Source organism: Ferrigenium sp. UT5, from assembly GCF_045866295.1.
Taxonomy (GTDB): domain Bacteria; phylum Pseudomonadota; class Gammaproteobacteria; order Burkholderiales; family Gallionellaceae; genus Sideroxyarcus.
This window is the reverse complement of record NZ_BAAFRY010000013.1, coordinates 1-55,330: the sequence shown is the minus strand read 5'-3', so window position 1 is coordinate 55,330 and position 55,330 is coordinate 1. Positions and strand designations below refer to the sequence as shown.

Genomic DNA, 55,330 nt, shown 5'->3' with positions numbered 1-55,330 from the left:
GACTTCAGTCCGACAGGGCAGGATAAATTCAATCACTTGTCGGGTTGAAACCCGACCCACAGGGAGCAGCGGGGGTTTGTGGGTCGGACTTCAGTCCGACATACACGGGTTGCAAGTTCAGGAACGGGAAGCCGGGTGGCTTCCCGTTTTTACTTCGTGTCGGCGTTTTCCAGAGATTTGCGATAGGCGTCGTAATCCGGTGTGGGTTGGGTCGCCCGCTCCATCGGGGTGCGCTTCGCATCGTTGCTTTGCTTGATGCCTTCATACAGGTTGCGCGCAGGATTGGCGCACGCGGTCAGCAACAGCGCGGAGAGTATCAGTAGTCGTTTCATATCGCCGTCCTTCAGTTGTTGGTGTTCGCCCAGTTGACAATTCCCTGTGCATCCATCGCCCCCGCCTGCCGTGCCACTTCGCGTCCGCCCTTGAACAAGGCCAGCGTCGGGATGCTGCGGATGTTGAATTGGGCGGCGAGGTTCTGCGCCTGTTCGGTGTCCAGCTTGACCACGCGCATCTGCGGTTCCAGTTGTTGCGTGGCCTGGGCATAGGCGGGGGCCATCATCTTGCAGGGGCCGCACCAGGGGGCCCAGAAATCCACCAGCACCGGGATGTCGCTGGTGCCGATATGGCGCATGAAGTTGGCTTCGGTGAGCTCGACTGGATGAGCGTCGAACAGCGGCTGCTTGCATTTGCCGCAGGTGGGGTGGGCATCCAGCTTTTCGGCGGGGACGCGGTTCACCGCATCGCAATGCGGGCAGACGATGTGTTTCGGGTCGGACATGATCGCTCCTTGATTGATTGGCAACCACCAAAATGTGGGTGGCCGCCAGGAATTCAAGCTCTCTGCACGTCATTTCCGCGCAGGCGGAAATCCAGCTATAAAAAATGGCGAAGCCGACACAGCAGCGTTTGTCCGCTTCGCGGGCGTGTTATTTCGGCTGGATTCCGGCTTTCGCCGGAATGACGATTCAGGGTAATCGCACGCGCATCGACAGATCGATCGCCTGCACATCTTTCGTCAGCGCGCCGATGGAGATGCGATCCACGCCGGTGGCGGCGACGAGGTTCACGTTGTCCAGCGTGATGCCACCGGAGGCTTCCAGTTCGGCGCGGCCTGCGGCATGTTCCACGGCACGCTTCATGTCTTCGAGCGAGAAGTTGTCCAGCAGGACGAGTTTTGCGCCCGCAAGCAGCGCCTCGTCGAGTTGCGCCCTGTTTTCCACTTCGATCTGGATCGGTATATGCGGCGGCGTGAGGCGGAAAGCGAGTTCCATCACCTCGCTGATGCCGCCCGCTGCGGTGATATGGTTTTCCTTGATCAGGACACCGTCAAAAAGCGCAAGGCGCTGGTTGTGCCCGCCGCCGACCGTTACCGCATACTTCTGCGCCATGCGCAGACCGGGCAGGGTCTTGCGCGTATCCATGATCTTTGCCCTGGTTCCTGCCACGGCCTCGACGTAGCGGTGCGTGAGGGTTGCCGTGGCGGACAGGGTTTGCAGGAAGTTCAGCGCCGGGCGCTCGGCGGACAGCAAGGCACGCGCATTGCCGTCGAGGGAACACAGCGTCTGGCCGGCGTGCGCCGGTTTGCCTTCCTGTACTTGCCAGACGATATTGCAGTCCGGGTCCAGCGCTTTGAAACATTCTTCGAACCAGAGCGTGCCGCACAGCACCATGTCCTCGCGCGTGATGACGGAGGCGTGTGCCGCCGCGTGTTCGGGGATCAATTGCGCGGTCAGATCGCCGCTGCCGATGTCCTCGTCGAGTGCGGTGCGGACATTGGCGAGGAGGTGTTGGGTGAGCGAGTTATGGGACATGTTCAGCATCTGGAATCGTTGTGAGCGAATTGTAACGTGTCGGCAGGAATCGTTGCGGGCCGTATAATCTGTCCCATTGATTTTGGCCGGAACGGCATCCCCCGATGAACGACGAAGATTATATGCGCGCCGCGCTAGAACAGGCGCGACTGGCTGCCGAGGCCGGCGAGGTGCCGGTGGGTGCGGTGGTGGTGAAGGCGGGCGAGATCGTCGGGCGCGGTTTCAATGCGCCGATTTCGCGGCACGACCCGACGGCTCACGCCGAGATGATGGCCATGCGCGATGCGGCGCGGCATCTCGGCAATTACCGCCTGGTCGGGTGCGAACTGTTTGTCACCTTGGAACCGTGCATCATGTGCGTTGGCGCGATGTTTCATGCGCGCATCGCGCGGGTGGTGTACGGCGCAAAGGAACCCAAGACCGGCGCGGCCGGCAGCGTGTTCAACCTGTTCGGCGATTTCCCCCACCCCAATCCGCCTCCGGGAGGAGAAGGGGCCAAGATCAGTCTCAATCACCACGCGCGCATCGAGGGCGGGGTACTGGCCGACGCTTGCGGCAGGCTGTTGAGCGGTTTTTTCGCCGCACGGCGCGCGCAACAGAAGATGCAATGAAAATCGTCATCCACATTCCAAGCCAGACACTGACGCTGTTCGATGACGGCGGCACTCTGTTGCAGCGCTATCCGGTTTCCACCGGCGCTAACGGGGTGGGCGAGGAGAGCGACAGTTTTTGCACGCCGCGCGGCCGGCATGTCATCCGCGCCAAGATCGGTGCCGGGCAGGCGCCGAACACGGTGTTCGTGCGGCGGCGTCCGACCGGCGAAATCTACACGCCGCAACTGGGCGCGCAATATCCCGGACGCGACTGGATCCTGACGCGCATTCTCTGGTTGTGCGGCACCGAGCCGGGCTATAACCGGGGCGGCAATTGCGATACCATGCGGCGCTACATTTACATCCACGGCACGCCGGACGGGACCGAACTTGGCAAGCCGGGTTCGCGCGGCTGCATCCGGATGCGCAATGCCGACCTGCTGAATTTATTCGATCGCGTTGCCACGGGTACCGAGGTCCAGATCATCGCTTGATGGCACTTTGAGAAAGGGGGCTGCAAATGAGTAATCCCTTCACGGTCAGTCTGGTGTGCTGGCACGACGGCGAACCGATGCTGCGCGCCATTCGCGAAGCCGTATTCATTCGCGAGCAGGGCGTGCCTGCGGAACTGGAGTGGGATGAATTCGACGCGACCTGCCGCCACGCGCTGGCGCTGGGCCTGTCGGGCGAAGCGGTCGGCTGCGGGCGCATCCTGCCCAACGGCCATATCGGGCGCATCTGTGTGATGCCACCATGGCGCAAGCAGAAAGTCGGCACGGCGATCATGGAGTCGTTGCTGAACGAGGCGCGTTCGCGCGGTTATAAAATAGTCGATGTCGATGCCCAGACCCACGCGGTGCCGTTCTACGAGAACTTCGGCTTTATCAGGCAGGGCAAGGAATTCATGGATGCGGGCCTGCCGCACATCAAGATGACGCTGGCGCTCAAGCCGCGCTGAAGAGGGGTTTGTGGGTCGGACTGTAGGTCGGACTTTAGTCCGACAGAAATAGGATAAATTCAACCCTTGTCGGGTTGCACTCGCAAGGGGCAGACCGTGGCTGCCTCGAAGAGGTTCTTGCCCCCTCGGGGGTAAGAGGGGCTATAGCCACGACAGCACACGCTCAAACCCGATCCGCACAACCTGTCGGGTTAAAACCCGACCCACACAATCCCCCCTCTACTTCCCGTCAAGATATTCCTGGTCGTTGAAATTAAGCACCGCCTCCGGCTGGAACACGGTAAAGGCGGTGATCAGCATGCCGGTCATGAACGCCTCGGTCAGCAGGATGATCGGTGCGGCGATCAGGTAGTGGCGCTGGATCTCGCCCCAGGAATAATGGCTCAACGCCAGCAACAGCAGCGTGGTGGCCACCACGTTCAACAGGATGGCTAGTCCGGCGCAGACGAAACCGTTCCACAGCACGAACAAGAACAGATTTTTGGGCAGATTCCGCTGGCTGAAACGCAGCAGCCATTCGCTGAACAACACCGGGATGGCGATCATCAGCAAGCCGTTGAGGCCGAGTGCAACCCAGTCCAGGTCCATCCTGAACCAGGTGGCGACCATCACCAGCGAGATCATCGCGGTCGCGACTTGCCAACCGAACAACAGCACGAACAGGGTTGCCCCCAGCACATGGAAGTTGAAGCCGGGACGGATGCCTGCGTTGAACTGCCAGAAGATGAATGCGCCGATGGTGAGCCCGACCAGCGCGTTCACCATCTGGCGGTTATTCAATATCGCGCGCCAGGGCGCGCTGCGCAGGGCGCGGAACAGCGCATAGACAAAGACCAGATTGGCCAGCCAGAGCCAGTCGCTGTCGATCAGAAGGGCGGGCAGATTCACGGCAGGGCGTAGGGCAGGGCTTCAAATTCGAGTCGCGCGCCGGTGATTGCGCGCAGATGGACGGGAAAATCCGCCACGACTTCGGTCTGCACCACGGCCAGCAGTTCGAAACCGCCATGCGCGGCGCGCGCAGCCTGCACCACCTTGCCGCAAGCCTGCTCCGGTTGCGCCGCGCTGAACAGCTCATCGCCCGCCAGCGGCGCTTCGTCGCACATCACGCGCGCCAGATACATGCGCCGCTTCGGTTTGCCGAGGTAGTGCATGCGTGCCACTACCTCCTGTCCCGGATAGCAGCCCTTCTTGAAATTCACCCCGCCGATCACCTCGAAATTCACTATCTGCGGCACGAAGGCTTCCTGCGTCGCGGGCAGAATGAAAGGAATGCCGGCACGGATGTCGAGCCAGTCCCAGCAGTTCGCCCCGGCGGGTGTCGCCGAGGCCCGCAACGCCAGCCACAAGGTCTGCGCGCGTGCGGCCGTGGTCGCGATCTGGAAACGTGCTGCGCCGCGACAGATGATCACCGCATCGTCAGTGTGTGCCGCTTCCCAGGGTTGCTGCGGCAGTGCCGCAAAATGCGGTTGCAATTGTTGCAGCGCCGCTTTGCCGGCAACGCCGAGACACACTTTTTCCGCGCTCACATTGGCGACTTTCACCTTGGCGCGCAGCACGTACATCGAAAGCTTCTTGCGCATCGGTTCTGCCAGTGCGTGCGGCAATTGCAACAAATAATCTTCAGCTTCACGCCAGATCAACAGGCTCGCCAACATCCGTCCCTTGGCGGTGTTGAAGCTGGAAAGCTGGGCGTGGCCGGCCGTCACTTCGCGGATGTCGTTGCTCAACAGATTCTGCAAGAAGGATTCCGCCTCCTCGCCGCTGACGCGCAGCAGGCCGAAGTGCGACAGATCGCACAGCACCGTACCTTCCTGCGTCGCCGCGCGTTCTGCGGCGGCATCGCCGAAATCCTGCACCGTGCCCTCCGCGAGGCGCGCGCCCTGCGTGGTCAAAAAATCCTGCCAGTCCTGGTTCATCGTCGCTGTCCCGTAATTGCAAGTCGGGCAATATTACCGCGAAGCGCGGGCTTTCGGCTAAACTCCCGCGCCATGAAATCCCTGTTTCCTGCGCTGTTTTGTCTGCTGCTCGCCGCCTGCGATGGCGCGCTGTGGAACAACCCCTATCCGGCGGCGGACGAGGGCCGGGACATCCTCTACACCGCGTTCACCGAGCGCCCCAAACACCTCGACCCGGCACAGGCGTATAGCGAGAACGAGTATGAATTCCTCGCCAACATCTACGCGCCGCCCTTGCAATACCACTACCTGAAGCGCCCCTACCAGCTGGTGCCGCTGGCGGCGCGCGAGATGCCCGCCGTCCGTTATTTGGGCAAGGACCGGCGTCCCTTGCCCGCCACGGCCTCGCCGCAGCGCATCGCCTACAGCGTGTATGAAATCCGCATCAAGCCGAACATGCGCTACCAGCCGCATCCGGCTTTCGGGACGGGAAATCTCCACCTGACGGAACGAGACCTGGACGGCATCCATGCCCTCTCCGATTTCGCGGCGACGGGCACTCGCCTCGTTACGGCTGCGGACTATGCGCACCAGATCAAGCGCCTGGTGCATCCGCAACTGCATACCCCCATCGCCGGGGTGATGATGGAGTACATCGTCGGGCTGAAGGAGTATGCGGCGGCATTGCAGGCGGCGAACACGGCGCAGCCGGAGGCCTTTCTCGACCTCGATGCCCAGCCGTTGCGCGGTGTCGAGGTGGTGGACGACACCACCTACCGCATCACCATTCACGGCAAATATCCGCAGTTCGCCTACTGGCTGGCGATGCCGTTTTTCGCGCCCATGCCGCCCGAGGTGGAGCGTTTCTACGCCCAGCCCGGCATGAAGGAGCGCAACCTCACGCTGGACTGGTGGCCGGTCGGCAGCGGCCCCTATTACCTCTCCGAGAACGATCCCAACCGGCGCATGGTACTGACGAGGAATCCCTATTACGACAGCGAGACTTATCCGGGCGAGGGCGAAGCGGGGGATGCCGGAGCGGGGTGGCTGCGCGACGCGGGCCAGCCGCTGCCGCTCATCGAACAAATCGTGTTCTCGCTGGAAAAGGAAACCATCCCGTACTGGAACAAATTCCTGCAAGGCTATTACGACGCCTCCGGCATCAGTTCCGACAGCTTCGACCAGGCGGTGCAAGTCAGCGTCGGCGGCGAAGCGAATGTGAGCGATGAAATGAAAGCACAGGGCATCACGCTCTCCACTGCGGTCGCCACTTCCACGATGTACACCGGTTTCAACTGGCTGGACCCGGTCGTCGGCGGGAATTGTGTCGGTTTGGCGAGCGTTCCCCCACCCCAACCCTCCCCCGGGGGGAGAGGGGGCGACCGTGAAAAGCAATCATGCAATCCGGAACGTGCACAAAAATTAAGGCAGGCCATCGCCATCGCGGTGGACTTCGAAGAATTCATCTCCATCTTCGCCAATGGACGCGGCATCAGCGCACAGTCGCCCATCCCGCCCGGCATCTTCGGTTATCGTGCCGGTTGTGAAGGCGTCAACCGCTATGTGTACGACTGCGTCAACGGCGAGGCGAAGCGCAAGCCGGTCGCCGAGGCGCAACGCCTGCTGGCCGAGGCGGGCTATCCCAATGGCGTGGACGCGCAGACGAAACAGCCGCTGGTGATCCACCTCGACACGACCGCCAGCGGCGTCGGCAACAAATCGCGCCTCGACTGGCTGCGCAAACAGTTCGACAAGCTTGGCGTGCAGCTCGACGTGCGCAGCACCGACTACAACCGCTTCCAGGATAAAGTGCGGCGCGGCGACACCCAGATGTTCTACTACGGCTGGAACGCCGATTATCCCGACCCGGAAAATTTCCTGTTTCTGCTGCACGGGGCGCAGGGCAAGGTGAAGTTCGGCGGCGAAAACGCCAGTAACTATCGCAATCCGGAATTCGACCGCCTGTTCGAACAGATGAAGAACATGGAGAACAGCCCGGCACGCCAGGCCATCATTGACGCCATGCTGGAAATCCTGCGCCGCGATTCGCCCTGGCTGTGGGGCTACCACCCGAAGAATTACGTGTTGCAACACAGCTGGGTAAACAACGTCAAGCCCAACATCATGGCCAACAACAAACTCAAATACTGGCGCGTGGATGCGGCACAACGGGATCAGGCACGCCGGGCATGGAACAAGCCGGTGTACTGGCCGCTGTGGCTGGGTGGGTTATTGCTGGGCTTATTGGCTTGGGGAATGTGGCGAGTGTTGCAGAAGCGTGAGGAGGCGAGGTGAGCGGCGGTAAACCGGGGACACCCATTACTGCGAAATGAGTCAACCTGTTGCGTCGCTCGCAAACAAAAAAGGCGCGCCCGCAGGCGCGCCTTCTTCACGATGCACGAAAGATCAGACCTTCGCTTCGACCAGCCAGAAATCATGCTGGTTGCAGAAGCTGGTACCGAACACCTTGCCTTTGTAGCCGTCGGGCAGCGCATATTCAGAGATCGGGCTGTCCTTCGGCGTAAAGGTCTTTGCGCCCACCACGGTACCGTCGGCCAGCAACAGGGTATGGCGCACGATGAAGTGCTCCTCCGACATCGGATGCGGTGTGCTCAACTTGACATTGCCGTCAACAATCTCGATGTGCGGCACATGGGTGCCGGCCTTCTTCTCCCAGCGGCCCGGGTTCTCCTTGGTGTAGAAAAGATTCTGTGCGGGCAGCCCGTCGGTCGCGTGCTCGGCCGCACCGGCCTTTCCGATACTGGCAACGACCGCTGCTGCGGCAGCGCCGGTGAGGAAGGTTCTACGATTCATGCTCATTGCAAGTCTCCTTGGTTATTAACGATAAATCTATCCGAACATTGTACCGCACTTCTACGGCTGCGCCGATACGGATGAACGTAGAACCAGGGACAGACCTCGCCCCGTGATACTCGGCCGGATGCGCCACCATATTTGCGCGCACCGGATTCAGCTCGATATAGTCCTGGCAGCCCAGCAAAAGGACGCATTGTTTCGGCACTGGAGGGGGGTATGAATTGCATGCGCTGGGGAGAAGTGCGGCTGCGCATATCAAACAATTGAGTGGACTCTGATCGAGCCCGCCCGATAGGGGCGCGCTATTCTAAGGATGCGCGCCCAAACGCGCTACGCGGATGCCGGCCAGCACTGGAAGCAAGCCGCCCAATGCTATTTGGCCACTTGCTTTTCGCGGATCTCGTCCAGGGTCTTGCAGTCGATGCACAAGGTAGCAGTCGGACGAGCTTCGAGTCGGCTCAATCCGATCTCTACGCCACAGTTGTCGCAATAACCGTAATCGTTGGCATCGATCCGCGCCAGCATCTTGTCGATATTTTTGATGAGCTTTCGTTCACGGTCGCGATTGCGTAATTCCAGACTCATGTCTGATTCTTGAGTTGCGCGGTCATTGGGGTCGGCGAATACAGTGGCCTCGTCTTGCATGGTATGCACGGTGCGGTCGATGTCCTGCCCCAGACTCGCCTTGATTCCGGACAGGATCGCTCGAAAATGAGCCAGCTGTTTCGAATTCATGTAGGCCTCGCCCTTTTTTTCTTTGTACGGGGCGGTAGTTTTGTTTACTTGCACGGGCATGAGGGGGTCTCCAAGAATGGCTTGATTTTTCAAGCGCGCTTTAATATCAGAATGCACAATTCATCGCAACAGCAAAATTCAGATGCCCAGGGTCATATAACGCTAATACCTTGTTTTTTTAGCATGTCTATCAGTGAGATTAAAGGCAGTCCGATCAATGCGTTCGGGTCGTTCCCCTCGATTCGTTCGATCAATGCGATGCCCAAGCCTTCTGATTTCGCACTTCCGGCACAGTGATACGGTTGCTCCTTGAGCAGATAACGCTGTATTTGTTCATCGCTCAACGGTCGAAACTTCACCCGGGTTTCGATAACCTCTGTCTGGGCTTCGCCAGTTGATGCATCAAGCAGACTCAATGCGGTATGGAAGATAACGGTATTGCCGCGCATGGCCTGTAACTGGCGCACGGCGTTTTCGTGCGTCAAGGGTTTGCCGAGCTGCACGCCATTCAGAAGTGCAACCTGGTCTGAACCAATGATCAACGCGGCAGGAAAACGGCAGGAAACGGCACGTGCCTTCATTTCAGCCAGGCGCAACGAGGTTTGTCGCGCGTCTTCACCCGCAAGGGGGGTCTCATCGACTTCGGGGTTGGCAGTCACGAAGGGCATCTGCAGCGTGGCAAGGAGTTGTCTCCGGTACAGGGAGGTGGACGCCAGAACAATGGGTTTGCTATTCAAGATATTCCTTGCTGCACGGCTTTGACAGAGGGGGCGCGAATATATATCATGCGCGCCTCATGTTTGCACGGCCTTTGATCGATGGCGTGGACTTTGCCCTGAATGGCAGGGAGTTGCGCGGAAATTTGCCGTTGGATGCGTTGCCCCGGCTGAAAGAGCTGTTGGCGAATGAGCGTGGAGAAATCGCGTTCCTTCTGCGCGGTTACGCGAAAGACAGCCATCTGATGCTGGACGTCGAGCTTGGCGGTGAATGCCGTTTGCGATGCCAGCGCTGTCTGGGCGAGTTGCTGTTCCCGGTTGCAATGGCTTCATCTTTGCGCTTGGCGCCGCCCGGGGAAATCGATGCGGTCGATATGGAAGACGAGACGGAGTGCATCGAGACATCGACACGCATTGATGTGTTGTCCCTGGTTGAGGATGAGCTGTTGCTGGGCATGCCTTATGCCCCCAGACATCCGGCTGGAAAATGTCTTGTGCCGGAGAATGCATTAAATCAGTCCGCCAGCCCGTTTGCGGTGCTGGCAAATAGAATCAAGAAGCATTAATCGATTTTTTGAGGAGTTACCATGGCAGTTCAGCAAAACAAGAAGTCCCCCTCCAAGCGTGGCATGCATCGCGCGCACGACTTTCTGACCGGTCCGGCACTGGCGGTCGAGCCGTCCACGGGCGAACCGCATCTGCGTCACCACATCAGCCCCAGCGGTTACTACCGTGGCAAGAAAGTGGTCAACACCAAGGGTGAGTAAACCCCTTGTCAAAATTTAAGGCTGCTTCCTAGATCAGGGCTGGTCGCGGCCTGTCGTGTGTCTGTCATTTTTAAGGAGCATCCAGTGGATGTAACAATAGCCATCGATGCCATGGGCGGAGACCACGGAGTGTGCGTCACTGTACCGGCAGTCATTTCCTATTTGCAGAAGTATCCGTCCGACAAAGTAATTTTGGTTGGTTTGACCGATAAAATTATGGAGGCGCTGCGGGCCACCGGAATGACCACGGATCATCCCCGTCTGATTATTCACCCTGCGACACAGGTGGTCGCAATGGATGAGCAGCCCCAGTTGGCCTTGCGCGGGAAGAAGGATTCCTCGATGCGGGTTGCGATCAATCTGGTTAAGGATGGGAGCGCTTCCGCTTGCGTGAGTGCGGGCAACACAGGGGCATTGATGGCCACTGCCCGCTATGTCCTTAAAACGATTCCGGGTATCGAGCGTCCTGCAATCGCCTCTTTTTTGCCCACTAAAGATGGTCAGGTCTGCATGTTGGACTTGGGGGCCAATGTTGACTGTTCCGCCGAGCATTTGCTGCAGTTCGCCATCATGGGCGATGCTTTGGTGTCGGCAATCGAGCACAGGGAAAATCCGAGTATCGGTCTGCTCAATATTGGCAGTGAAGCCATCAAAGGAAACGAAGTTGTTAAACGTGCCATCGAGCTACTGCAAAACAGTGATTTGAACTTTTATGGCAACGTCGAAGGAAATGACATTTTTAGGGGGGTCACCGATGTGGTTGTCTGCGATGGCTTTATCGGGAACGTGGCGCTCAAAACCGCCGAGGGCGTGACAAAAATGATGGGCGGTTTTCTGCGGGAAGGATTTAGTCGCAATTGGGCGACTAAAATCGCCGCTCTGTTCGCCTTGCCCGTACTTTTGGCGTTCAAGAAAAGACTGGATCATCGACGCTACAATGGCGCCAGCTTTCTCGGGTTGAAGGGTATTGTGGTAAAAAGCCACGGTTCGGCCGATATTTTTGCTTTCCAGTGTGCGATCGAACGTGCGGCGGAAGAGGCGCGCGGTGGGATGCTGTCTCAGATCAGTGAGCGGGTTGAAAAATGGCATCGCGCACGCCAATCAAACTAGTGGGGGTCTCTTGATTCATTCTCGCATCGTCGGCACTGGAAGCTATCTGCCTCAAAAAGTACTGACCAATTACGATCTCGAAAAGATCGTTGAAACTTCCCACGACTGGATCGTTTCCCGTAGCGGGATTGAGGAGAGGCATATCGCAGCGGATAGCGAGATGGCGAGTGACCTGGCGTTCAATGCCAGCATCAAGGCGATCGAGGCTGCCGGCATGAGTGCCGATGATATCGATCTGATTATTGTCGCCACCACTTCACCGGACATGAATTTTCCCAGCACGGCCTGTATTCTGCAGGACAAGCTCGGCATTAAAAACGGCTCTGCCGCTTTTGATATTCAGGCGGTTTGCGGGGGCTTCATCTTTGCCTTGAATACGGCAGATCTGTATATCAAGAGTGGGCAGGCGCGCACGGCGTTGGTGGTGGGTACGGAAGTGCTTTCACGCATGCTTGACTGGCAAGATCGCACGACATGCGTGCTGTTTGGGGATGGGGCGGGAGCCGTGGTGTTGCGTGCTTCCGAACAGCCCGGGATCGTTGCGGCGAAACTGCATTCTGATGGCTCGTACCGTGCTGTACTGAAAGCAGATCCAAAAGTAGAAATGAATGGGAAAGCTGTTTTTAAGTTTGCAGTCAATGCGTTATCAAATGTTGTTGATGAATTACTTCTTGAGCAAAAGCTGTCTGGAAGTGATATTGACTGGCTGGTTCCACATCAAGCCAACATACGCATCATCGAGGCCACTGCAAAAAAGCTTGGCTTGGATATGGATCGTGTTGTCGTTACGGTGGCATCACATGGCAATACATCCGCCGCATCGATTCCGCTCGCCTTGGATGCCGCCGTTCGCGACGGGCGGATCAGGTCCGGGCAGAAAATATTGATCGAAGCCATTGGGGGTGGTTTTACCTGGGGCGCAGCACTTATTAACTGGTAGGTTCCGACATGACGCGATTTGCATTTGTTTTCCCCGGACAAGGCTCCCAATCCAGAGGCATGATGGACGGGTATGCCGAGTATTCTGTCGTGCGCGACACATTCAGCGAAGCATCGGATGTGTTGCAACAGGACTTGTGGCAACTGGTCGCCACAGGCGATGATGCCGACTTGAACGCCACGGTGAACACACAGCCGTTGATGCTGACCGCGGGGATCGCAGTCTATCGTGCATGGCAGTCGCAACAGGGTGCGCAACCGGCAATCATGGCAGGACACAGTCTGGGCGAGTACACGGCACTGGTGGCTGCAGGTGCCTTGAAATTTGCCGATGCGCTCCCGCTGGTTCGATACCGCGCGCAATGCATGCAGCAAGCCGTTCCAGAGGGGAAAGGGGGCATCGCTGCCATCCTCGGCCTGGATGACGAGGTCGTGCGCGCCGTGTGTGCCGAAGGTGCGCAGGGGCAGGTGCTTGAAGCGGTAAATTTCAATTCGCCCGGACAGGTGGTCATCGCAGGCGACCGTGCGGCGGTAGAGCGCGGCATGGCAATTGCCAAGGAGAAGGGCGCAAAACGCGCGTTGATGCTGCCGATGAGCGTCCCTTCCCATTGCAGTCTGCTTCAGGGCGCCGCCGAAAAGTTGCGCGCCTATCTGGAGAGCGTCGCGTTCCAGTCTCCTTCCATTCCGGTGGTTCATAACGCCGATGTTGCTGCGCATCATGATGCAGCAGCGATCAAGGATGCGCTGGTGCGGCAGCTGTTTTCTCCAGTGCGCTGGGTCGAGACCGTACGCTACTTTGGCAGCCAGGGCATCACGCATAACGTCGAATGCGCGCCTGGCAAGGTGTTGGCCGGTTTGAACAAACGCATCGATTCGACGCAACAGGCGTTGGCCATCAATGATGGCCAGTCGCTTAAGGCGGCACTGACTTTGCTGGCATAAGAGGAAACAGCATGACAATACAAGGGAAAACTGCTCTGGTTACTGGCGCATCGCGCGGTATTGGTCAGGCCATCGCGCTTGAGCTCGGCAAGCAGGGTGCGGTTGTCATTGGCACTGCAACCACTGAAAAAGGTGCGCAAGCCATCAGTGATTATCTGGCCCAAAGCGGCATAAAGGGACAGGGACTGGCACTCAACGTCAATGATCCGGCGCAGGTCGAGCAGACGCTGGCAACAATCCGCGCGCAATTCGGTGAGATCGCAATCCTCGTCAATAACGCCGGTATCACCAAGGACAATTTGCTTGCACGCATGACCGACGAGGAATGGGACGATGTGCTGGCGACCAACCTGAAATCGGTTTTCCGTCTTTCCCGCGCCGTATTGCGCGGCATGATGAAGGCCAGATCGGGGCGCATCATCAACATTTCCTCCGTGGTCGGCAGCATGGGCAATCCGGGGCAGGCCAATTATGCCGCGTCCAAGGCAGGCATGGCCGGATTCTCGAAATCCCTGGCACAAGAGATCGGTAGCCGCAATATCACGGTCAACTGCGTCGCTCCGGGCTTCATCGATACAGACATGACATTGGCGCTGGGCGAAGAACAGCGTGCAAAACTGATTGAAAATGTCCCCCTGAAAAGGTTGGGCTTGCCTGCGGATATTGCGGCTGCGGTAGCCTTTCTGGCCGGACCGGGCGCAGCCTATATCACCGGGGTGACCCTGCACGTCAATGGCGGCATGTATATGGAATAGGGTAGTTTTGAATTTGGTGCAAGTTTGGTAGAATGCACGCGCTTTTTGTACTTTAACTTTAAGGGAGTAATGCAATGTCCAACAACGAACAACGTGTCAAGAAAATCGTCGCAGAACAATTGGGCGTAAACGAGTCCGAAGTCAAGAACGAGTCCTCCTTCGTGAATGATTTGGGCGCAGACTCTCTGGATACGGTTGAGCTGGTGATGGCGCTGGAAGAAGAATTCGGTGTTGAGATCCCTGATGAAGATGCCGAAAAGATCACGACCGTTCAGGAAGCTCTGAACTATGTGAACGCCAATTCCAAGTAATCTATTGTTTTTTTTGAGTATCGGAGTCCAGTTTGACTAAACGCAGAGTCGTTGTGACCGGCCTCGGGGCAGTTACACCAGTGGGTGTCGGAGTGGCTGAAACGTGGAAGAACATTGTCGCCGGTAAATCCGGCATCGGACGTATCACCAAGTTTGACGCCTCGGCGTTTGCCTGCCAGATTGCAGGCGAGGTCAAGGACTTCGATGCGACCCAGTTTATTCCGGCTAAAGATGCGCGCCGTATGGATCGTTTCGTGCATCTCGGTATGGCCGCGGGTATCGAAGCTTTCAAGGATTCCGGCCTGGAGATCAATGAGGGAAACGCGGATCGAATCGGAGTTTGTGTTGGTTCTGGAATCGGAGGATTACCCTCTATCGAGGAAACCGAGGATATTTTCCGCGCTGGCGGTGCTCACAAGATTTCGCCTTTTTTCATTGCCGGCACCATTATCAACATGGTATCCGGGAACCTTTCCATACGATATGGCCTGCAAGGTCCAAACATGGCCGTCGTGTCGGCATGTTCTACCGGGACTCACAGTATTGGTGAAGCCATGCGCATGATTCAATACGGTGACGCTGATGCGATGCTGGCGGGTGGAGCTGAATCAACCGTTTCGAATCTGGCGATTGGCGGATTTTCAGCTTCGCGGGCACTATCCACACGCAATGACGATCCTGCAACGGCAAGTCGGCCATGGGATAAAGGCAGAGATGGTTTTGTGCTGGGAGAAGGCGCAGGGGTGCTGGTTCTCGAAGAGTACGAACATGCCAAGGCTCGTGGGGCGAAAATCTACGCTGAACTGACCGGATACGGTATGAGTTCGGACGCCTACCACATTATGGCTCCGAACATGGATGGGCCAAAACGCAGCATGGTCAATGCGCTGCGCGACGCGAAAATATCTCCCGCAGAAGTTCAATACATCAATGCACACGGTACATCGACGCCGCTGGGGGATAAAAATGAAACGGATGCGATCAAGGCCGCCTTTGGCGATCACGCTTACGATCTGGTGGTTAATTCGACCAAGTCCATGATTGGACATCTACTGGGTGGAGCAGGTGGCGTGGAATCCATTATCTCTGTGCTTGCACTGCATCACCAGGTTTCACCTCCGACTATCAACATCTTTGAGCAAGATCCGGAATGCGACCTGGACTACTGCGCCAATACCGCGCGTGACATGAAGATTGATGTGGCCATGAACAACAACTTCGGTTTTGGCGGGACGAACGGCACATTGGTGTTCCGCAAGATCTAGTTCCAGACCACGATGTTGGTCAACGGACAGCCGAACGACTGCGTACACGCCGAAGATCGCGGGCTGTCCTATGGCGACGGGGTGTTTCGCACCCTGCGCATCCGCAACGGACTCCCTCTCAACTGGAAGCGCCATGCAGATAAGTTGAGGCGCGATTGCAGTGCCCTTGCGCTCGATTGCCCCGCCGACACTGTTCTATTGAATGAAATAAAACGGGTTGCGGAGCAGCAGGAAACTGCGGTCGTCAAGATCATCGTTACCCGTGGCCGTGGCCAGCGCGGCTATGCCATTCCCGCGACCCGTGAATGTACCCGCGTTGTGGATTGCCAACCGTTCCCCCAATATCCTCCGGACTTCTGGACTGCCGGAGTTTCACTCCATGTTTGCAACATCCGGCTTGGACATCAGCCCGCCCTGGCCGGGATCAAACACCTCAACCGTCTTGAAAATGTGTTGGCCGCGTCCGAATGCCGGGATGCGGGCAAGCCGGAAGGATTGCTGCTGGACGAGGCCGGCGATGTGATTGGCGGAACCCGTTCCAACCTGTTTATGGTGAGGGATGGAAGGCTCTTGACCCCGGAGTTGGGAAGATGCGGGGTCGCCGGTGTACAACGTGAGCGGGTAATCTCCTGGGCTGAAAAACATCATATTGTTTGTACTGTTGGCCCCTTGCAGTTGGCCGATCTGCAAACCGCAGACGAAATCTTTCTGGTGAATAGCGTCTTCGGATTGTGGTCAATCCGCGAATTTCCAGGATACTTTTGCACCCAGCACCTCTGGTCTAACCGGATTCGTAATGCGTTGGCTGAAGAAGAGGCTTAACTTGAAGCGCATTTCCCTCCTGGTCATGGTCTTGGGCGGAGTGCTGGGCTACGCGTTATATTTTGCCAATTCACCCATGCCGTTGCTGCAAACCCCGCTCCAATTTTCACTCAAACCCGGGAGCAGCCTCAAAAGTGCCGCTCTCCAAATGAGACAGGCTGGTGCGATTGCAGATGAAGCGTCATTCGTCCGGTTAGGGCGGCTGCTGGGCAAGACTCGCCAGATAAAATTCGGCAATTATCAGCTGGATAAGCCGGTTTCGCGTCTTGAACTGCTGGATATGATCAGTTCAGGAAAATCATCGCAAAGTCAGATTACCTTCGTCGAAGGATTGACGTTCAGGGAGATGCGCGCTGTGATGGACGCTCATCCGGATCTCAAGCACGACAGTTCATCCCTGACCGAGCAGGCGCTATTGCAACGAATCGGCGCGACTGAAGCTGCGGCCGAAGGGTTGTTCTTTCCTGACACCTATAATTTCTCCGGAGGCAGTAGCGACTTGCGTGTATTGCAGCGCGCCTATCAACTCATGCAGCAAAATCTGGCCCAAGCCTGGGCGCAGCGCGATTCAGACTTGCCACTTGCTTCGCCCTATGAAGCACTGATTCTGGCCTCTATCGTGGAAAAGGAAACCGGCAGGGAGGCAGATCGCACCCTGATTGCGGCAGTCTTCATTAATCGATTGCGGCTTGGAATGCGCCTACAGACTGATCCGACGGTCATCTATGGCTTGGGGGCGCGTTTTGACGGTAATCTGCGTAAGCGCGACCTGATTGCCGATACCCCTTACAATACGTATGCTCGGAGCGGGTTGCCGCCAACACCGATCGCCCAGCCAGGGCTTAAATCTTTGTGGGCAGTTACGCATCCTGCCAAAAGCAGGGCCCTTTATTTTGTAGCACGCGGTGATGGCAGCTCGGAATTTTCTGATTCTCTGACAGCACATAATAAGGCGGTGCGGAAATACCAGCTAAAACAATGACCCAGGCAAAATTTATAACTTTCGAAGGTGTGGACGGTGCAGGGAAAAGCACCCACATGGCATGGTTCACCGGCGCACTGCGTCAACGCGGCATCGATTTGCTGCTGACGCGCGAGCCGGGCGGAACCCCGCTAGGCGAAAAACTTCGGGAGATTCTGCTCCATGAGCAGATGCACGCCGAGACCGAAGCCATGCTGATGTTCGCAGCCCGGTGCGAACATCTGGAACAAGTGATCCGCCCCGCTTTGCAAAGCGGGAAATGGGTCATCTCAGACCGATTCAGCGATGCCAGCTTTGCCTATCAGGGAGGTGGCAGGGGAGTCGGAATTCCGAAATTGGAGCAACTGGAGCAATGGGTGCAAGGTGGATTGCAGCCTGACCTGACCCTGTTGTTCGACATTCCGATCGAAATTGCACGCCAGCGTTTGGCTGGCAATGTCAGCCTTGATCGATTCGAACAGGAGCAAGGTGCGTTCTTTCAGCGCGTGCGCCAAGCCTATCTTGACCGGGCCGCCAAAATGCCGCACCGTTTTATCATCATTCACGCCGAAAAGAGCCTCCAAGAAGTTGAGAAAGAACTTTCACATATAGCATCAACTATATGATATGAATGAACTATATCCATGGGTGATTGCATCATGGCAAACCTTGCAGGAATTGCGCAAGCGTTTACCAAACGCCTTGTTGATTAAAGGGGCTCAAGGAATAGGAAAGCTCGACCTGGCGTTAAATTTCGCCCAATCGCTGTTGTGTGAACAGCCGACGGGCAGCGGCATGGCTTGCGGCGTATGCAAATCATGCCGCTGGTTTGAACAGGACAGTCATCCCGATTTCAGACTGGTTCAACCCAAGGCATTGAGTGAAGATGAAGAGGAAGGCAAAGCGAACAGCAAAAAACCTTCCCGCGAGGTTTCGGTTACCCAGATCCGGGAATTGGTCGATTTTTCCAGCATTTCTTCCCAAAGCGGGGGATACAAGATCATATTGATTCATCCGGCGGAATCGATGAACGCCTCCGCAGCCAACTCCCTGCTCAAAACGCTGGAGGAGCCATCGGCCAATGTGTTGTTTCTTCTGGTCAGCCACAAACCGCAACAACTTTTGCCTACCATCATCAGCCGGTGCCAAACCTTCACGGTTCAACCGCCGACGAAAGAGATGGGGGTGGCATGGCTGGCACGACAAGGGGTTGCTTCGCCCGAGCAGGCTCTGGCACAAAGCGGGGGCGCCCCACTGCAGTCCCTGTCATGGCCAGAAGCAGGCACGGAAGCACGCACCGTCCTGCTAAACAGCCTTCCTCATCCATCCAGATTTGATCCGTTGACCTTGAGCGAGTCCCTGCAACACAGTGAGCCAGTCCAGGTCGTTCATTGCCTCCAGCAATGGTGTCACGATTTGACCAGCGCCAAGCTGGCTGGAGTTGTGCGCTATTTTCCTGAACGTGTCTCGACGATCCTGGCGCTGGCGGATAATGTCACAATAGCCGGTATGCTGAACTATCAAAAAGAGCTCCTGGCCGCCCGCAGTGCAGCCTATCACCCCCTAAACCAGAAATTGTTCATGGAATCAATCCTGATTTCTTATCGAAGATTTTTCGCATCCTGATCATCCCATGTTCATCGATTCTCACTGTCATCTCAACTTCCCGGAACTCAAACAGGACATTGATAATGTCCTGGCCAACATGCGCCGTCACCAAGTGACTCATGCACTCTGTGTGGCCGTTGATCTGCCAAGTGCCATACAAGCAATCGAATTGGCAAATACCCACGAAAACCTTTACGCCTCGGTGGGAGTTCACCCGGATTACGAAATGGAGAATGAGCCTGCCGAAGAAGAACTGGTTAGACTGGCGCTAGACCCCAAAGTTGTTGCCATCGGAGAAACCGGACTGGATTACTACCGGCTGTCTGGAAATCTTGATTGGCAGCGTGAACGTTTCCGCCTCCATATCCGCTCAGCCATTGCATGCGGCAAACCACTCATCATTCATACACGGTCTGCTGCCGATGATACCTTGCGCATCATGAGGGAAGGAAAGGCAGAGCGTGTGGGCGGGGTGATGCACTGTTTCACGGAAAGCCAGGCAGTCGCCCTGGCAGCCATTGATCTGGGCTTCTACATCTCTTTTTCGGGCATTTTGACTTTCAAGAATGCCGCATCCATCAGAGACGTTGCGCGAGACGTTCCACTGGATCGAATATTAATCGAGACCGACTCGCCCTACCTTGCCCCCGTCCCGCATCGAGGGGAAACCAATCAGCCGGCTTTCGTGCAATATGTTGCCAAGGAAATTGCCAGGTTGAAAAATATGCCAATTGAGGAAGTGGCTGAGACTACCTGCCAAAATTTCAAGCGTCTCTTTTTAAGCCAACCCGTTTAACGCCTCGTTTGTCTTGGGTAACAAACGGTGGCGCGCCTATTTTGCCCGATTCCGCTATACTTGCCCGCGAACATGATCGATTGAGGGAGTGTGCCATGAAAAAGATTGAAGCCATCGTCAAACCATTCAAGCTCGATGAAGTGCGGGAAGCCCTTGCGGAGTTGGGGGTCAGCGGCCTAACGGTTACCGAAGTCAAGGGATTCGGAAGGCAGAAAGGTCATACCGAACTTTATCGTGGCGCAGAATACGTGGTGGATTTTTTGCCGAAGATCAAAGTCGAGATTGTGGTGGGCTCTGACATGCTTGAAACAGCGGTTGATGCGATCGTCAAGGCGGCGCATACCGGCAAGATTGGCGATGGAAAAATTTTTGTTACATCGGTGGAAAAAGTCATTCGCATTCGCACTGGGGAAATGGATGGGTCAGCCCTGTAGCTTGGAGCGACCGTAGTTCATTACTAGAGAACCCAGGCGATTCCGCCCAGTGCGCCGAAAAAGATCATCAGATTCAATCCGATCCACAAGGCGTAGCGGCGGGCCAGCTTTTCCGGTGACAGGTTGCTGATGAGAAAAAGGCGACCATCGCGTGGCTTGAGCATGAAATGTGTATCCGGTTTTGCGCGTGCTGCGTCCAGACGTTTGCGGGCCTCGCGTTTGGCGGCTTGTCGCGCCAGCAGCCATTCATCCATGTCGAGCAGCCCGTTGCCATTCAAATCAAAGCGCTGCAGCATGTTCGCGTTATCCAGTTTCCAGTCGGACAGGACTTGTTTGACCAATTTGTCATGGGTAACCGGGTCATTGCTGCCGCCGATCGTCTTGAATTCGCCCAGCGCATAGACCTCGTCCTGTTCCAGCAGTTTCCATTCGGTATAGCGCTCGTTGCCGACCCGCCAGTTATCCTTGTGCCGCGCGATGATTTCGGCGCCGCGCGGGTCGATGACGCAGTCTCCGCTGCCATCATCAAGGCGAAAGGGGGCGCTGCTCTCGCCCGTTTCCACGGTGCGCCATTGGTTCTTGTGGTTCTTGCGTTCGACCTGGTAGCGATACCAGAGGCATGGGAGCATCAAGTATTTGCTTAAAATGGGTGCGCCTTCCGGGCGTGCATTTCCCAGCAGTTCGACATAACCCTGGGCCGCCGAAGCGATGCGCGAAGTGGGGGTTCCAACGATCAGGCGCTGTCGGTGCAAAACAGAGAGCCATGCAAACAGGCTGATGACAGCCATGCTGCCCAAAACCCATAACCATGAACTGCGGGATTGAAGCTGAAAACCGGCAAGCAACAAGAGCAGTTGCCCGCCGGAGGTGATAAGTTGTGTGTAACGCCGCCGCAAGGAGGTTAGCATCGCTTTCCCCGTTATGGCCCGAAACAGGTGTTAGAAGCGTAAGCCCAGTTTGACACTGACCGAGTCAGCCGAACCGGTCTTGTCGTATTCGGCTGCCAGGTTGCTTATTCCCAGGTTCAGATTGGCACCGACGAAGTATTTGTTCTTCGAAAAGGTTTCCTTGGACAGAGTGGTGGAGGCATCCGGGTTGCTACGGGTCCACACCTGGCCGACCCCGGCAAAGGGCGTGAACATGGCAAAACCTTTGGAGATGGATACATCAACACCCCGGGTGTCAAAAGACAACTGGTTTACACCGGAAAGTTTGGTCAACGAGCCGCGCAGTGCGATGGCGGGAAGCGTCGTGCTGCCAGGCAGGATCGCCCAGCGCAATTCGCCACCGTAAAGCTTGATACCGGTGGAGGGAATGGCGGAAAAGAATCCGCCGACGTCGATGTTCAGCGGCAGTCCCTTGGTGACATGCAGTTTTGGAACATACAGATTGTCGATATTGCGGGTGCCGACCTTGCTCCACAGCCCTTTGCTTTTGGCAAGTGAGGTTTGCGTGACTTCCAGACCCAGATCGAAACCGGTGATCCCAAGCGGTTCGGCCGGAACCACGCCTTTATAGCTGAGGGCAGAGCCCAGGTCTTCTGAAAAACCGCGAAATTCACCCTGGGCCAGATTTTGCAGGGTGTTGATATTCGCGGCCAAAACGGGCTGCGAAAATACCAAGGTTACCGTCAATGCGATGAGTTTTTTCATACCGTTTTTCCTTGTGTCGTTGGGTTGTAATTTCGTCGGAGATCCGCTGGATTGAGAATCCCGGATTTTGGTTATCGAGGTGTAAATAAGTTCCTAGCTAAACAGGGATTTCAGGTTCACGTCCGTTTTTTCGGCGGCGGCGAACTCCAGCAAGGGCTTGGGTTGATAGGCGAACAGGTTGGCGATCAGCACCGCCGGAAACTGTTCGATTCCCACGTTGTAGATATTGACCGATTCGTTATACAGCTCGCGCCGGTCGGCGATGCCGTTCTCCAGTCCGGTGATGCGGTTTTGCAGTTGCATGAAATTTTCGTTGGTTTTCAATTCCGGATACGCTTCCGCCACCGCGAAAATATTCCCGAGACCCATGCGCAGCATTCCTTCCGCTTTGCCGAGCGCGGCAATGTCCTGTCCTTCGCGCGCGCTTTGCACTTGCGAACGAGCCTCGATCACCCGTTGCAGAGTTTCCTGTTCAAACTGCTTGTACTGTTTGCACACCTCGACCAGCTTGGGCAGTTCATCGTGGCGCTGCTTGAGCAGTACGTCAATGTTAGCCCACGCCTTGCTCACCGCGTGTTTGAGGCTGACCAGGTAGTTGTACAGACTGATGCCGTAAATCAGCGTGACAAGGCAGATGCCGAGCAGGATGAGGCCGCTAGTCATGGGGTTGCTCCTTTCGGGATGGGAAAACTGTGGCGCATCATAAAACGAATTACGGTATTTTCGCCATTTTTTAAATCTGCAAGCGGCGGGTCGTTAATACCGCACCCGGGTCATCGCGCCAGATCGCGGGATTGGCATCCACATACAACTCGATCTCGATGCCGTCCGGATCCTGGATGTAGAGGGATTGGCTCACGCCGTGGTCGCTCATGCCGAAAATGCCGACACCGTGCGCTTCCAGATGGGCTTTGCACGCGCGCAACTCGTCCAGACTATCGCCGACCTTGAAAGCCACATGGTACAAACCGACTGCGCCGGGATCGGCAGGGGGCGGGTTTGCGCCGAGTTGCATCAGGCCGAGATCGTGGTGGTTGTCGCCGAGCGTGAAGAAAGCCATCGCGTCGCGATAGCGGGCGACTTCCTTCATGCCCAGTGTGTCACGGTAGAAAGCGATCGATCGTTCGAGATTGCCGACCTTGAGCACGATGTGGCCGAGGGCTTTGATCTGCATGCGGCTTCCTCCCTTTGTTGTGGGCCGGACTTGGGTCAGGCCTGTGGCTGTCAAGCCGGCTTATTGCCCGAAGAACTCTTTCACCTTTGCCATCCATGACTTGGCGCGCGGACTGTGGCGTGCCGTGTCTTGCTGGCTGATCGCTTCGAATTCACGCAACAGTTCTTTCTGGCGGTCGGTCAGGTTGGACGGCGTTTCCACGATGACATGGCAATGCAGATCGCCGTGGGCATGGGTGCGCATGCCCTTGATGCCTTTGCCGCGCAGACGGAACTGCCTGCCGCTCTGGGTTTCCGGCGGAATTTTGATGCGTGCCGCCCCATCGAGCGTGGGGATCTCGATCTCGCCGCCGAGTGCGGCAGTGGTGAAACTGATTGGCATCTCGCAATGCAGGTCATCGCCGTCGCGCTCGAACACGCTGTGCGGTTTGATATGGATTTCGACATACAGATCGCCATGCGGCGCGCCGTGCGAACCTGCTTCGCCGTGGCCACTGTGGCGCAGGCGCATGCCATTGTCGATCCCGGCCGGGATCTTGATCTCCAGCGTCTTGTGTTGCTTGATGCGGCCGGAGCCATGGCAGGTACCACAGGGCGAACTGATCTGCTTGCCGCTGCCGTGACAACGGGGACAGGTCTGCTGGATGGAGAAGAAGCCCTGCTGCACCCGCACTTGCCCCTGGCCGCCGCACGTGGAGCAGGTGACGGGAGAAGTGCCGGGTTTGGCGCCGGTGCCATGGCAGGTCTCGCATTCTTCCATGACCGGAATGCGAATTTGCTTGGTGGTGCCGCGTGCGGCCTCCTCCAGGGTAATTTCCATGTTGTAACGCAGATCGGCACCGCGGTGCGCCTGACTGCGTCCGCCGCGTCCGCCGCCAAAGATGTCGCCGAAGATGTCGCCAAAATCGAAGCCCTGCGCCCCCGCACCATTGCTGCCAAACGGATTGCCGCCGCCCATGCCGCCCGCCTCGAATGCCGCATGACCATACTGATCGTAAGCCGCGCGCTTCTGCCCATCGGACAAGGTTTCGTAAGCTTCCTTGGCTTCCTTGAATTGCTCCTCCGCTTTCGGATTGTCCGGATTGCGGTCGGGGTGGTGCTTCATCGCCAGCTTGCGATAAGCCTTTTTGATGTCTTCCTCCGATGCATCGCGGTTGATGCCGAGGATTTCGTAATAGTCGCGCTTGCTCATGTTATTTCCATGTGACGGTGGGGCGCACGCGCCCCACCGGTTACAACGTCAAGAAATTCCCCTCTTACTTCTTGTCTTTCACTTCCGTAAATTCCGCATCCACCACGTCGCCTTCGTCTGCCTTAGCTTCCGGTTGCGACCCTCCTTGCGCGGCCTGTGCTTTTGCCTGCTCGGCGGCGTACATCTTTTCGCCCAGCTTCTGCGCGGCAGTCGCCAGTGCTTCAGTCTTGGCTTCGATGGCGGCCTTGTCGTCACCCTTCACCACTTCTTCTGCTTCCTTCAGTGCGGTTTCAATCGCAGCCTTCTCGTCTGCAGAAAGTTGCTCGCCATAGTCCTTCATCGACTTATTGGTGGAGTGGATCAGCGCGTCCAGCTGGTTGCGCGAAGTCACCAGTTCCATCGCCTTCTTGTCTTCGTCGGCGTGCGCTTCAGCATCGGCCACCATGCGTTGAATCTCATCCTCGCTCAAGCCAGAGCTGGCCTTGATGGTGATGTTGGCTTCCTTGTTGGTGGCCTTGTCTTTCGCGCTCACGTGCAGGATACCGTTGGCGTCGATGTTGAAGGTCACTTCGATCTGCGGCATGCCGCGCGGTGCGGGCGGGATGTCGGACAGGTTGAACTGGCCCAAGCTCTTGTTGCCGGATGACATCTCGCGCTCGCCTTGCAGCACATGGATGGTCACGGCGGACTGGTTGTCGTCGGCGGTGGAGAACACCTGCGATGCTTTGGTCGGGATGGTGGTGTTCTTCTTGATGAGTTTGGTCATCACGCCGCCCATGGTCTCGATACCGAGCGACAACGGAGTCACGTCCAGCAACAGCACATCCTTCACTTCGCCCTGCAACACGCCGCCCTGAATAGCCGCGCCGACCGCGACGGCTTCGTCCGGGTTCACGTCCTTGCGCGGTTCCTTGCCAAAGAACTCTTTGACTTTATCTTGCACCTTGGGCATGCGGGTCTGACCGCCGACCAGGATCACGTCGGCGATGTCCGCATTGCTGACGCCCGCATCTTTCATCGCGATCTTGCACGGCTCGATGGTGCGCGCGATCAGGTCTTCCACCAGGCTTTCCAGCTTGGCGCGGGTGATTTTCACGGCCAGGTGTTTCGGGCCGGTCGCGTCGGCAGTGATGTAAGGCAGGTTCACCTCGGTCTGTTGCGCGGAAGACAGCTCGATCTTGGCTTTTTCCGCAGCATCCTTCAGACGTTGCAGCGCCAGCATGTCTTTCTTCAGATCCACGCCGCTTTCTTTTTTGAACTCGTCGATCAGGAAGTCGATGATGCGCATATCGAAGTCTTCACCACCGAGGAAGGTGTCGCCGTTGGTGGACAGCACTTCGAACTGGTGCTCGCCGTCGATCTCGGCGATCTCGATGATGGAGATGTCGAACGTGCCGCCACCCAGGTCATACACCGCGATCTTGCGGTCGCCTTCTTTCTTGTCCATGCCGAACGCCAGGGCAGCCGCGGTCGGTTCGTTGATGATGCGCTTCACGTCCAGACCCGCGATGCGGCCCGCGTCCTTGGTGGCCTGGCGCTGGCTGTCGTTGAAGTAGGCGGGCACGGTGATGACCGCTTCGGTGACCGGTTCGCCCAGATAGTCCTCGGCAGTCTTCTTCATTTTCATCAGCACTTCAGCGGAAATTTCCGGTGCGGAGATATCTTTGTCGCGCACCTTGACCCAAGCGTCGCCGTTTTTTGCCTTGACGATGGAGTAGGGCACCATGTTGATGTCCTTCTGTACCATCGGCTCTTCAAAGCGGCGGCCGATCAGGCGCTTCACGCCGTACAGGGTGTTCTTCGGATTGGTCACCGCCTGGCGTTTGGCGGGTGCGCCGACCAGCACTTCACCGTCCTCCATGTAGGCGATGATGGACGGTGTGGTGCGCGCGCCTTCCGCGTTCTCGATCACCTTGGTCTTGCCGTTTTCCATGATCGCCACGCAAGAATTCGTCGTGCCGAGGTCGATGCCGATGATTTTTCCCATGATGCTTTTCCTTTCCGTTGAATTGTGTTGTATCCGTAAATCTGCTGTCGCCTAAAATGGGGCGGGTATTGCGTATTTCAAGAGTGTTGGCGGGGAAGGGGAGGGGGAGGGTAAGCGCGGAGCCCAGAAAACAAGGCAAACGATTTCCCCTTTCCGCTTATTCTTTTGCTTTCGCCACCATCACAAGCGCCGGACGCAGGACGCGCTCATTCAGCGTGTAGCCCTTCTGCATCACGCTGACCACCGTGTTCGCTTCCTGTTCGCTATCCACCACGCCGATGGCCTGGTGCTTGTGCGGGTCGAGCTTCTCGCCGACCGGGTTGATTTCCTTGATATTGAACTTTTCGAACACGCTGGAAAGTTGCTTGAGCGTCAGTTCCATGCCGCTCTTGAAACTTTCCACGTTCTCGGTCTCAACGGCCAAGCCAGCCTGCAGGCTGTCCATCACGGCCAGCATTTCGTTGGAGAAACGCTCTACCGCGAACTTCTGCGCCTTGCTCACGTCTTCGGCGGCGCGGCGGCGGATGTTTTCGCCTTCGGCTTTCGCGTACATCCAGGCGTCGTAATGTTCCTGGGCCTTGCGCTCGGCCTCCTGCAGCATTTCCTCCAGACTGGGAACCTTGTCGGCGACTTGTGCTGCGCTCGTTTCGATCGTTGCCCCGGCTTCCTGCTGCGAGATTTGTGCTTTGTTTTCCTGCTGTTCCATTGGCCTCTCCTGTTTTGTGCCGGATGGTTATGGGGGGCGATTTTCAGATTTCAAGCGTTTTGAATAAAGATAACCGTTCGCGCGTCGCGCCGTGCCCTTAACAGTAGCTACTTCAGCCTCTGCATTGACGTTCTTTGGCACACGGGTTTTATCCGATTTTAGAACGAGGCGAAAACCCCGATAAAATGGGTATTTCGTGAGCCCTGAAACGGGCCCCCCCCCCCCCCCCCCCCCCCGCATCGCCCCTTCAAAAATCGCTTGCAAAACGTTTTTTAAGCAGTAATATGCGCGCGCTTCTCGCAATTAAACAATTAAAAAAAGATCAGAAAGACGCAGGAAATTCAGTTATGGCGCACATGGATGAAACACACGTCAAGATATGGGATTTGCCGGTGCGGCTGTTTCACTGGGCGCTTGTTATCTGTTTTGGGTTGACCTATCTGGCCGCCGAGGTTCATCTCCTGAATTTCCATGTCTGGCTGGGTTATGTGCTGCTGGCCTTGCTGGTCTTCCGCCTTTTCTGGGGCTTCGCGGGTAACTCCTACGCCCGATTCAAATCTTTCCTGTTTTCCCCCCAAGAAACCATGATATATGTTCGTTCGATGCGTAACGGACCGGTGCCGCATTATTACGGGCACAACCCGGCGGGTGCCTTGATGGTGTTCTCCTTGTTGGCGCTCCTGATGTCAATTTTTATGCTCGGCTTCCTCACCCTGGGGGTGGTCGATTACGAAGGGCCCTTGCTCTTTTTGGCGAATCGGTTGGGCGACAATACGGCTTATTTTTTTCGTCACGCCCATGTCTGGTTGGTCAATGCCGCCTTGGTGCTGATTCCGTTGCATCTGTTGGGGGTGATCGTGGGTAGCATCCAGCATCACGAAAATCTCGTGCGTGCGATGGTGACTGGGATGAAACGCAAGGTTTAGCGAAACGCGGTAACCATTCGGACAAAGATCCGGAATACAAAAAAACGATGGGGTAGGGCGCAATACAGGGCGGTTATTTAATTGCTTCAATAATCTTGGAGATTCTTTATGCAACAACGATACAAAATAATGCTGCTAGGTGCATGTGTTTTGGCAGGGCACGGCGCGGCCTGGGCGCAGGAGGATCTCGCGCTCGACCTTTCGACGCCGGCACAGGTGTACGCGCAGCATTCGCAGCCATTGATGGTGGCCGCAAATGACGGCGTCCTGACCAAAAAACAGCAGGCCGCCGCACCTGCCGCGCAGCCCGAATTCGATCCGCCCTGGCTGACCGGAAGCAACACTCACCTAGTGCTGGGTTTGGCCACCGTAACTGCGGCGATTGCCACTGCGCTCACGCCACCTTCCAGCGGTACCGTGCCGCGTAATACCGATGGTACGCACGCCACCCTGGCCCGAGCAACCGGCATTCTTGCGCTCTCGACAGTCACGTCCGGGTTCATCACGCACTGGGATGATTTTCATCTGGAAGATGGCTGGAGCGATCCTGACAACCTGCACATGATGCTCGGGGTAACCGGCGCCGGATTGATGGCTTATGGCATTACCAAATCGGTCCGATCAAGCACAAAAACCAGCCATGCCGCCATTGCGGAACTGGGCGCCGCGGCCATGATCGTCGGCATCAAACTCACCTGGTAATTTAAGGAACCAATATGAGAACAATTTTAGCGATGGGGTGTGTGCTGGGCATGATGCTGTCTGCGCTGGCGATGGCCTCGCCGGCGAGCGATGAACTGTTGAAAAAATATCAGTCCGAAGGGGCCGGCATGGCCGATCCTGACAAAGGAAGGCAGAACTGGGTGCGCGAGGTCGTGATTGATGGCGAAAAAATGTCGTGTTCCACCACCTGCCACAACAGCGACTTCGCCAAGGAAGGCAAGCATCACAAGACAGGCAAGGTGATCCACCCGATGTCGGCCAAAGTGAATCCGGAGCGCTATACCGATGTCAAGAAAATGGAAAAGTGGTTCAAGCGCAACTGCAACGACACCTGGGGGCGGGATTGCACCGCGCAGGAAAAGACGGATTTCCTGACCTTTATGCTGGCCCAATAATTCTAGGAGAAAATGATGCAATCAAAGTTGAAATCGTTGTTGCTGCTGGTGGCGCTTGCGGCTGGCGCACCCGCCGTACAAGCCGAAGAAAATATCTGGAGTTGGCTGGCTAATCCTTTCCGCCAGAAAGAATTCAATCCGGTGAAAAACGCCGCTTATCAGGAGGAGTGCGGCTCATGCCATTTCGCCTATCAGCCCGGACTGCTGCCCAGCCCATCGTGGGAGAAACTATTGAATGACAAGGCCCTGTCCGACCACTTTGGCGAAAATGCACAGCTCGATGCCGACACGCTGGCGACGATCCGCGCTTTCGCTCTGGAGAATGCGGCCGACAAGTCGTACTACAAGCGCGCGCGCAAGATTGCCGTGGCGACCGAAAACGAAGCGCCGCTGCGCATCACCGAAGTGCGTTACATCAAGCGCAAGCACCACGAGATTCCCGAGAAAATGATCAAGGGCAACAAGGACGTCAAATCGTTGAGCTATTGCGATGCCTGCCACACGCGGGCGAAGGACGGCGTGTTCGACGAGGACACCGTGCGCATCCCGAACTACCCCGACTGGGACGACTGAACGCAGGCCGGGGTTGACCCGGCGCTGCGGAAGGATCACCGGAAAAGGCGGCCGCGGCCGCCTTTTTTGTTGCCGGAACAAACGGGGCTGCAAGCCTGCCTGTCTATCGTCATTTTGCCGCATCAACGTTATAGTGCCCCCGCTTCCGGGGAGGAGGCGCCATCGCGTTCGGGAGGACACATGCCGGCACAACAACAGGAACACAAGTTCGAATTCACCGGCGAGGGCTGGGAATATTTCAGAATCTGGATCGTCAATCTGCTGCTGTCCATCCTGACCCTGGGGATTTACAGCGCGTGGGCGAAAGTGCGGCGGCTGCAATATTTCTACCGCAACACGCGGCTGGCCGGTGCCGGTTTCGAATATCACGGCATGCCCATCGCCATTCTCAAGGGGCGCATCATCGCCTTCGTGCTGCTGGCGGCCTACACCATCGCCGGGCGGGTGAATCCGCTGCTCGGCATCCTGTTCGCCTTACTGATCGCTGGCGTGATGCCGTGGCTGATCGTGCGCTCCTTGCGCTTCAAGCTGTACAACAGCAGTTATCGCGGCCTGCGCTTCGGCTTTGCCGGCAGCGACGGCGCGGCGTATGCGGTCTTTCTGCTGCTGCCCGTCCTGACCGTGCTGACCCTGTACCTGCTGGCGCCGTTCACGCACTACAAGATCAAGCAGTACCAGCACAACAACAGCCGCTTTGGCGACACCTTCTTCCGCTTCGACGCCACGGTCGGCAGCTTCTACAAACTTTATCTGAAGGCATTCGGCATGCTGCTGGGCGCGACCCTGCTCGTCGGGGTGTTCAGCGTGCTCGGCCTGCCTCTGGTGATCGTGTTGTTGCCACTGTGGTTCCTGTTCATTGCCGCTTATCTGGCGGTCGGCTTGCCGAACCTGATCTGGAGCGGCACCTGGCTCGGCGAACACGATCTGTACAGCCGCATGGCAGTCGGCACGTACCTGAAGATCAGCCTCACCAACCTGCTGGCGATCGTGTTCACCCTGGGCCTGTTTATCCCGTTCGCGCAGATCCGCATGGCGCGTTACAAACTGTCTTGCATGGGATTGCTGGCGCAGGGCGACCTGGCCGCCTTCGTGGCCGGACAGGCGCAGCCGGACAGCGCCACCGGCGAAGAGACGGCCGAGATGTTCGACGTTGACATCTCGCTCTGACATGCTGAAGGCACAGTATTTCGACGGCAAGACCGCCGCCGCGCAGCAGGTTGAACTCGCGCTCGTCGGGGAGGAGCTTCGGTTGCGCGGCACGAATTTCGAACTGCGCTGGCCGCTGCGCGAGGTGCGGCTTTCGGAACGGCTGGGCAACACGCCGCGCCGGCTGGAGTTGCCCGGAGGCGGGCACTGCGAAGTGACCGACCCTGCCGCGCTCGATGCGTTGCTGGCGCAGGGCGGCTACCGCCGCAGCTGGCTGGAGCGCATGCAGCACAGCCTGGGCTGGGCGCTGTTCTCGGCGCTGCTCGTCGCCGCCGTGTTTGCGGTAGCCTATCGCTACCTGCTGCCCTGGGGCGCAGAGGTCGTGGCGATGCGCGTTCCGCCCGCGCTGTTGCAGCAGATGGGAACGTCCTCGCTGGAAACGCTGGATCGCGTGCTGCTGCACCCCAGCACGCTCGCCCCCGAACGCCGGCAGGCATTGCGCGCAGCCTACGCCCGAATCGCTCCCGCCTCAGGCGCAGCGCTTGAATCCCGTATCGAGTTTCGCAGCGCGCCCGGGATCGGCGCCAACGCTTTCGCCCTGCCGGATGGCAGCATCGTGCTGCTGGACGAACTGGTCGCATTGACGCAGGACGACGACGAGATTTTGGCAGTTCTGGCCCACGAGCGCGGCCACGTGGATCGGCGCCATGCGCTGCGCAGGGCGTTGCAGAGTTCGGTGGTCGGTCTGGTGCTGACCTGGACCATGGGCGATGTCAGCACGCTGCTGGCCACCGTGCCGGCGATGGTGCTGGAGGCGGGTTATTCGCGCGAGATGGAGCGCGAAGCCGATGATTACGCGGCGCGCACGCTTGTCAAGAACGGCATGTCGCCGTGCCTGTTGAGCACCATGCTGCACAAGCTGGAAGCGGCGCGCCCGCTGCCGCAGGGGAAAAAAGAGGAGAAAGGCAACCGGGTGATGACGTATCTCGCCAGCCATCCCGCGACGGCGGAACGGTCCGTGGCATTGTGCCCGCAGTGATTTGTCCAGTCCCTGCAACGAACCGGAGGCGAGTCGGCAATCCAGTGTGGTGTTGCCACCTTGATGGCGCTTATTGCGAACGCTTGTGGGTCGGACTTCAGTCCGACAGCGGCAGGGTAAATTCAAACGCATGTCGGGTTGAAACCCGACCCACAGGGGACGGCGGGGGTTTTGTGGGTCGGACTTCAGTCCGACAGCGGCAGGATAAATTCAACCCTCTGTCGTGCTAAATCACGACCCACAAACGCTTTGCCGCACATTGGCATAAGTTCCAGATGGCGTGCAACACTACACCAGCATGTCCAGCGCCAGCGCTTCCGCGATTTCGATGCCGTCCACCGCCGCGGACAATATCCCGCCGGCGTAACCCGCGCCTTCCCCGCCCGGGTACAGCCCCCGGGTGTTGATGCTCTGGTAATCCTCGCCGCGTTTGATGCGCACCGGCGATGAGGTTCGCGTTTCCACGCCGGTCAGCACCGCATCGTCCATGGCAAATCCCTTGATCTGTTTGTCGAACGCAGGCAGCGCTTCGCGGATCGCGGCGATGACGTAGTCGGGCAGGGCGGTGGAAAGGTCGGTCGGGGTCACGCCGGGCGTGTAGGAGGGCACGACTTCGCCCAAGTGTGTCGAGGGTCGCCCGGCGAGGAAGTCGCCGACGCGCTGCGCCGGTGCGTTGTAGCTGCGACCGCCCAGCTCGAACGCGCGCGATTCCCACCGGCGCTGGAACTCCACCCCCGCCAGCACGTCGCCCGGATAATCGTCCGGGGTGATGTTCACCACGATGCCGCTGTTGGCGTTGCGTTCGTTGCGCGAATACTGGCTCATGCCGTTGGTCACCACGCGGCCTTCTTCGGACGTGGCGGCGACCACCGTGCCGCCGGGACACATGCAGAAGCTGTACACCGCGCGGCCGTTGCTGGCGTGGTGCACCAGTTTGTAATCCGCCGCGCCGAGCAATTCATTGCCCGCGTTGGGGCCGTGGCGCGCGCGGTCGATGAGGGCCTGCGGATGCTCGATGCGGAAGCCGATGGCAAAGGGCTTGGCCTCCATGTACACGCCGCGCCGGTACAGCATCGCGAAGGTGTCGCGCGCGCTGTGGCCGACGGCGAGCACGACATGGCGGGCGGCGATGCGCTCGCCGTTCGCCAGGCGCACGCCGCTGACTTGTCCATTGTCGATCTCGATATCCTCCACCCGGCTCTGGAAGCGGAACTCCGCGCCGAGTTGCTCCATTTCGTGGCGCATCTGTTCCACCATGCCGACCAGGCGGAACGTGCCGATGTGCGGGTGGCTCGCGTACAGGATCTCTTCCGGCGCGCCGGCCTTGACGAACTCGGTCAGCACCTTGCGGCCGAGATGACGCGGGTCCTTGATCTGGCTGTAAAGCTTGCCGTCGGAGAATGTTCCTGCGCCGCCTTCGCCGAACTGCACGTTGGACTCCGGGTCGAGTTTGCCCTGGCGCCACAGCCCCCAGGTGTCTTTCGTTCGATCGCGCACCGGTTTGCCTCGTTCGAGGATGATCGGGCGGAAGCCCATCTGCGCCAGCAGCAGTCCGGCGAACAAACCGCAGGGGCCGGTGCCGATCACGACCGGACGTTCCTGCAAATCCTTGGGCGCTTGCGCCACACGGCGGTAGCGCATGTCCGGTGCCAGGCTGACCTGCGGGAGTTTCTGCGCCAGCAGCGCGGCTTCGTTCCGCACTTCCGCATCTACGGTATAGACCCGCATGATCGCGTTCTTTTTGCGCGCATCATGCCCGCGCCGGAAGATGGCGAACGAGAGCAGTTCGGACGCGGCGATGCCCAGCCGCTTGAGGATCGCGGCCTTCAGGTGTTCGGCGGGATGGGTGAGCGGCAGTCTTATTTCGGTCAGGCGGAGCATGCCGCTATTCTAACCGAAGCAAACTAGGCTATTCTTGCCGCATCAATTCAGAGGCGGTCATGGCCAAGGCAAAAACAATCTACAGTTGCACCGAATGCGGCGGGCAATCGCCCAAGTGGCAAGGCCAGTGCCCGCATTGCGGTGCGTGGAACACGCTGGTGGAGACGGTGGCGGAAGCCGCACCGGCGGCGAGCAAGAACCGCTACAGCGCGCTGGCCGCATCGGGAAAATTGCAGCAACTGGCGGAGGTGGAAGCGAGCGAAATTTCGCGCACGCCGACCGGCATCGCCGAGTTCGATCGCGTGCTGGGCGGCGGGCTGGTGGAGGGCGGCGTGGTGCTGATCGGCGGCGACCCAGGCATCGGCAAATCGACCCTGTTGCTGCAGGCGCTGGCGCATCTCGCGCAGAATCAGAAAGTCCTGTATGTCAGCGGCGAGGAATCGGCGCAGCAGATCGCCTTGCGCGCGAAGCGGCTCGCGCTGGATGCGCGCGAAGTGCACCTGCTGCCGGAGATTCAGCTCGAAAAGATCCAGGCCACCGTGGCGCACGAAAAGCCGCAGGTGGTGGTGATCGATTCCATCCAGACCGTGTACTCGGAACAGTTGACGAGTGCGCCCGGCTCGGTGGCGCAGGTGCGCGAATGCGCGGCGCAACTGACGCGGCAGGCGAAGAGCAGCGGCACCACCATGATCCTGGTCGGCCATGTCACCAAGGAGGGCGCGCTGGCAGGCCCCAGAGTGCTGGAACACATCGTCGATACCGTGCTGTATTTCGAGGGCGACACCCATTCCAGCTTCCGCCTCATCCGCGCGTTCAAGAACCGCTTCGGCGCGGTGAATGAACTGGGCGTGTTCGCCATGACGGAGAAAGGCTTGCGCGAAGTGAGCAACCCGTCCGCGCTGTTCCTGTCGCAACACGGCGCGCAGGTGGCGGGTTCGTGCGTGATGGTGACGCAGGAGGGCACACGGCCTTTGCTGGTGGAGATCCAGGCGCTGCTCGACGAAGCCCATTCGCCCAGCCCGCGCCGCTTGTCGCTGGGGCTGGAACAGAACCGGCTGGCGATGCTGCTGGCCGTGCTGCACCGCCACGCGGGCATCGCCTGCTTCGACCAGGACGTGTTCATCAATGCCGTGGGCGGGGTGAAGATCACCGAGCCGGGGGCCGACCTCGCAGTGCTGCTTGCCATCGTCTCCAGCTTGCGCAACCAGCCGTTGCCGGAAAAGATGGTGGTGTTCGGCGAAGTCGGTCTGGCGGGCGAAGTGCGCCCGGTACAGCGCGGCCAGGAACGGCTGAAGGAAGCCGCCAAACTCGGCTTCACCCACGCCATCATTCCCAAGGCCAACGCGCCCAAGCACAAGATCGACGGCATGACGATCATCGCCGTGGAACGGGTGGAAGACGCGGTGGAGAAGATGCGTTGAACGCCCTGACGATGCCGCGGGAGACGGCTCGATGAACGCGCCCGCCGATTTGCGCGCGCTGCAACCGCAAGCGGTGTGGTCGCACTTCGCCACACTGTGCGAAATTCCCCGCGCATCGCGGTGCGAAGCCGCGTTGCGCGCGCATCTGGTGGCGTGGGCGCAGGCACGCGGTATCACGGCCATCGTGGATGAAGCGGGAAATCTGATCCTGAAAAAACCCGCCAGCCCGGGGTGCGAGTCTTTGCCCGGGGTGATCCTGCAAGGCCATCTCGACATGGTGTGCCAGGCCAATGCCGGCACCCGGCACGACTTCGCGCGCGATGCGATCGCTGCGGTGGTGCGCGACGGCTGGGTGATGGCAGAACAGACGACACTGGGCGCGGACAACGGAATCGGCGTGGCGCTGGCGCTGGCCGCGCTCGAAGTGCCGGACTGGATCCATCCGCCGCTGGAAGTGCTGCTCACCGTGAACGAGGAATCCGGCATGGACGGCGCGCGCGGGCTGCTGCCGGGCACCCTGCAAGGCACGACCCTGATCAACCTGGATACCGAAGAGTGGGGGCATTTCTATCTGGGCTGCGCGGGCGGCGTGGATGTGGAGGTGCGCTCGCGACACGGTGGGGCGGAGCCCTCTGGTGCGGGAGCGAGCGCATCGCACCTCCTCCCGCAAACGGCCGACTCGGTCGGTAACGAGTCGGAGGTGCGCTCGCGACACGGTGGGGCGGAGCCCTCTGGTGCGTGTAGGTCGGGTTTTAACCCGACAGCGCATAGTCGGGCTGAAGCCCGACCTACAGTCGGTAACGTGTCGGAGGTGCGCCACGACTGCGCGCAGCAGGCCGTGCCGCCGGGTTATGTGCTTTTGCGCTTTGAGGTGACCGGGCTGCGCGGCGGTCACTCCGGCATCGACATCCAGCTCGGGCGCGGCAACGCCATCAAGCTGCTGGCGGAGGCGCTGCACGACTTGGCAGCGCACACCGATTTCCGTTTGCTCGAAATGCAGGGCGGCACGGCGCGCAACGCGATTCCGCGCGAGGCCTTCGCCGTGTGCGCGCTGCCCGCTGCCGCCGTGCCGGGCATCGATGAATGGGTGGCGCATCGGCAGGCAGCGTGGCAGCAACGCTTCGCCGTGGAGGATCCGGCGGTCGCGTTCCGCTATGAACTGGACGATACGCCGGCGAACGGGGCGGTGCCTGAGGCGGAGCGCGACCGCCTGCTGGCCTTTCTCGATACCGCGCTCAACGGGGTGGCGCGCATGAGCGAGGATTTCCCGGGCGTCACCGATACCTCCAGCAATCTTGGCGTACTTTCATTGCAGCAGGGCGTGCTGAAGGTGACGTTCAAGGTGCGTTCGCTGCGCGATGCCAGCGCGGACGCACTGGCCGACAAGCTGATCTCCTTTGCCGCCAGTTACGGTCTGCGCGCCTGGAGGGAGGGCGCGTATCCGGGCTGGACTCCGAATCCGGATTCCGCCTTGCTGGCGCGCTGCCAGCAGGTCTATGCCGCGCAATTCGGCCAGCCAGCCCATCTGCAGGTGATCCATGCCGGACTGGAATGCGGCCTGCTCGCGGCCAGCCACCCGCAACTGGAGATGATCTCTTTCGGCCCCGACATTCGCGGTGCGCACGCGCCGGGCGAACGGGTCGAAATCGAATCGGTGGTGCGCTGCTGGCAACTGTTGCGTGCCGTGTTGCAGGAACTGGCAGAACCGGAGAAGCGCGTTTAATGTCGAGAGTGCATGGCCTGCACTTCGGGCAGGCGCTGGCCGCCTGGGGTACGCCGCAGTTCGAGACGGTTCTAAAGCGGGAAATGGCGCGTGCGGTGGATGCCTTGCCGTTGCAGCAGGGGCTCCGAGTGGGGAGCCAGGTCGCCGCCGCACCCATCACGGTCGTGATTCACCGCGTGAGTGCCACCGAAAAACAGGTCAGCGTGCGTGCGGGCATCTTTTACGCCAGCGTGATCGCCGGATGCAGTTGCGCGGACGATCCGACGCCGGTTGGCGAGAATACAGAGTATTGCGAGGTGGAATTGGCCATCGAGCGGCCGGCGGCATCGGTTAGAATCACACTGCTCGATGAATAGCCGCACACAATGTGGGTCGGGTTTCAACCCGACAAGGGGTTTAGTTCATCCTGCCGCGTCGGACTAAAGTTCGACCTCCAAACCCGCTGCCCCTGTGGGTCGGGTTTTAACCCGACGGGTTCTGCAAATTCGCTGTCGGACTAAAGTCCGACCCACAATAAAGCGTTTCACAGGAGCCGGAATTGGCGCAGGTCATTCACACCTGCAGGACGATGAGCATCAATAGACGAGGAAAAACGATGGGAAAACTAATCGGTATTTTTATCTTCGCCCTTGTCGGCCTCGGCGCGGGCTACGCCATTTTCGGCAAATGGGGCGGAGAATACGTCAGCCTGCAGACGCTATTCTCCTTCGGCGGGAACCGGTTGCAGGGCGCGTTCCGCTCATTGAGCGGGATCGAGGATATACGCAACAAAGTGCTGCTATGCGGCGCAGCCGGCGCGGTAGTGGGTTTGTTGCTGGCCTTCAAACGCAGATAAGTTCGATTCACTCGCCGAGGTTCATCCGGCGCCGGTAATGGCAGGTATAGCCGTGCGGGTAGCGTTGCAGGTAATCCTGATGTTCTTCCTCCGCGCGCCAGAACGCCTTGAACGGGACAACCTCGGTCACGACCGGGGCTTGCCATTCGCCCGATGCATCAACGGTATGAATGACTTCCTCTGCAGTGCGTTTCTGTTCCTCGTCCAGATAGAAGATGGCGGAACGGTATGAGCTGCCGATATCATTCCCCTGCCGGTCGGGGGTGGTCGGGTTGTGCAGGCGGAAGAACTCGAACAGCAGGTGGCGGTAGATCAGTTGATTGGGGTCAAACACCACCTTCAGTGCTTCCGCGTGGCCATTGTGATGCTCATAAGTTGCATTCGGCACATCGCCGCCGCTATAGCCCACTTCGGTTTCCAGCGCGCCCGGTATCTGGCGTACCAGTTCTTCCATGCCCCAAAAGCAGCCGCCGGCAAGATAGGCCGTTTGCGTGTGGGTGGACATATCAACTCCTTTCGCTTGTGGGTCGGACTTCAGTCCGACAGGGGCACCCGACTCACCAGCGTCCGCAATAAGCGCAATCAAGAATGCAGCACCACGCTAGTGTAGTGCCGCACTCTTAACGATACTTATTGCGAACCTTTGTGGGTCGGACTTCAGTCCGACATGTCGGGTTAAAACCCGACCCAAAAGGGCTTCCCGCACCTTGGCATAAGTTCCAGATAGCGTGCGACACTACACTAGCGCCGTTCCTTCTTGATTGCCTGCGCCGCCTCGCGTTTTGATTCGCGCTCTTTCTCGGTGGCGCGCTTGTCGTGTTCCTTCTTGCCCTTCGCCAGGCCGATCTCCAGCTTGATGCGGCTGCCCTTGAAGTGCATGTTCAGCGGCATGATGGTATAGCCCGCGCGCTGCACCTTGCCGATGAGTTTGTCGATCTCGTGCTGGTGCAGCAGCAACTTGCGCGTGCGCACCGGGTCGGGATGGATGTGGGTGGAGGCGTTCAGCAGGGGGCTGATGTGCGAGCCGAACAGATACAGCGCGCCGTCCTTGACTGTGACGTAGGCTTCCTTCAGTTGCACGCGCCCGGCGCGGATGGCTTTAACCTCCCAGCCTTCGAGCATGAGGCCGGCCTCGTGTTTTTCTTCGATGAAGTACTCGTGAAAGGCTTTTTTATTCTGAATGATGCTCATGGAAGGGTGAGTTTTGCGGTCGGTTGCGATATTCTACCAGCCTTTGATTGGCGGGCTTGGGCAAGCGATGGCTTTGGTGGAGAAAACGGTACTGGTGGCGCACAGCGCGCAACAGATGTTCGACCTGGTGGACCAGGTCGAAGCGTATCCGCAGTTCATGCCCTGGTGCGGCGGGGCGTCGGTGGACGACATGCAGGGAACGACCATGCACGCCACGCTGCACATCAATTATCACCACATCAAACAGCATTTCTCCACGGAGAACCGGCGCCTGCCGCCGCACGAGATCGACATGACCCTGCGCGACGGGCCGTTCCGCCAACTGGACGGGAGCTGGCGATTCATCCCTTTGGGCGACGAAGCCTGTAAAATACAGTTCCGGTTGCATTACGAATTTTCCAGCAAGCTGCTGGAAAAGGTGGTGGGGCCAGTATTCAGTTACATTGCCAACAGTTTTGTGGATGCTTTCATCCACCGTGCCGAAAAGGTCTATGCCGCAAAATGAACGCTGAAAAGATCAAAGTCGAACTGGTCTATGCCTTGCCGCACGAACAGACCCTGCTCAAGTTCGAGGTGCCGGCGGGCACGCGGGTCGCCGAAGCGGTGCAACTGTCCGGCATCCTGAAGAAATATCCGGAGATCGATCCGGGCAAAAGCAAGCTGGGGATCTTCGGCAAACTGACCAAGCCCGATGCCGAACTGCGCGAACTGGACAGGATCGAGATCTACCGCCCGCTGATTGCCGACCCGAAGGAAGTGCGGCGCAAGCGTGCCGAAGAGGGCAAGGTTATGAAGAAGGGCGGCGGCGATGCTTGATACCTGTGCCAAGCTACTGCGCAGCCGGATTGCGGCGTCGCGTGCTCGCTCGCTTCTGAGCGTAGCGGTCGCAGCTTCAGCTGCGGGCACCGCACGGCCTACCCCTTGCGGGTACGTCTACCTTGCACGGTATGCCTCGTCGCTCACTCCGCGGCTCCTTGCACTCCGGCTTGCTCGTCACGCTTCTCACAGGTATCAACCATGCTGAACATCGACCTGCATTGCCATTCCACCTATTCCGATGGCGCGCTGACCCCGGCCGAACTGGCCGCACGCGCGTCAGAACGCGGGGTCAAGACTTGGGCGCTGACCGACCATGATGAACTCGATGGTTTGGCCGAGGCGCGCCATGCGGCCGAGTTGCACGGCATGACGTTCATCGATGGCGTCGAGATTTCGGTGTCCTGGCGCAAACACACCCTGCACATCGTCGGCCTGAAGATCGATCCGACCTATCCGCCCCTGGTGGCGGGGCTGCAACAGGTGCGCAGCGGACGCGGCGCACGCGCGCAGAAGATGGCGGACGAACTGGCCAAGGTCGGCATTCGCGGGGTGCTGGAAGGCGCCTATCGTTTTACCACCAATCCCAACATGATCGGGCGCACCCATTTCGCGCGCCATCTGGTCGAGTCCGGCCAGTGCAAGGATGTGAAGAGCGTGTTTAACCGTTATCTGGCGCAGGGGAAACCGGGCTATGTGCCGCATCAGTGGGCCGCCTTGCCGGACGCGATTGGTTGGATAAAAGGGAGTGGTGGCATCGCCGTGCTGGCGCATCCAGGGCGCTACATGGTCGGTCGGCAAAGCATGGGCAGCAAGACCATGCGCGAGTTGCTGGCCGAATTCGTCGAATTGGGCGGCGGTGCACTGGAAGTGGTCACCGGCAGCCACACGCCCGAGCAGTACGCCGAGTTCGCGCGCTACGCACAGGAATTCGGCTTGAGCTGTTCTTGCGGTTCGGATTTTCACGGGCCGAAAGAAAGCTACCGCGATATGGGTCGTTTGCCGGATCTGCCGCTGGGCTGCCGCCCGGTCTGGGCGGACTGGGAAACATCCTCTGTGCTGAAGGCGGCCTGATGGATATGACTGATGACTTGATGGATCTTTTGATATATCCATTCCCCCACCCCCGTTCCCCCTCCCCCGAAAGGAGAGGGGTACGGTTCGCCCTCGCTACGCGAATTATTTTCTAATGGCACAGTTTTTCCAGATTCATCCCGACAATCCCAACGCGCGCCTGGTCCGCCAGGCGGCGACGCTGTTGCGCGAGGGCGCGGTGATTGTCTATCCCACCGATTCCGGCTACGCGCTGGGCTGCCATCTGGAGGACAAGGACGCGGTCACGCGCATCCGCCAGATTCGCGCCCTGGACGAGCAGCACCATCTCACCCTGGTCTGCCGCGACCTGTCGGAACTGGCCAACTATGCGCGGGTGGACAATGTGCAGTTCCGCCTGCTCAAGAACAACACGCCCGGTGCCTACACCTTCATCTTGGCGGCCACCAAGGAAGTGCCGCGCCGCCTGCAACACCCGAAACGCAGCACGATCGGGGTGCGCATTCCGGATCATCCGGTGGCGCTGGCGCTGCTGCAGGAATTGGGCGAACCGCTGTTGAGTTCCACCCTGATCCTGCCCGGGGCCGATTTTCCGCTGGCCGATGTGGACGAGATTCGCGCCGCGCTCGAACAAAAAGTCGATCTCGTCATCGAGGGCGGCGTGGTCGGTATCGAACCGACCACCGTGATCGACCTGACCGGAGCCTCGCCGCAGTTGCTGCGTGCCGGTCGCGGTGACGTGACCCCGTTTGGAATTGAGAGCTAGATGGACCATCTGATCCAGTTGATCGCGGTCGCGGCGATCCCCATCCTGTTCGCCATCACCCTGCACGAAGCGGCGCACGGCTATGTGGCGCGCCATTTCGGCGACATGACGGCGTATCAGGCGGGGCGCATCTCGCTCAATCCGCTGCGTCACATCGACCCGGTCGGCACCATTCTGTTGCCGCTGCTGACGCTGGCGCTGGGGGGCATCCTGTTCGGCTGGGCCAAGCCGGTGCCGGTCAATTTTTCCGCCTTGCGCCAGCCCAAGCAGGACATGCTGTGGGTCGCGCTCGCGGGGCCGGGCTCGAACCTGCTGATGGCCCTGTTGTGGGCGCTGATGATCAAACTGGTGTGGCTGTTTCCGGGGAGTTATTTTTCCGAACCGCTGCTGGAGATGGCGCAGATCGGCATCAAGATCAATGTGATCCTGATGGTGCTCAACCTGCTCCCCTTGCCGCCGCTGGACGGCGGACGCGTCGCGGTCAGCCTGCTGCCGCATCGCCAGGCGTACCAGTTATCGCGCATCGAGCCCTACGGCCTGTTCATCCTGATCGGGCTGGCGCTCACGCCGCTGCTGGGCTGGATCATCACGCCGCTGTTTGGCGCGGTTATGAATTTCATTAACCTAATCTTGTGAAGGTGAAGTCGAACCATGTTTGCTGATCGCGTGTTATCCGGGATGCGTCCCACCGGCAGTCTGCATCTGGGGCATTACCACGGCGTGCTGAAAAACTGGGTGCGCATGCAGCACGAGTACGAATGCCTTTTCTTCGTCGCCGACTGGCACGCGCTGACCACCCACTACGACACGCCGCAGATCATCGAGCAAAGCGTGTGGGACATGGTGATCGACTGGCTGGCGGCGGGCGTCGATCCGGCGCACGCCACGCTGTTCATCCAGTCGCGCGTGCCGGAACACGCCGAGCTGCATCTGCTGCTGTCGATGATCACCCCGCTGGGCTGGCTGGAGCGCGTGCCGACCTACAAGGACCAGCAGGAAAAACTGACCGAGAAGGACCTGGCCACCTACGGCTTCCTCGGCTATCCGCTGTTGCAGAGTGCCGACATCCTCATCTACCGCGCCACCCAGGTGCCGGTGGGGGAAGACCAGGTGCCGCACATCGAATTCACGCGCGAAATCGCGCGCCGCTTCAACCACATCTATGGCCGCGAACCGGGTTTCGAGGAAAAAGCGCAGGCCGCCGTGAAAAAACTCGGCGGCAAAAAAGGCCGCCTGTATGCCGAGCTGCGCACCCGCTTCCAGGAGCAGGGCGACGACGAGGCGCTGGAGTCAGCCAAGGCGCTGCTGGACGAGCAGCAAAGCCTGAGCCACGGCGACCGCGAGCGTCTGTTCGGTTACCTCGAAGGCGGCGGCAAGATGATCCTGTCCGAGCCGCAGGCGATGCTGACCGCAGCTTCGAAGATGCCGGGGCTGGACGGGCAGAAGATGTCCAAATCCTACAACAACACGATCAGCCTGCGCGAAGACGAGGCGGAAGTGGCGAAGAAGATCAGGACCATGCCGACCGATCCGGCCCGCATCCGCCGCACCGACGCCGGTGAGCCGGACAAATGCCCGGTGTGGCAATTGCATCATGTGTATTCGAATGATGCGACCAAGCAATGGGTGCAGCAGGGTTGCCGCAGTGCGGGCATCGGTTGCATCGAATGCAAGCAGCCGGTGATCGATGGGGTGCTGGCGGAGCAACGCCCGATGCGCGAACGCGCCCAGCTCTATCTGGACGACCCCGGTCTGGTACGCAACATCATCGCCGACGGTTGCGAGAAAGCGCGCAAGCTGGCGCAGGACACCATGCGCGATGTGCGCGAAGTGATGGGGCTGGAGTACAAGTGAGCGATCTGTTGCGCCAGGGCGATCTGCCCATCACGCCGCCGGTGGCCTACATCCACGGCCAGCCGCTGGCGGAGATGCCGCAGGATCTGTACATCCCGCCGGATGCGCTGGAAGTGGCGCTGGAATCGTTCCAGGGCCCGCTCGATCTCCTGCTCTACCTGATCCGCCGCCACAACCTGGACCCGCTCGACATCCCGATGGCGCAGTTGACGTTGCAATACATCGGCTATATCGAAGCGATGCGGCAGAATCGCATGGAACTGGCGGCCGAATATCTGCTGATGGCGGCGGTGCTGATCGAGATCAAGTCGCGCATGTTGTTGCCGCGTCCGCCCAAGGAAAATGGCGAAGAGAGCGAGGAGGACCCGCGCGTCGAACTGATGCGGCGCCTGCTCGAATACGAACAGATGAAACTGGCCGCGCACAAGCTGAACGAGCTGCCGCAGGCCGGGCGCGACTTCGAACTGGTGCAGGTGCTGATCGAGCGCACGGTGGTTGAACGCCTGCCCAGCGTCAGCATCGAAGATTTGCAAAATGCCTGGCTCGCGCTGCTCACCCGCGCCAAGGTGAACGCGAGCCATACCGTGCGCCGCGAAGAACTCACCGTGCGCGAACAGATGACCAAGGTGCTGCGTCAGTTGCGCCATTGCGACTTTGTTCCGTTCGAACAGTTGTTCGCTGCGGATGCCGGCATCCCGCTGCTGGTCGTCACCTTCATCGCCATTCTGGAGTTGGCGAAAGAGTCGCTGATCGAGATCACACAAACCGAATCGTTGGGGAACATCTATGTCAGAACCAGTCGAGCCCTCACTGCCGAATGAAACCGCACACGCTCTGGCCGTGGCCGAGCCGGACATCGATCTGGCGTTGCTCCGGCGCGTCATCGAGGCCGCCTTGCTCACCGCAGAGGAGCCGCTCGCGCTGGCCGAACTGAAACGGTTGAGCGAGGTGCCGCTGGAGAACCGGCAGATCGAGGAATGCCTGCAACAGATCGCCGAAAGCTATGCCGACAGCGGGGTGGAACTGACCCGGGTGGCCAGCGGCTGGCGCTTCCGCGCGCGCCCCGAGTTGCAAGGCTATCTTGACCGCCTCAACCCGCAGAAGCCGCCGCGCTACTCGCGCGCCGTGATGGAAACGCTCGCCATCATCGCCTACCGCCAGCCGGTCACGCGCGGCGACATCGAAGAGATCCGCGGGGTCGCGGTGTCTTCGCAGATTCTCAAGACACTGGAAGGACGCGCCTGGATCGAAGTGATCGGCACCCGCGACACGCCGGGCAAGCCGGAGTTGTTCGCCACCACCCAGCAACTGCTGGACGACCTCAACCTGCGTTCGCTGAACGAATTGCCCGCGCTGGAAGAAATGGGCAGCCTGATTGACCAGAGCGGGCAAGACCGCGACTGATGTCCGCCGGCAAGCGCCTCACCTCGCGCGATAATCCCTTCTTCAAGTCACTGCGCAAACTGGCCGAGTCATCGCGCGCCCGGCGCGAAGCGGGACAGACGCTGCTCGACGGCCCCCATCTGCTGCGCGCCTGGCTGGATGCCGGACAACGCCCGAAGCATCTGCTGCTGAACGACCGCGCGCTGCAGGATGCGGAAATCGCCGGACTGCTGCCGCGCTGTGCCGACATTCCGCACACCGTGTTTGACGATGCGCTCTTCGTCCAGCTTTCCGAACTCAAGACCCCGAACGGATTGCTTGCCCTTGTCGCCATCCCGCAACCCGCCCTTGCGGCGGCCCACAGCCAGTTCGTTTTGCTGCTGGAAGACCTCCAGGACCCTGGCAATCTCGGCTCCATATTGCGCAGTGCGGCGGCGGCGGGGTGCGATGCCGTGTTTTTGTCGCCGGGCTGTGCCGATGCGTGGTCGCCCAAAGTATTGCGCGCCGGCATGGGCGGGCATGTTTGCCTGAACATTCACGAGCATGCTGACCTTCTTCAAATCTCCCGCACATTCACCGGCAAGCTGCTCGCAGCCTCGTTGCAGGCGGATCACTCGCTCTACACCTGCAACTTGCGCGGAAAAATCGGCTTCGCGATCGGCAACGAAGGGGCCGGGTTGTCGCCGGCGTTGCAGCAAGCCGTGCAGGAAAGCTTCATCATTCCCATGCCGGGCCGGGTCGAATCGCTGAATGCAGCCGCCGCCACGGCGGTGTGCCTGTTCGAGACACTGCGTCAGCGGAGGTAGCGCAGAATTCATCGACCTCCGGATTTTCCGGAGAATGAATTCAACCCCTTGTCGGGTTGAAACCCGACCCACGGGGGGCAGCGGGGGTTTGTGGGTCGGACTTCAGTCCGACAAGGCAGGATGAATTCGAACCCCATGTCGGGTTGAAACCCGACCCACAGGAAACTGCGGCGGTTTGTGGGGGAACAGCGGGGGTTTGTGGGTCGGACTTCAGTCCGATGCCGTTTAGCGTTTCAGTCCGGTCTGGTGGAGCAGGGTGGTGGCGATCTCCTCCACCGATATGGTGGTGACATCCAGCATCGGAATGTTTGCGCTGCGCATCAATGCTTCGGCCTGTTGTATCTCCTTGCGGCAATTCTCCAGCGCGGCATAGCGGCTGTTCGGCATGCGTTCGGCGCGGATTTGCGCCAGGCGTTCCGGGCGAATGGTCAGTCCGCGCACCTTGGCGAGCAGCGGTTTGAGTGCGGTCGGCAACGAATGCTTCTCGAAATCTTCCGGCACCAGCGGATAGTTGGCGGCAAAGATGCCGAATTGCAGCGCCAGGTAAAGCGAGGTCGGCGATTTGCCGGAGCGCGACACGCCGACCAGGATGATCTGTGCCCGTTCCAGGTCGCGCGAGATGCCGCCGTCGTCGTGGTTGAGCGCGTAGTTCACCGCGTCCATGCGCTCGTTGTAATGCATCCCGGTCTCGTGCGGGCGGCCCACCGCATGCGAGGATTGCATGCCCAGCTCGTTCTCGATGGGCACGATGAAGCGCTCGAACAAGTCGAGAATCAGGGCGTTGGATTTCTCCAGGATGGCATGGATCTCCGCCACGATCAGCGTGCTGAACACAATCGGGCGCTGCCCGTCCTGCATCGCCGCCTCGTTGATGCGCTTGACCGCCGCGTGCGCCTTGTCGATCGAATCCACGAAGGGCAGGGTGATCTGGTTGAACTCGACCCCGTCGAACTGGCTCAGCATGCTGCGCCCCAGCTTTTCCACAGTGATGCCGGTGCGGTCGGAAACAAAGAATGCGGTGCGATGTTTGCCCATGATTTTTCCGATGCTATGCAGACTTTCCCGACAGCAGATACTCCGCATACAGGTTCTCGCCGATCGGGCGCTGGTCGCTGTTGCGGTCGTACTCCGCGATCTTCAGGTCTTCGTGCACGACATGGCCGACCAGCCATTTGTTCAGGAAGAACAGCAGGTCCTCCGGGAATTCTTTGTGGTGCGCGATTTTGGCGATCGCCATGTCCAGTTGCGCCAGCAGGTCGCTGTGGATCAGCGAGTGTTCGTCCACCCCGGGGTAACCGATCTCGTGCATCAGGTTCTCTTCGCTGACGAAGTGGAACTCGGTGAATTTCCGCAATTCCAGCATCACGAAGCGCAGGGTCTGTTCCGTGGCCCGGGTCTTGATGGCGATGTCCAGCTTGCGGCACAACAGCACCAGGATGCGGTGCTGGGTGTCGATCAGATCGTTGCCGAGTTCCAGTTCTTTTTCCCAGTGGATATACATGACGGTCTCCGAATCTATGACTGCTTGCGCACAAAATCCTCGAACGGCCCGGCCGGCAGCGGCTTGCTGAAATAATACCCCTGCACTTCGTCGCATCCCTGCAAGCGCAGGAACGCCAGTTGGCCTGAGCTTTCCACGCCTTCCGCGATGGTCTGCATGCCGAGGCTGCTGCCCAGATTGATGATGGCGGTCACAATGGCCTTGTCGTCCGTGTCCGAGGTGATGTCGCGCACGAAGGACTGGTCGATCTTCAGCTTGTACACCTTGAACCGCTTGAGGTAGCTCAACGAGGAATAGCCGGTGCCGAAATCGTCGATCGACATGCGGATGTCGCGTGCATACAGTTGGTCCATCATTTCGACCGCGCCCTGCGGGTCATCCATGGCCACCGCTTCGGTCAGTTCCAGTTCCAGATATTCGTGCGGCAGTCCGGCCTCGTCCAGAATCGCGGTGATGCGGTCCGGCAGCTCGGGCTGGCGGAACTGGATGGCGGACAGGTTCACCGCGATCACCAGCGGCGGCAGACCGCGCTCCTGCCAGGTCTTTGCCTGCTGCACCGCGGTGCGCAACACCCATTCGCCGATGGCGATGATCTGCCCGCTGTCTTCGGCGATGGGAATGAATTCGGCGGGCGAGATCTGGCCCAGCTCGGGATGTTGCCAGCGCAGCAAGGCCTCCGCCCCGAGGATATGGCCGTCGCTCATCGCCACCTGGGGTTGGTAGTACACCTGCAATTCGTTGCGCGCCAGCGCGTGGTGCAAGGCGCTCACCAGTTGCAGGTTGCGCTCCGAATGGGCCTGCATCTCGGTGGTGAAGAAACAAAAATCGTTGCGGCTGCCGTGCTTGACCCGGTACATCGCGGTGTCCGCCTTCTTCAGCAATTCCTCGAACGATTCGCCATCGCTGGGGTAGAGCGCAATGCCGATCGATGGAGTGCCGTTCAGTTCGTGATTGTCGATCACGCAGGGTTGGGAGATGGCCTCGATCAGTTTGTTGGCCACGATGGCCGCGCCGTCCGCATCCGTGCCCGGGAAAACCAGGATGAATTCGTCCCCGCCCAGGCGCGATACGGTGTCTTCCTCGCGCACGCAGGATTTGAGGCGTTTTGCAATTTCCACCAGGAACAGGTCGCCGATGCTGTGCCCCAGCGTATCGTTGATGTTCTTGAAATGGTCGAGATCGAGGAACATGACGGCCATCGATTCGCCGCTGCGCTGCGCCAGGCTGAGCGCATAGCTGAAGCGCTCGTTCAACTGGCCGCGGTTGGGCAGGCCGGTCAACTGGTCGAAGTGCGCCAGTTGCTGAATGCGGGCTTCGGCCGCTTTCTTCTCGGTGATGTTTTCCTTGATCGCCAGATAGTTGAGGACCTTGCCGTCGGCCTGGTGCACCGGCGCGATCATGGCCGCTTCGATGTACTCGGTGCCGTCCTTGCGCTTGTTGATCAGTTCGCCGCGCCATGCCCGGCCTGCCGTCAGGTGTGCCCACATGTCGTCGTAGGTCGCTTGCGGCGTTTTCCCGGAATGCAGGACGCGCGGATTCTGGCCGATGACTTCTTCCGGCGCATAGCCGGTCACTTCGGTGAACATCCGGTTCACGTATTCGATGTTGGCCTCAAGGTCGGTGATGACGATGGTGTTCGGGCTTTGCTCCACCGCTAGCGAGAGTTTGCGCAGCAAGGTTTCCGTTTGTTTTTTGGCCGAAATATCCTCGACCACCGAAACGAAATATTTGGGCGTCCCATCGCTGTCGCGCACCAGCGACACGGTCAGGTTGACCCAGACCACCTCGCCCGATTTGCGCAGGTAACGTTTTTCCATGCTGTAGTTTTGGAGGCTGCCGGCCAGCATCTGCCGCACGTAAGCCAGATCGAGGTCCAGGTCGTCCGGGTGGGTGATGTCCTGAAAAGTCTGTTGCAGCAATTCTTCCCGGCTATAGCCGACGATGTCGGCGATCTTTTGATTCACCTCCAGCCATTTCCCGTCCGGCGCCACGCGCGCAATGCCCACCGCAGCCTGGTCAAAAGCGGCACGGTAGCGCTCCTCGCTTTCGGCCAGGTCGCGCTTGATCTGTGCTCGTTCCGCCTCATCCGCAAAACGGTCCAGCGCATAACTGATGTCCATCGCCATTTCGAGCAGCAGGTTGCGCGCGGCTTCGTCGAACGCATTGCACTGATCCGCATACAGCGTCAGCGCGCCGGCAACTTCCCCTTTGCGATGCAAGGGGAGCGAGGCGGATGCGGCCCAGCCGTAACGGGCGCCGCGCTCGTGCCACGCCGCGGTGACGGGGTCGTGCTGGAAGTCCTGGCACCAGAACGGGCGATCCTCGCGCAGGGACGTGCCGGTGGGGCCGCGCCCGCCGGGTACGCTGTCGTCGCTCGAAAGCTCGATGCCTTCCAGATATTCGATCCCGGCGCCGAAGGCGGCGACCGGCTGCACTTTTTTGCTGACCGGGTCCAGCAGGCCGATCCATGCCATCGTCATCCCGCCAAAATTGACGGCATCGCGGCAGATGACCGGGAACAGTTCTTTCTCATCCGCGCAGCGCACGATGGCCTGGTTGCACTGGCTCAAGGCGGCATACAGTTTGGACAGCTTTTGCACGTTCAGTTCGGCCAGCTTGCGGGCCGTGATGTCGTGCGACAGGACGATGAAGCGCGGGACTTCTCCCGCCTGAAAGGGTTTGCGCGAGACGGAAAGTTCGAACCAGTGTTTGCTGTCGGCCAGCTCCAGCGCGTATTGCCTGCCGTGGGAATAACCGGCGTCATTGGCTTCGTGCAGGGCGGACATACCGGTTTCGGCAACGTCCGGCGGCATGACTTCGGCCAGTCTTTTGCCCAGAAACACGCTGGCCGGCGTTGCCAATAAATCCGTGCGCGGCGAATGGTAAGCCAGGAATCGGCCGTACAAATCCATCTCGAAAAACAGGTCGGGCAGGGCGTCCAGCGTGACTTGCAACTGGTCGCGTGTCGCCTTTAGCGCAGCGGTGCGTTGCCGGACCAGTTGGCGCATCAATAGCGTGATCCCCAGCAAAAAAAAGATGGCGATGGCGGCGATAGTCAGGCCATACAGCAGATTGCGATGCAGTGGATTGTTCAGGCTTTGTCCCATCCACTTATTTTCCAATGCCTGCCGTTCAGTCCCGGTGAACTGGGTAAAGCCGCGCTCGACCAGATCTTGTGTTGCGACATCTCCCTTGTGCACGGCACGATGGAACTCGCCGGTGTAAAGCGTGAATGCCTTGCGAAATTTGTCATCCATGCGCTCGCGCATGATCAGGTAATTGGCGGGCGGCTCATCCATGCAGAACAGATTGATCTGCCGCGCAATCGCTGCCCGAATAATCGTCTCGTAGCTTGGAAAGGTTTGCAGATGGAGAATCTTCTCGGCTCGGAGTCGATCCACACAGGCATCGCCGGCTTTGACGCCCACCAGAAAATCGCGTGCCCCATCGATATCCTCAATGCCGGTGAGATTGGCATGCGTAAAAATGGCTACGGGGAGTGAGGCATAGGCCGGTCCGAAATCGAGTGTCTGTTCACGTTGTGGCGTTCGGAAAATGGTATCGATGACGTCCGCACGACCCTCTGCCATGTTTTTTTGTGCCGTTTCCCAGTCGCTGACGATGAGCTCGACATGCACTCCCGTCTTTTTTTCCCAAAGTTGCCAGGCATCCACCAGATAACCTTCCGGGGAACCGTCCGCTTCGCGCATGATGTAAGGGGGGTAATTGTCATCCAGCGCCACACGCAGGGTTTGCCGACTCGCAGCCGGTTCGGCGGGATACGCTGATGTTAATGGCTGCACGAGCGCAGCGATCCCGCAGAACACCAGCACGACACGGCGTGCAGGTTGCGATAGGTGGGTCAATTTAATTTCCGTAGTTAGGTGCGATAAAGCCGCATACATAATTAAACCTCACTGATGATAACGGCTGGAATAATAAAAACTTGAGTTCTGCTATCCGTTCCTCTCTTATATTTTACATAATATACATTATGCGACAAACAATTCCGGCCAGGATCAGCATAAACTCTTTGCACCGGCCACGCGAATCAGGAATATCGGGTATGCGATTGATTCAGAATCAGGCAAGACTACAAGGCTAATTGTTCAGCTTGCCCCTGCCGCTGGATCAATTCGAAACCCTGCTGCAACAACCGCCCGCATCAACCGAAAGAATTGCTGTGACGCTTCCTACCCAGCTTGAGCGGAAGTTGTGAGGTGGGCAAATACCGGGCTGGCTCAATACTCGTCCTGATAGCGCACCGTGATCGGATAGCGCCAATCCTTGCCGAAGCCGCGATCGGTGATGCGGATGCCCACCGGTGATTGGCGCCGCTTGTATTCGGCAATGCGGATGAGCTTCACCACCCGCCGCACATCCTGCTCTGCATAGCCTATCGCCACAATCTGGCCGATGCTCATGTTCTTCTCGACATAGCAGGCCATGATCGCATCCAGCACATCGTACGGCGGCAGGCTGTCCTGGTCGGTCTGGTCCGGCTTCAGTTCGGCGCTGGGCGGGCGCGTGATGATGCGTTCTGGAATCACCCGTCCCTGCGTGTTGCGCCAGTTAGCCAGCCGATACACCCAGGTCTTGCTCACATCCTTGAGCACCGCGAAACCGCCCGCCATGTCACCGTACAGCGTGGCATAGCCCACGGTCATCTCGGACTTGTTGCCGGTGGTCAGCACCAGCGCGCCGGTCTTGTTGGACAGCGCCATGAGCAACGTACCGCGGATGCGCGCCTGCAGATTCTCTTCGGTAGTATCGGTTGGCAATCCTTTGAACACTGGCGACAGCGTGCCCTGCAACGCGGTGAAGGTGGGCAGGATGTCCAGTTCTTCATATTTCACGCCGAGCAATTTCACCATCTCGCGCGAGTCGGCTATGCTGATCTGCGCCGTGTAGGGCGACGGCATCATCACCGCGCGCACCTTGTCCGCGCCCAGCGCATCCACCGCCACGGCCAGCGTCAGCGCGGAATCGATGCCGCCGGACAGCCCCAGCAGCACCCCGGGGAAACGGTTCTTGCCGATGTAGTCGCGCACGCCGAGACACAGCGCGCGGTAGATGCTGGCCTCATCCTGCGCCACCGCTTCGCATGTTCCGGCAACCAGCTTCCCCTCCTGCAATTCGACCAGGCCGAGGCATTCGTCGAAGGCGGGAAACTGGTGCGTCAAGGCGCCTGCGCTATCCATGGCAAAGGATGCGCCATCGAACACCAGCTCGTCCTGCCCGCCCACCAGGTTGGCGTAGATCACCGCGAGGCCGGTTTCGCCGATACGGTCGCGGATGGTTTCGTAGCGGGTCGCCTGCTTGTCCAAATGATAGGGCGAGGCGTTCAGCACCAGCAGCACCTGCGCGCCCGCCTCGCGCGCTTTCTGCGCGGCCTGTTCTTCCCAGATGTCGGCACAGATGTTGATGCCGAATTGCACCCCCTCCAGCTCGAACAGGCAGGGTTTGTTGCCCTTCTTGAAGTAGCGCACTTCATCGAACACGCTGTGGTTAGGCAGTTCGTGCTTGAGGTAGGTGGCGGCGATCCTGCCGTCGCGCAGAATGGAGGCGGCGTTGAAATGATCCTTGCCCACCTGGTGCGGGTGGCCGACGATCAGGATGATGTCACGTGCCTGCTGTGCCAATTCGTGCAGTGCGGCGGCGCACGCCCGATAAAACCCGTCGCGCAGTAGCAGGTCTTCCGGCGGATAACCGCACAGACTCATCTCCGGCGTGAGCAGGATGGCCGCCCCCTGCTCCCGGGCGCGCTGCGCATAGTCGGCAATCTTCGCGGCGTTGCCCGCGAGGTCACCCAGCAGACAGTTGAATTGGGCGATGGCGATTTTCATAAGTTCTTATCCTGCGTTCACCGGCACCAGCACCATCGTGTCGTTGCCGAAGATGTCGATGACTTTCACCGCCACAGTATAGCGACCCGCTTGGGTGTAAGTGTGCGGTGCAGAGAGGAATTCCAGGTCGCGGTTTTTGCGGGTGCGGAAGCTTTGCCATTCGTTCTCGAAGATGTAGCTGCCGGTCCAGCGCTCCTCGAATTCTCCCTCACCCTCAATCCCTCTCCCGGAGGGAGAGGGAAGATTATTGCTCCCCTCTCCCTCCGGGAGAGGGGCTGGGGGTGAGGGCTGTGAGCCGTCCACGCCACTGCCCACCGCCACCTTGATGATTTCCTTGCGGCTCATGTAATCGAAGTCCACCGCCCAGTAGTCCACCCAGTCGGCCCAGCGTTTGGTGAGCGTCTCGCGGGTGACAACGCCTTCCTTGTTTTTGCTCACCTTGATGAGCTGGCCTTGTTCGCACACGACCTGGCTTTTGCCGTCCTTCATGCTCGCGGCGGCGGCTTCCGCCGCGCCCTGGGTGTAGTAGACGGAGAAGTCGGTCAGTTCGATCTGCAACGTGAACTTGTCTTTTTTGTGGTAACGCGGCGTGGCCTCGATGAAGCTGATGTCGAAAAACACCACTTGGCCTTTTTCAACCGCGCGCTTGTCGAACACTTCGGGCGGAATCTGCTTCGGCGTGAGGTCGATGCCCTTTTGCTTCGCCTCTTCCAGCACGGCGGGGAACAAACCCATTTCGAACTCGAAAGCGAGCATGTCCACGCGCGAAGCGCCGCGCTTGCGGCATTCGGTGATGACTTCCTCCACGAACAGCCGCCCCACGGGCAAGTTGATCGGGCCGATCACTACCAGCCGACCCGCGTTCTTGCCGTGAAAAAAAGGCTCGCCCTCCAGCGGCTCGGCACGATACGCGCGCAGGATCAGGTCGCGGAACTCGCGTTCCTTCTGCGCCAGCGCCTGTTCCTTCTGCGCGCCGGTCAGGCGGCCGCCGACGTTGAGGTAAGCCTGACGTTCGTAGCGACCAAGGTTCAGCACCTCGAAGGCGCGGAACGGTTTGCCGGACTCCTTCAACTCGCGCTGCACGCCGATCAAGCTCTTGCGCGTGGTGTGGATGCCGAACTTGCCGAGGTCGGTGCAGATCCACGTGCGCCCCAGCTTCTCCGCGACCGCCGCCGTGGTGCCGGAGCCGCAGAAGAAATCGGCGACGAGATCGCCTTCGTTGCTACTGGCTTTGATAATGCGTTCGAGCAGGGCTTCGGGTTTTTGGGTGTTGTAGCCAGTGGCTTCCTCACGATGCCAAGAACGCACTGGCTGAACATCGTCCCAAAGGTCTGAAGCCGGCATTCCTGCCGCGTCATCCAAAAATCGCTTCAATCGAGGAACGCCATTGCGTGTCCAGAAAATTCGATTTTCTCGGAGAGCCTTGTCAATACCCGTTTGGTCATACATCCAGTGGCGACTGGGCGGTGGGGCAATCTCGCCACGTTCGCCAAAATGGCGCGGTGGCCCCCCGCCTGCGCCAGACAAATCGCCTGACATGAACTTTCGTCCGTTGGTATCGGTGTATCGGTAATACGATTCGATGTAATCCTCGTCGTAGGCTTGCAAGACGTTGTTTCGTTTTGCCTCTGCGTTCGTGTAATACCAAATCGTGTCATGCACCGAGCCGTAAGATTTTGCGTCGGAATGTCCCGTTGTTCGCTTCCAGATAATTTCATTTCCAAAAGCTGACGGACCGAACACTTCATCCAAACAACAACGAATGTGTGGCGTTACCCGCCAATCGCAATGCACGTAGATGCTTCCCTCCTCGTGCATCAAATCCCGCATCAAGATCAGCCGCTCGTAAATCATCGAAATGAACGAATCCGCCCCGCGTCCCCAGGTGTCGCGGTAGGCGATCTGCTCCAGCAGGTTGGGTTCCTTGTGGAAGGTCTCGCCGCCGATCTCGATGTCCATGGAAAAGTCGGCACCGACGTCGAACGGCGGGTCGATGTAGATAAGCTTCAAGCCGCCCGCGTCCTCGATCTGGCGGCGCAGCGCGCCGCTCTTGAGCGAGGACAGAATCAGCTTGTTGTCGCCCCAGATCAGCTTGTTGGTCCAGCCCTTGAGCTGGCGTCCGCGCGTGTCGAACAGGCTGCCCTGGATTTCCGGCGCGGCCTTGCGCGGTTCGTCCACATGCTCCAGCGACTGGAACGGCAACACGGTGGTGCACACGTCGCGGCTCTTGCCGTTCCACACCAGCTCCACCTCGCGCTTGTCCTCGAACAGGATGAAGCGGTATTTCTCCGGCAGCGGTTTGCCCTGCTGGATGAGCTGGGTCAGGTCGCGCTTCTCGGCGTCGGAAAGTTCGTAGGCTTCTTTGCTTGGTTTGGCCATAACTTATGAGTGTCTCCCACTAGTGTCCGGTTAAATACGATCCCATGACTCTGGAACCCTTATTTGATGCTGCATTTGGAGATTTTTATAGTGTCTCCGACTTGAACGGCGAACAGTCCTTCGTGCAA

At 59.1% G+C, this 55,330-nt stretch carries 60 protein-coding genes; 37 read left to right on the top strand and 23 right to left on the bottom strand.

From position 1 onward, the window contains the following. Window positions 1-149: 149 nt before the first annotated feature. The 3 genes from ACKTSJ_RS06605 to nadC form a co-directional block, all read right to left on the bottom strand. Entirely contained in the window at window positions 150-332 is a 183-nt protein-coding gene (locus ACKTSJ_RS06605) for a hypothetical protein (RefSeq protein WP_407898586.1), read from the bottom strand. Between the two features lie 11 nt (window positions 333-343). Further along, a complete protein-coding gene (gene trxC, locus ACKTSJ_RS06600) occupies window positions 344-778 on the bottom strand; it encodes a thioredoxin TrxC (RefSeq protein WP_407898584.1) in 435 nt (144 codons plus the stop codon). 187 nt (window positions 779-965) lie between these two features. Continuing rightward, window positions 966-1,811: a carboxylating nicotinate-nucleotide diphosphorylase gene (gene nadC / locus ACKTSJ_RS06595; RefSeq protein WP_407898610.1), complete on the bottom strand. Its 846-nt coding sequence runs from the start codon at window positions 1,809-1,811 to the stop codon at window positions 966-968. A gap of 104 nt (window positions 1,812-1,915) precedes the next feature. Here nadC and tadA point away from each other — a divergent pair, with 104 nt between their 5' ends. From tadA to ACKTSJ_RS06580, 3 genes are read left to right on the top strand one after another with little or no spacing between them, the layout of a single operon-like run. Beyond that, the gene (tadA, locus tag ACKTSJ_RS06590) at window positions 1,916-2,422 is read left to right on the top strand and encodes a tRNA adenosine(34) deaminase TadA (RefSeq protein ID WP_407898582.1); all 507 of its coding nucleotides are present in this window, start codon (window positions 1,916-1,918) and stop codon (window positions 2,420-2,422) included. After that, complete coding sequence (locus ACKTSJ_RS06585) at window positions 2,419-2,898, top strand: L,D-transpeptidase family protein (RefSeq protein WP_407898580.1); 480 nt, start codon at window positions 2,419-2,421, stop codon at window positions 2,896-2,898. Before tadA ends, ACKTSJ_RS06585 begins: the two co-directional genes overlap by 4 nt. Window positions 2,899-2,924: 26 nt before the next feature. Continuing rightward, on the top strand, window positions 2,925-3,362 hold the full coding sequence (locus ACKTSJ_RS06580; protein ID WP_407898578.1) for a GNAT family N-acetyltransferase: 438 nt from the start codon (window positions 2,925-2,927) through the stop codon (window positions 3,360-3,362). A 219-nt stretch (window positions 3,363-3,581) separates the two neighbouring features. On the opposite strand, the gene ACKTSJ_RS06575 is transcribed toward ACKTSJ_RS06580, so the two are convergent. Next, a complete protein-coding gene (locus ACKTSJ_RS06575) occupies window positions 3,582-4,250 on the bottom strand; it encodes an energy-coupling factor ABC transporter permease (protein ID WP_407898576.1) in 669 nt (222 codons plus the stop codon). Beyond that, complete coding sequence (locus ACKTSJ_RS06570) at window positions 4,247-5,278, bottom strand: YgfZ/GcvT domain-containing protein (RefSeq protein ID WP_407898574.1); 1,032 nt, start codon at window positions 5,276-5,278, stop codon at window positions 4,247-4,249. The genes ACKTSJ_RS06575 and ACKTSJ_RS06570 overlap by 4 nt, the downstream gene beginning before the upstream one ends. 72 nt (window positions 5,279-5,350) lie before the next feature. On the opposite strand from ACKTSJ_RS06570, the gene ACKTSJ_RS06565 reads away from it, so the two are divergent. After that, window positions 5,351-7,552 carry an ABC transporter substrate-binding protein gene (locus tag ACKTSJ_RS06565; RefSeq protein WP_407898572.1) on the top strand — a complete coding sequence of 734 codons (2,202 nt, stop codon included), beginning with the start codon at window positions 5,351-5,353 and terminating at the stop codon, window positions 7,550-7,552. Window positions 7,553-7,663: 111 nt separating this feature from the next. Here ACKTSJ_RS06565 and ACKTSJ_RS06560 read toward each other — a convergent pair whose 3' ends face one another. From ACKTSJ_RS06560 to ACKTSJ_RS06550, 3 genes are all read right to left on the bottom strand, one after another. Further along, window positions 7,664-8,071: a desulfoferrodoxin family protein gene (locus ACKTSJ_RS06560; protein WP_407898570.1), complete on the bottom strand. Its 408-nt coding sequence runs from the start codon at window positions 8,069-8,071 to the stop codon at window positions 7,664-7,666. Window positions 8,072-8,446: 375 nt separating this feature from the next. Then, a complete protein-coding gene (gene dksA, locus ACKTSJ_RS06555) occupies window positions 8,447-8,869 on the bottom strand; it encodes an RNA polymerase-binding protein DksA (RefSeq protein WP_407898608.1) in 423 nt (140 codons plus the stop codon). Window positions 8,870-8,961: 92 nt separating this feature from the next. Next, complete coding sequence (locus tag ACKTSJ_RS06550; protein ID WP_407898568.1) at window positions 8,962-9,546, bottom strand: Maf family protein; 585 nt, start codon at window positions 9,544-9,546, stop codon at window positions 8,962-8,964. A gap of 59 nt (window positions 9,547-9,605) precedes the next feature. Between ACKTSJ_RS06550 and ACKTSJ_RS06545 the strand changes: the two genes are divergently transcribed. The 14 genes from ACKTSJ_RS06545 (at window position 9,606) to ACKTSJ_RS06480 (ending at window position 20,235) form a co-directional block, all read left to right on the top strand. Beyond that, on the top strand, window positions 9,606-10,091 hold the full coding sequence (locus ACKTSJ_RS06545; RefSeq protein WP_407898566.1) for a YceD family protein: 486 nt from the start codon (window positions 9,606-9,608) through the stop codon (window positions 10,089-10,091). Between the two features lie 21 nt (window positions 10,092-10,112). Beyond that, on the top strand, window positions 10,113-10,292 hold the full coding sequence (rpmF, locus tag ACKTSJ_RS06540) for a 50S ribosomal protein L32 (protein ID WP_407898564.1): 180 nt from the start codon (window positions 10,113-10,115) through the stop codon (window positions 10,290-10,292). Between the two features lie 84 nt (window positions 10,293-10,376). Then, window positions 10,377-11,402, top strand: coding sequence for a phosphate acyltransferase PlsX (gene plsX, locus ACKTSJ_RS06535; protein ID WP_407898562.1), 1,026 nt, complete (start codon window positions 10,377-10,379; stop codon window positions 11,400-11,402). Between the two features lie 10 nt (window positions 11,403-11,412). Then, complete coding sequence (locus ACKTSJ_RS06530; RefSeq protein WP_407898606.1) at window positions 11,413-12,342, top strand: beta-ketoacyl-ACP synthase III; 930 nt, start codon at window positions 11,413-11,415, stop codon at window positions 12,340-12,342. Between the two features lie 8 nt (window positions 12,343-12,350). Then, window positions 12,351-13,283, top strand: a complete 933-nt coding sequence (fabD, locus tag ACKTSJ_RS06525; RefSeq protein WP_407898560.1) for an ACP S-malonyltransferase — start codon at window positions 12,351-12,353, stop codon at window positions 13,281-13,283. Between the two features lie 11 nt (window positions 13,284-13,294). Beyond that, entirely contained in the window at window positions 13,295-14,038 is a 744-nt protein-coding gene (gene fabG, locus ACKTSJ_RS06520) for a 3-oxoacyl-ACP reductase FabG (protein WP_407898559.1), read from the top strand. Window positions 14,039-14,112: 74 nt separating this feature from the next. Then, complete coding sequence (gene acpP / locus ACKTSJ_RS06515) at window positions 14,113-14,349, top strand: acyl carrier protein (RefSeq protein ID WP_407898557.1); 237 nt, start codon at window positions 14,113-14,115, stop codon at window positions 14,347-14,349. 32 nt (window positions 14,350-14,381) lie between these two features. Beyond that, window positions 14,382-15,614 (top strand): beta-ketoacyl-ACP synthase II, encoded by a 1,233-nt coding sequence (gene fabF / locus ACKTSJ_RS06510; RefSeq protein WP_407898555.1) that lies wholly within the window; start codon window positions 14,382-14,384, stop codon window positions 15,612-15,614. A 12-nt stretch (window positions 15,615-15,626) separates the two neighbouring features. Beyond that, entirely contained in the window at window positions 15,627-16,436 is an 810-nt protein-coding gene (gene pabC, locus ACKTSJ_RS06505; RefSeq protein WP_407898553.1) for an aminodeoxychorismate lyase, read from the top strand. After that, window positions 16,411-17,418, top strand: a complete 1,008-nt coding sequence (mltG, locus tag ACKTSJ_RS06500; RefSeq protein WP_407898551.1) for an endolytic transglycosylase MltG — start codon at window positions 16,411-16,413, stop codon at window positions 17,416-17,418. The genes pabC and mltG overlap by 26 nt, the downstream gene beginning before the upstream one ends. After that, window positions 17,415-18,023 (top strand): dTMP kinase, encoded by a 609-nt coding sequence (tmk, locus tag ACKTSJ_RS06495; protein ID WP_407898549.1) that lies wholly within the window; start codon window positions 17,415-17,417, stop codon window positions 18,021-18,023. The genes mltG and tmk overlap by 4 nt, the downstream gene beginning before the upstream one ends. 1 nt (window position 18,024) lies before the next feature. Beyond that, a complete protein-coding gene (gene holB, locus ACKTSJ_RS06490; protein ID WP_407898547.1) occupies window positions 18,025-19,023 on the top strand; it encodes a DNA polymerase III subunit delta' in 999 nt (332 codons plus the stop codon). A gap of 7 nt (window positions 19,024-19,030) precedes the next feature. Next, window positions 19,031-19,801 carry a TatD family hydrolase gene (locus tag ACKTSJ_RS06485; protein WP_407898545.1) on the top strand — a complete coding sequence of 257 codons (771 nt, stop codon included), beginning with the start codon at window positions 19,031-19,033 and terminating at the stop codon, window positions 19,799-19,801. A 95-nt stretch (window positions 19,802-19,896) separates the two neighbouring features. After that, window positions 19,897-20,235: a P-II family nitrogen regulator gene (locus tag ACKTSJ_RS06480; RefSeq protein ID WP_407898543.1), complete on the top strand. Its 339-nt coding sequence runs from the start codon at window positions 19,897-19,899 to the stop codon at window positions 20,233-20,235. Window positions 20,236-20,258: 23 nt separating this feature from the next. Here ACKTSJ_RS06480 and ACKTSJ_RS06475 read toward each other — a convergent pair whose 3' ends face one another. The 7 genes from ACKTSJ_RS06475 to grpE all read right to left on the bottom strand — a co-directional run bounded on the left by ACKTSJ_RS06475 (window position 20,259) and on the right by grpE (window position 26,945). Then, on the bottom strand, window positions 20,259-21,023 hold the full coding sequence (locus ACKTSJ_RS06475) for a hypothetical protein (protein WP_407898541.1): 765 nt from the start codon (window positions 21,021-21,023) through the stop codon (window positions 20,259-20,261). A gap of 150 nt (window positions 21,024-21,173) precedes the next feature. Continuing rightward, window positions 21,174-21,887, bottom strand: a complete 714-nt coding sequence (locus tag ACKTSJ_RS06470; protein WP_407898539.1) for a hypothetical protein — start codon at window positions 21,885-21,887, stop codon at window positions 21,174-21,176. A gap of 93 nt (window positions 21,888-21,980) precedes the next feature. Next, a complete protein-coding gene (locus tag ACKTSJ_RS06465) occupies window positions 21,981-22,550 on the bottom strand; it encodes a LemA family protein (RefSeq protein WP_407898537.1) in 570 nt (189 codons plus the stop codon). A 70-nt stretch (window positions 22,551-22,620) separates the two neighbouring features. Next, window positions 22,621-23,061 (bottom strand): VOC family protein, encoded by a 441-nt coding sequence (locus tag ACKTSJ_RS06460; RefSeq protein ID WP_407898535.1) that lies wholly within the window; start codon window positions 23,059-23,061, stop codon window positions 22,621-22,623. Between the two features lie 60 nt (window positions 23,062-23,121). Next, entirely contained in the window at window positions 23,122-24,252 is a 1,131-nt protein-coding gene (gene dnaJ, locus ACKTSJ_RS06455; RefSeq protein WP_407898533.1) for a molecular chaperone DnaJ, read from the bottom strand. Window positions 24,253-24,316: 64 nt separating this feature from the next. Next, the gene (gene dnaK / locus ACKTSJ_RS06450) at window positions 24,317-26,239 is read right to left on the bottom strand and encodes a molecular chaperone DnaK (protein WP_407898531.1); all 1,923 of its coding nucleotides are present in this window, start codon (window positions 26,237-26,239) and stop codon (window positions 24,317-24,319) included. Between the two features lie 157 nt (window positions 26,240-26,396). Then, a complete protein-coding gene (gene grpE / locus ACKTSJ_RS06445) occupies window positions 26,397-26,945 on the bottom strand; it encodes a nucleotide exchange factor GrpE (RefSeq protein ID WP_407898529.1) in 549 nt (182 codons plus the stop codon). Window positions 26,946-27,229: 284 nt separating this feature from the next. On the opposite strand from grpE, the gene ACKTSJ_RS06440 reads away from it, so the two are divergent. The 6 genes from ACKTSJ_RS06440 (at window position 27,230) to ACKTSJ_RS06415 (ending at window position 31,747) form a co-directional block, all read left to right on the top strand. Next, entirely contained in the window at window positions 27,230-27,871 is a 642-nt protein-coding gene (locus ACKTSJ_RS06440; protein WP_407898527.1) for a cytochrome b/b6 domain-containing protein, read from the top strand. Window positions 27,872-28,000: 129 nt separating this feature from the next. Beyond that, window positions 28,001-28,573, top strand: a complete 573-nt coding sequence (locus ACKTSJ_RS06435; protein ID WP_407898525.1) for a hypothetical protein — start codon at window positions 28,001-28,003, stop codon at window positions 28,571-28,573. A 14-nt stretch (window positions 28,574-28,587) separates the two neighbouring features. Next, entirely contained in the window at window positions 28,588-28,989 is a 402-nt protein-coding gene (locus ACKTSJ_RS06430) for a DUF1924 domain-containing protein (protein WP_407898523.1), read from the top strand. A gap of 15 nt (window positions 28,990-29,004) precedes the next feature. Beyond that, window positions 29,005-29,562: a diheme cytochrome c gene (locus tag ACKTSJ_RS06425; RefSeq protein WP_407898521.1), complete on the top strand. Its 558-nt coding sequence runs from the start codon at window positions 29,005-29,007 to the stop codon at window positions 29,560-29,562. A 180-nt stretch (window positions 29,563-29,742) separates the two neighbouring features. After that, window positions 29,743-30,729, top strand: a complete 987-nt coding sequence (locus ACKTSJ_RS06420; protein WP_407898519.1) for a YjgN family protein — start codon at window positions 29,743-29,745, stop codon at window positions 30,727-30,729. A 1-nt stretch (window position 30,730) separates the two neighbouring features. Continuing rightward, entirely contained in the window at window positions 30,731-31,747 is a 1,017-nt protein-coding gene (locus ACKTSJ_RS06415; protein ID WP_407898517.1) for a M48 family metallopeptidase, read from the top strand. A 288-nt stretch (window positions 31,748-32,035) separates the two neighbouring features. Here the strand turns inward: ACKTSJ_RS06415 and ACKTSJ_RS06410 are convergent, their stop codons facing one another. After that, a complete protein-coding gene (locus tag ACKTSJ_RS06410; protein WP_407898515.1) occupies window positions 32,036-33,628 on the bottom strand; it encodes an NAD(P)/FAD-dependent oxidoreductase in 1,593 nt (530 codons plus the stop codon). A 59-nt stretch (window positions 33,629-33,687) separates the two neighbouring features. Here ACKTSJ_RS06410 and radA point away from each other — a divergent pair, with 59 nt between their 5' ends. The 4 genes from radA to ACKTSJ_RS06390 all read left to right on the top strand — a co-directional run bounded on the left by radA (window position 33,688) and on the right by ACKTSJ_RS06390 (window position 37,607). Further along, window positions 33,688-35,049, top strand: coding sequence for a DNA repair protein RadA (radA, locus tag ACKTSJ_RS06405; protein ID WP_407898514.1), 1,362 nt, complete (start codon window positions 33,688-33,690; stop codon window positions 35,047-35,049). Between the two features lie 31 nt (window positions 35,050-35,080). Next, window positions 35,081-36,772 (top strand): M20/M25/M40 family metallo-hydrolase, encoded by a 1,692-nt coding sequence (locus tag ACKTSJ_RS06400; RefSeq protein WP_407898512.1) that lies wholly within the window; start codon window positions 35,081-35,083, stop codon window positions 36,770-36,772. Beyond that, window positions 36,772-37,128 carry a hypothetical protein gene (locus ACKTSJ_RS06395; protein WP_407898510.1) on the top strand — a complete coding sequence of 119 codons (357 nt, stop codon included), beginning with the start codon at window positions 36,772-36,774 and terminating at the stop codon, window positions 37,126-37,128. Before ACKTSJ_RS06400 ends, ACKTSJ_RS06395 begins: the two co-directional genes overlap by 1 nt. 182 nt (window positions 37,129-37,310) lie before the next feature. Then, window positions 37,311-37,607 carry a hypothetical protein gene (locus ACKTSJ_RS06390; RefSeq protein WP_407898508.1) on the top strand — a complete coding sequence of 99 codons (297 nt, stop codon included), beginning with the start codon at window positions 37,311-37,313 and terminating at the stop codon, window positions 37,605-37,607. Window positions 37,608-37,614: 7 nt separating this feature from the next. Here the strand turns inward: ACKTSJ_RS06390 and msrA are convergent, their stop codons facing one another. Beyond that, entirely contained in the window at window positions 37,615-38,112 is a 498-nt protein-coding gene (gene msrA, locus ACKTSJ_RS06385; RefSeq protein WP_407898506.1) for a peptide-methionine (S)-S-oxide reductase MsrA, read from the bottom strand. Window positions 38,113-38,348: 236 nt separating this feature from the next. Next, complete coding sequence (gene smpB, locus ACKTSJ_RS06380) at window positions 38,349-38,828, bottom strand: SsrA-binding protein SmpB (RefSeq protein WP_407898604.1); 480 nt, start codon at window positions 38,826-38,828, stop codon at window positions 38,349-38,351. A gap of 37 nt (window positions 38,829-38,865) precedes the next feature. Here smpB and ACKTSJ_RS06375 point away from each other — a divergent pair, with 37 nt between their 5' ends. The 9 genes from ACKTSJ_RS06375 (at window position 38,866) to ACKTSJ_RS06335 (ending at window position 45,476) form a co-directional block, all read left to right on the top strand. Beyond that, complete coding sequence (locus ACKTSJ_RS06375; RefSeq protein WP_407898504.1) at window positions 38,866-39,303, top strand: type II toxin-antitoxin system RatA family toxin; 438 nt, start codon at window positions 38,866-38,868, stop codon at window positions 39,301-39,303. Then, a complete protein-coding gene (locus tag ACKTSJ_RS06370; RefSeq protein ID WP_407898502.1) occupies window positions 39,300-39,614 on the top strand; it encodes an RnfH family protein in 315 nt (104 codons plus the stop codon). The genes ACKTSJ_RS06375 and ACKTSJ_RS06370 overlap by 4 nt, the downstream gene beginning before the upstream one ends. Window positions 39,615-39,815: 201 nt before the next feature. Further along, window positions 39,816-40,688: a 3',5'-nucleoside bisphosphate phosphatase gene (locus ACKTSJ_RS06365; protein ID WP_407898501.1), complete on the top strand. Its 873-nt coding sequence runs from the start codon at window positions 39,816-39,818 to the stop codon at window positions 40,686-40,688. Between the two features lie 115 nt (window positions 40,689-40,803). Next, a complete protein-coding gene (locus ACKTSJ_RS06360; protein ID WP_407898499.1) occupies window positions 40,804-41,433 on the top strand; it encodes an L-threonylcarbamoyladenylate synthase in 630 nt (209 codons plus the stop codon). Beyond that, complete coding sequence (locus ACKTSJ_RS06355) at window positions 41,434-42,069, top strand: site-2 protease family protein (protein WP_407898497.1); 636 nt, start codon at window positions 41,434-41,436, stop codon at window positions 42,067-42,069. It abuts the gene before it with no gap. 15 nt (window positions 42,070-42,084) lie between these two features. After that, window positions 42,085-43,287, top strand: a complete 1,203-nt coding sequence (locus ACKTSJ_RS06350) for a tryptophan--tRNA ligase (RefSeq protein WP_407898495.1) — start codon at window positions 42,085-42,087, stop codon at window positions 43,285-43,287. A 74-nt stretch (window positions 43,288-43,361) separates the two neighbouring features. Continuing rightward, window positions 43,362-44,108 (top strand): segregation and condensation protein A, encoded by a 747-nt coding sequence (locus ACKTSJ_RS06345; RefSeq protein ID WP_407898602.1) that lies wholly within the window; start codon window positions 43,362-43,364, stop codon window positions 44,106-44,108. Beyond that, window positions 44,074-44,691: an SMC-Scp complex subunit ScpB gene (scpB, locus tag ACKTSJ_RS06340; protein WP_407898493.1), complete on the top strand. Its 618-nt coding sequence runs from the start codon at window positions 44,074-44,076 to the stop codon at window positions 44,689-44,691. Before ACKTSJ_RS06345 ends, scpB begins: the two co-directional genes overlap by 35 nt. After that, window positions 44,691-45,476: a TrmH family RNA methyltransferase gene (locus ACKTSJ_RS06335; RefSeq protein WP_407898491.1), complete on the top strand. Its 786-nt coding sequence runs from the start codon at window positions 44,691-44,693 to the stop codon at window positions 45,474-45,476. Before scpB ends, ACKTSJ_RS06335 begins: the two co-directional genes overlap by 1 nt. 225 nt (window positions 45,477-45,701) lie before the next feature. Here the strand turns inward: ACKTSJ_RS06335 and ACKTSJ_RS06330 are convergent, their stop codons facing one another. The 5 genes from ACKTSJ_RS06330 to ACKTSJ_RS06310 all read right to left on the bottom strand — a co-directional run bounded on the left by ACKTSJ_RS06330 (window position 45,702) and on the right by ACKTSJ_RS06310 (window position 55,202). Next, window positions 45,702-46,511 (bottom strand): pyruvate, water dikinase regulatory protein, encoded by an 810-nt coding sequence (locus ACKTSJ_RS06330; protein ID WP_407898489.1) that lies wholly within the window; start codon window positions 46,509-46,511, stop codon window positions 45,702-45,704. 13 nt (window positions 46,512-46,524) lie between these two features. Then, a complete protein-coding gene (locus ACKTSJ_RS06325; protein WP_407898487.1) occupies window positions 46,525-46,977 on the bottom strand; it encodes a bacteriohemerythrin in 453 nt (150 codons plus the stop codon). A gap of 14 nt (window positions 46,978-46,991) precedes the next feature. Beyond that, complete coding sequence (locus tag ACKTSJ_RS06320) at window positions 46,992-50,843, bottom strand: EAL domain-containing protein (protein ID WP_407898485.1); 3,852 nt, start codon at window positions 50,841-50,843, stop codon at window positions 46,992-46,994. Between the two features lie 375 nt (window positions 50,844-51,218). Next, window positions 51,219-52,823 carry an NAD+ synthase gene (locus tag ACKTSJ_RS06315; RefSeq protein WP_407898483.1) on the bottom strand — a complete coding sequence of 535 codons (1,605 nt, stop codon included), beginning with the start codon at window positions 52,821-52,823 and terminating at the stop codon, window positions 51,219-51,221. Between the two features lie 6 nt (window positions 52,824-52,829). Further along, a complete protein-coding gene (locus ACKTSJ_RS06310) occupies window positions 52,830-55,202 on the bottom strand; it encodes a DNA methyltransferase (protein ID WP_407898481.1) in 2,373 nt (790 codons plus the stop codon). Between the last annotated feature and the right edge of the window lie 128 nt (window positions 55,203-55,330).

Excerpts from the sequence above, each read along its gene's own strand:
- ACKTSJ_RS06605 (WP_407898586.1), bottom strand. The coding sequence starts at position 332 with ATGAAACGACTACTGATACTCTCCGCGCTGTTGCTGACCGCGTGCGCC.
- trxC (WP_407898584.1), bottom strand. The coding sequence starts at position 778 with ATGTCCGACCCGAAACACATCGTCTGCCCGCATTGCGATGCGGTGAAC.
- nadC (WP_407898610.1), bottom strand. The coding sequence starts at position 1,811 with ATGTCCCATAACTCGCTCACCCAACACCTCCTCGCCAATGTCCGCACC.
- tadA (WP_407898582.1), top strand. The coding sequence starts at position 1,916 with ATGAACGACGAAGATTATATGCGCGCCGCGCTAGAACAGGCGCGACTG.
- ACKTSJ_RS06585 (WP_407898580.1), top strand. The coding sequence starts at position 2,419 with ATGAAAATCGTCATCCACATTCCAAGCCAGACACTGACGCTGTTCGAT.
- ACKTSJ_RS06580 (WP_407898578.1), top strand. The coding sequence starts at position 2,925 with ATGAGTAATCCCTTCACGGTCAGTCTGGTGTGCTGGCACGACGGCGAA.
- ACKTSJ_RS06570 (WP_407898574.1), bottom strand. The coding sequence starts at position 5,278 with ATGAACCAGGACTGGCAGGATTTTTTGACCACGCAGGGCGCGCGCCTC.
- ACKTSJ_RS06565 (WP_407898572.1), top strand. The coding sequence starts at position 5,351 with ATGAAATCCCTGTTTCCTGCGCTGTTTTGTCTGCTGCTCGCCGCCTGC.
- ACKTSJ_RS06560 (WP_407898570.1), bottom strand. The coding sequence starts at position 8,071 with ATGAATCGTAGAACCTTCCTCACCGGCGCTGCCGCAGCAGCGGTCGTT.
- dksA (WP_407898608.1), bottom strand. The coding sequence starts at position 8,869 with ATGCCCGTGCAAGTAAACAAAACTACCGCCCCGTACAAAGAAAAAAAG.
- ACKTSJ_RS06545 (WP_407898566.1), top strand. The coding sequence starts at position 9,606 with ATGTTTGCACGGCCTTTGATCGATGGCGTGGACTTTGCCCTGAATGGC.
- rpmF (WP_407898564.1), top strand. The coding sequence starts at position 10,113 with ATGGCAGTTCAGCAAAACAAGAAGTCCCCCTCCAAGCGTGGCATGCAT.
- fabD (WP_407898560.1), top strand. The coding sequence starts at position 12,351 with ATGACGCGATTTGCATTTGTTTTCCCCGGACAAGGCTCCCAATCCAGA.
- fabG (WP_407898559.1), top strand. The coding sequence starts at position 13,295 with ATGACAATACAAGGGAAAACTGCTCTGGTTACTGGCGCATCGCGCGGT.
- acpP (WP_407898557.1), top strand. The coding sequence starts at position 14,113 with ATGTCCAACAACGAACAACGTGTCAAGAAAATCGTCGCAGAACAATTG.
- pabC (WP_407898553.1), top strand. The coding sequence starts at position 15,627 with ATGTTGGTCAACGGACAGCCGAACGACTGCGTACACGCCGAAGATCGC.
- mltG (WP_407898551.1), top strand. The coding sequence starts at position 16,411 with ATGCGTTGGCTGAAGAAGAGGCTTAACTTGAAGCGCATTTCCCTCCTG.
- tmk (WP_407898549.1), top strand. The coding sequence starts at position 17,415 with ATGACCCAGGCAAAATTTATAACTTTCGAAGGTGTGGACGGTGCAGGG.
- holB (WP_407898547.1), top strand. The coding sequence starts at position 18,025 with ATGAATGAACTATATCCATGGGTGATTGCATCATGGCAAACCTTGCAG.
- ACKTSJ_RS06485 (WP_407898545.1), top strand. The coding sequence starts at position 19,031 with ATGTTCATCGATTCTCACTGTCATCTCAACTTCCCGGAACTCAAACAG.
- ACKTSJ_RS06480 (WP_407898543.1), top strand. The coding sequence starts at position 19,897 with ATGAAAAAGATTGAAGCCATCGTCAAACCATTCAAGCTCGATGAAGTG.
- ACKTSJ_RS06475 (WP_407898541.1), bottom strand. The coding sequence starts at position 21,023 with ATGGCTGTCATCAGCCTGTTTGCATGGCTCTCTGTTTTGCACCGACAG.
- ACKTSJ_RS06470 (WP_407898539.1), bottom strand. The coding sequence starts at position 21,887 with ATGAAAAAACTCATCGCATTGACGGTAACCTTGGTATTTTCGCAGCCC.
- ACKTSJ_RS06465 (WP_407898537.1), bottom strand. The coding sequence starts at position 22,550 with ATGACTAGCGGCCTCATCCTGCTCGGCATCTGCCTTGTCACGCTGATT.
- ACKTSJ_RS06460 (WP_407898535.1), bottom strand. The coding sequence starts at position 23,061 with ATGCAGATCAAAGCCCTCGGCCACATCGTGCTCAAGGTCGGCAATCTC.
- dnaJ (WP_407898533.1), bottom strand. The coding sequence starts at position 24,252 with ATGAGCAAGCGCGACTATTACGAAATCCTCGGCATCAACCGCGATGCA.
- dnaK (WP_407898531.1), bottom strand. The coding sequence starts at position 26,239 with ATGGGAAAAATCATCGGCATCGACCTCGGCACGACGAATTCTTGCGTG.
- grpE (WP_407898529.1), bottom strand. The coding sequence starts at position 26,945 with ATGGAACAGCAGGAAAACAAAGCACAAATCTCGCAGCAGGAAGCCGGG.
- ACKTSJ_RS06440 (WP_407898527.1), top strand. The coding sequence starts at position 27,230 with ATGCGCGCGCTTCTCGCAATTAAACAATTAAAAAAAGATCAGAAAGAC.
- ACKTSJ_RS06435 (WP_407898525.1), top strand. The coding sequence starts at position 28,001 with ATGCTGCTAGGTGCATGTGTTTTGGCAGGGCACGGCGCGGCCTGGGCG.
- ACKTSJ_RS06430 (WP_407898523.1), top strand. The coding sequence starts at position 28,588 with ATGAGAACAATTTTAGCGATGGGGTGTGTGCTGGGCATGATGCTGTCT.
- ACKTSJ_RS06425 (WP_407898521.1), top strand. The coding sequence starts at position 29,005 with ATGCAATCAAAGTTGAAATCGTTGTTGCTGCTGGTGGCGCTTGCGGCT.
- ACKTSJ_RS06420 (WP_407898519.1), top strand. The coding sequence starts at position 29,743 with ATGCCGGCACAACAACAGGAACACAAGTTCGAATTCACCGGCGAGGGC.
- ACKTSJ_RS06415 (WP_407898517.1), top strand. The coding sequence starts at position 30,731 with ATGCTGAAGGCACAGTATTTCGACGGCAAGACCGCCGCCGCGCAGCAG.
- ACKTSJ_RS06410 (WP_407898515.1), bottom strand. The coding sequence starts at position 33,628 with ATGCTCCGCCTGACCGAAATAAGACTGCCGCTCACCCATCCCGCCGAA.
- radA (WP_407898514.1), top strand. The coding sequence starts at position 33,688 with ATGGCCAAGGCAAAAACAATCTACAGTTGCACCGAATGCGGCGGGCAA.
- ACKTSJ_RS06400 (WP_407898512.1), top strand. The coding sequence starts at position 35,081 with ATGAACGCGCCCGCCGATTTGCGCGCGCTGCAACCGCAAGCGGTGTGG.
- ACKTSJ_RS06395 (WP_407898510.1), top strand. The coding sequence starts at position 36,772 with ATGTCGAGAGTGCATGGCCTGCACTTCGGGCAGGCGCTGGCCGCCTGG.
- msrA (WP_407898506.1), bottom strand. The coding sequence starts at position 38,112 with ATGTCCACCCACACGCAAACGGCCTATCTTGCCGGCGGCTGCTTTTGG.
- ACKTSJ_RS06375 (WP_407898504.1), top strand. The coding sequence starts at position 38,866 with ATGGCTTTGGTGGAGAAAACGGTACTGGTGGCGCACAGCGCGCAACAG.
- ACKTSJ_RS06370 (WP_407898502.1), top strand. The coding sequence starts at position 39,300 with ATGAACGCTGAAAAGATCAAAGTCGAACTGGTCTATGCCTTGCCGCAC.
- ACKTSJ_RS06365 (WP_407898501.1), top strand. The coding sequence starts at position 39,816 with ATGCTGAACATCGACCTGCATTGCCATTCCACCTATTCCGATGGCGCG.
- ACKTSJ_RS06360 (WP_407898499.1), top strand. The coding sequence starts at position 40,804 with ATGGCACAGTTTTTCCAGATTCATCCCGACAATCCCAACGCGCGCCTG.
- ACKTSJ_RS06355 (WP_407898497.1), top strand. The coding sequence starts at position 41,434 with ATGGACCATCTGATCCAGTTGATCGCGGTCGCGGCGATCCCCATCCTG.
- ACKTSJ_RS06350 (WP_407898495.1), top strand. The coding sequence starts at position 42,085 with ATGTTTGCTGATCGCGTGTTATCCGGGATGCGTCCCACCGGCAGTCTG.
- ACKTSJ_RS06345 (WP_407898602.1), top strand. The coding sequence starts at position 43,362 with ATGCCGCAGGATCTGTACATCCCGCCGGATGCGCTGGAAGTGGCGCTG.
- scpB (WP_407898493.1), top strand. The coding sequence starts at position 44,074 with ATGTCAGAACCAGTCGAGCCCTCACTGCCGAATGAAACCGCACACGCT.
- ACKTSJ_RS06335 (WP_407898491.1), top strand. The coding sequence starts at position 44,691 with ATGTCCGCCGGCAAGCGCCTCACCTCGCGCGATAATCCCTTCTTCAAG.
- ACKTSJ_RS06330 (WP_407898489.1), bottom strand. The coding sequence starts at position 46,511 with ATGGGCAAACATCGCACCGCATTCTTTGTTTCCGACCGCACCGGCATC.
- ACKTSJ_RS06325 (WP_407898487.1), bottom strand. The coding sequence starts at position 46,977 with ATGTATATCCACTGGGAAAAAGAACTGGAACTCGGCAACGATCTGATC.
- ACKTSJ_RS06315 (WP_407898483.1), bottom strand. The coding sequence starts at position 52,823 with ATGAAAATCGCCATCGCCCAATTCAACTGTCTGCTGGGTGACCTCGCG.
- ACKTSJ_RS06310 (WP_407898481.1), bottom strand. The coding sequence starts at position 55,202 with ATGGCCAAACCAAGCAAAGAAGCCTACGAACTTTCCGACGCCGAGAAG.